Source organism: Clostridium sp. SGI.024 (assembly GCF_050315195.1).
Lineage (GTDB): Bacteria > Bacillota > Clostridia > Clostridiales > Clostridiaceae > Clostridium.
Map to the genome: position 1 here is coordinate 1 of NZ_JBNPON010000011.1, position 57,671 is coordinate 57,671.

56 protein-coding genes (1 of these 56 running past the window's edge) are annotated in these 57,671 nt (G+C 40.8%); 13 read left to right on the forward strand and 43 right to left on the reverse strand.

The annotated features are described in order from the left end of the window. Positions 1–322: 322 nt before the first annotated feature. From pfkA to ACQRD5_RS05420, 5 genes are all read left to right on the forward strand, one after another. The gene (pfkA, locus tag ACQRD5_RS05400; protein WP_291628345.1) at positions 323–1,282 is read left to right on the forward strand and encodes a 6-phosphofructokinase; all 960 of its coding nucleotides are present in this window, start codon (positions 323–325) and stop codon (positions 1,280–1,282) included. A 95-nt stretch (positions 1,283–1,377) separates the two neighbouring features. After that, entirely contained in the window at positions 1,378–2,796 is a 1,419-nt protein-coding gene (gene pyk, locus ACQRD5_RS05405; protein WP_291628341.1) for a pyruvate kinase, read from the forward strand. Positions 2,797–3,264: 468 nt separating this feature from the next. After that, positions 3,265–4,635: a 23S rRNA (uracil(1939)-C(5))-methyltransferase RlmD gene (gene rlmD / locus ACQRD5_RS05410; RefSeq protein WP_427746547.1), complete on the forward strand. Its 1,371-nt coding sequence runs from the start codon at positions 3,265–3,267 to the stop codon at positions 4,633–4,635. A 270-nt stretch (positions 4,636–4,905) separates the two neighbouring features. After that, entirely contained in the window at positions 4,906–5,775 is an 870-nt protein-coding gene (locus ACQRD5_RS05415) for a hypothetical protein (protein WP_427746548.1), read from the forward strand. 51 nt (positions 5,776–5,826) lie between these two features. Next, the gene (locus tag ACQRD5_RS05420; protein ID WP_427746549.1) at positions 5,827–7,122 is read left to right on the forward strand and encodes a hypothetical protein; all 1,296 of its coding nucleotides are present in this window, start codon (positions 5,827–5,829) and stop codon (positions 7,120–7,122) included. 53 nt (positions 7,123–7,175) lie between these two features. Here the strand turns inward: ACQRD5_RS05420 and ACQRD5_RS05425 are convergent, their stop codons facing one another. From ACQRD5_RS05425 to ACQRD5_RS05635, 43 genes are all read right to left on the reverse strand, one after another. Beyond that, entirely contained in the window at positions 7,176–8,741 is a 1,566-nt protein-coding gene (locus ACQRD5_RS05425; RefSeq protein ID WP_427746550.1) for a recombinase family protein, read from the reverse strand. Next, positions 8,741–9,157, reverse strand: a complete 417-nt coding sequence (locus ACQRD5_RS05430; RefSeq protein WP_427746551.1) for an integrase — start codon at positions 9,155–9,157, stop codon at positions 8,741–8,743. The genes ACQRD5_RS05425 and ACQRD5_RS05430 overlap by 1 nt, the downstream gene beginning before the upstream one ends. Continuing rightward, positions 9,157–10,716, reverse strand: a complete 1,560-nt coding sequence (locus ACQRD5_RS05435; protein ID WP_427746552.1) for a recombinase family protein — start codon at positions 10,714–10,716, stop codon at positions 9,157–9,159. The genes ACQRD5_RS05430 and ACQRD5_RS05435 overlap by 1 nt, the downstream gene beginning before the upstream one ends. 54 nt (positions 10,717–10,770) lie before the next feature. Beyond that, positions 10,771–11,016, reverse strand: a complete 246-nt coding sequence (locus tag ACQRD5_RS05440) for an SHOCT domain-containing protein (protein WP_427746553.1) — start codon at positions 11,014–11,016, stop codon at positions 10,771–10,773. A 120-nt stretch (positions 11,017–11,136) separates the two neighbouring features. After that, entirely contained in the window at positions 11,137–12,006 is an 870-nt protein-coding gene (locus tag ACQRD5_RS05445; RefSeq protein WP_427746554.1) for an N-acetylmuramoyl-L-alanine amidase, read from the reverse strand. A gap of 3 nt (positions 12,007–12,009) precedes the next feature. Then, on the reverse strand, positions 12,010–12,423 hold the full coding sequence (locus tag ACQRD5_RS05450; RefSeq protein WP_427746555.1) for a phage holin family protein: 414 nt from the start codon (positions 12,421–12,423) through the stop codon (positions 12,010–12,012). Between the two features lie 72 nt (positions 12,424–12,495). Beyond that, positions 12,496–14,352 carry a DUF859 family phage minor structural protein gene (locus ACQRD5_RS05455; RefSeq protein ID WP_427746556.1) on the reverse strand — a complete coding sequence of 619 codons (1,857 nt, stop codon included), beginning with the start codon at positions 14,350–14,352 and terminating at the stop codon, positions 12,496–12,498. Between the two features lie 13 nt (positions 14,353–14,365). After that, positions 14,366–14,923: a hypothetical protein gene (locus ACQRD5_RS05460; protein ID WP_427746557.1), complete on the reverse strand. Its 558-nt coding sequence runs from the start codon at positions 14,921–14,923 to the stop codon at positions 14,366–14,368. A gap of 15 nt (positions 14,924–14,938) precedes the next feature. Beyond that, the gene (locus ACQRD5_RS05465) at positions 14,939–16,753 is read right to left on the reverse strand and encodes a hypothetical protein (RefSeq protein WP_427746558.1); all 1,815 of its coding nucleotides are present in this window, start codon (positions 16,751–16,753) and stop codon (positions 14,939–14,941) included. Between the two features lie 11 nt (positions 16,754–16,764). Beyond that, positions 16,765–18,222 carry a phage tail spike protein gene (locus tag ACQRD5_RS05470; RefSeq protein WP_427746559.1) on the reverse strand — a complete coding sequence of 486 codons (1,458 nt, stop codon included), beginning with the start codon at positions 18,220–18,222 and terminating at the stop codon, positions 16,765–16,767. Next, entirely contained in the window at positions 18,219–18,869 is a 651-nt protein-coding gene (locus ACQRD5_RS05475) for a hypothetical protein (RefSeq protein WP_427746560.1), read from the reverse strand. Before ACQRD5_RS05475 ends, ACQRD5_RS05470 begins: the two co-directional genes overlap by 4 nt. Then, a complete protein-coding gene (locus tag ACQRD5_RS05480) occupies positions 18,866–22,051 on the reverse strand; it encodes a phage tail tape measure protein (RefSeq protein ID WP_427746561.1) in 3,186 nt (1,061 codons plus the stop codon). Before ACQRD5_RS05480 ends, ACQRD5_RS05475 begins: the two co-directional genes overlap by 4 nt. Before the next feature lie 177 nt (positions 22,052–22,228). Continuing rightward, positions 22,229–22,603 carry a hypothetical protein gene (locus ACQRD5_RS05485; protein WP_128521271.1) on the reverse strand — a complete coding sequence of 125 codons (375 nt, stop codon included), beginning with the start codon at positions 22,601–22,603 and terminating at the stop codon, positions 22,229–22,231. Between the two features lie 11 nt (positions 22,604–22,614). Beyond that, complete coding sequence (locus ACQRD5_RS05490; protein WP_257358803.1) at positions 22,615–23,190, reverse strand: major tail protein; 576 nt, start codon at positions 23,188–23,190, stop codon at positions 22,615–22,617. 3 nt (positions 23,191–23,193) lie between these two features. Continuing rightward, positions 23,194–23,511, reverse strand: a complete 318-nt coding sequence (locus tag ACQRD5_RS05495) for a hypothetical protein (protein ID WP_427746562.1) — start codon at positions 23,509–23,511, stop codon at positions 23,194–23,196. Then, complete coding sequence (locus tag ACQRD5_RS05500; protein ID WP_008978747.1) at positions 23,504–23,887, reverse strand: HK97 gp10 family phage protein; 384 nt, start codon at positions 23,885–23,887, stop codon at positions 23,504–23,506. The genes ACQRD5_RS05495 and ACQRD5_RS05500 overlap by 8 nt, the downstream gene beginning before the upstream one ends. A 2-nt stretch (positions 23,888–23,889) precedes the next feature. Next, the gene (locus ACQRD5_RS05505) at positions 23,890–24,222 is read right to left on the reverse strand and encodes a phage head closure protein (protein ID WP_427746563.1); all 333 of its coding nucleotides are present in this window, start codon (positions 24,220–24,222) and stop codon (positions 23,890–23,892) included. Next, positions 24,222–24,497 (reverse strand): head-tail connector protein, encoded by a 276-nt coding sequence (locus ACQRD5_RS05510; protein WP_427746564.1) that lies wholly within the window; start codon positions 24,495–24,497, stop codon positions 24,222–24,224. The genes ACQRD5_RS05505 and ACQRD5_RS05510 overlap by 1 nt, the downstream gene beginning before the upstream one ends. 68 nt (positions 24,498–24,565) lie before the next feature. Further along, positions 24,566–25,750, reverse strand: a complete 1,185-nt coding sequence (locus tag ACQRD5_RS05515) for a phage major capsid protein (protein ID WP_427746565.1) — start codon at positions 25,748–25,750, stop codon at positions 24,566–24,568. 15 nt (positions 25,751–25,765) lie between these two features. Then, positions 25,766–26,521: a head maturation protease, ClpP-related gene (locus ACQRD5_RS05520; RefSeq protein WP_427746566.1), complete on the reverse strand. Its 756-nt coding sequence runs from the start codon at positions 26,519–26,521 to the stop codon at positions 25,766–25,768. Next, positions 26,406–27,776, reverse strand: a complete 1,371-nt coding sequence (locus tag ACQRD5_RS05525) for a phage portal protein (protein ID WP_427746567.1) — start codon at positions 27,774–27,776, stop codon at positions 26,406–26,408. The genes ACQRD5_RS05520 and ACQRD5_RS05525 overlap by 116 nt, the downstream gene beginning before the upstream one ends. Before the next feature lie 18 nt (positions 27,777–27,794). After that, positions 27,795–29,396 carry a terminase large subunit gene (locus ACQRD5_RS05530; RefSeq protein WP_427746568.1) on the reverse strand — a complete coding sequence of 534 codons (1,602 nt, stop codon included), beginning with the start codon at positions 29,394–29,396 and terminating at the stop codon, positions 27,795–27,797. A gap of 106 nt (positions 29,397–29,502) precedes the next feature. After that, on the reverse strand, positions 29,503–29,745 hold the full coding sequence (locus ACQRD5_RS05535) for a DUF7678 domain-containing protein (RefSeq protein ID WP_042670385.1): 243 nt from the start codon (positions 29,743–29,745) through the stop codon (positions 29,503–29,505). A 13-nt stretch (positions 29,746–29,758) separates the two neighbouring features. After that, positions 29,759–30,121, reverse strand: coding sequence for a DUF7698 family protein (locus ACQRD5_RS05540; RefSeq protein ID WP_008978739.1), 363 nt, complete (start codon positions 30,119–30,121; stop codon positions 29,759–29,761). A 122-nt stretch (positions 30,122–30,243) separates the two neighbouring features. Beyond that, positions 30,244–30,462, reverse strand: coding sequence for a DUF4314 domain-containing protein (locus ACQRD5_RS05545; protein ID WP_042670387.1), 219 nt, complete (start codon positions 30,460–30,462; stop codon positions 30,244–30,246). Then, positions 30,449–30,883 (reverse strand): hypothetical protein, encoded by a 435-nt coding sequence (locus ACQRD5_RS05550; protein WP_427746569.1) that lies wholly within the window; start codon positions 30,881–30,883, stop codon positions 30,449–30,451. The genes ACQRD5_RS05545 and ACQRD5_RS05550 overlap by 14 nt, the downstream gene beginning before the upstream one ends. Before the next feature lie 109 nt (positions 30,884–30,992). Beyond that, positions 30,993–32,240 (reverse strand): site-specific DNA-methyltransferase, encoded by a 1,248-nt coding sequence (locus ACQRD5_RS05555; protein WP_427746570.1) that lies wholly within the window; start codon positions 32,238–32,240, stop codon positions 30,993–30,995. An 11-nt stretch (positions 32,241–32,251) separates the two neighbouring features. Beyond that, positions 32,252–33,034 carry an S-adenosylmethionine synthetase N-terminal domain-containing protein gene (locus tag ACQRD5_RS05560; protein WP_418527035.1) on the reverse strand — a complete coding sequence of 261 codons (783 nt, stop codon included), beginning with the start codon at positions 33,032–33,034 and terminating at the stop codon, positions 32,252–32,254. A 2-nt stretch (positions 33,035–33,036) separates the two neighbouring features. Continuing rightward, on the reverse strand, positions 33,037–33,591 hold the full coding sequence (locus tag ACQRD5_RS05565; RefSeq protein WP_042670393.1) for a P27 family phage terminase small subunit: 555 nt from the start codon (positions 33,589–33,591) through the stop codon (positions 33,037–33,039). A gap of 108 nt (positions 33,592–33,699) precedes the next feature. Then, entirely contained in the window at positions 33,700–34,062 is a 363-nt protein-coding gene (locus tag ACQRD5_RS05570; RefSeq protein WP_418527036.1) for an HNH endonuclease, read from the reverse strand. A gap of 124 nt (positions 34,063–34,186) precedes the next feature. Continuing rightward, complete coding sequence (locus ACQRD5_RS05575) at positions 34,187–34,606, reverse strand: DUF1492 domain-containing protein (protein ID WP_427746571.1); 420 nt, start codon at positions 34,604–34,606, stop codon at positions 34,187–34,189. Between the two features lie 56 nt (positions 34,607–34,662). Beyond that, complete coding sequence (locus tag ACQRD5_RS05580; RefSeq protein ID WP_427746572.1) at positions 34,663–36,006, reverse strand: SNF2-related protein; 1,344 nt, start codon at positions 36,004–36,006, stop codon at positions 34,663–34,665. After that, entirely contained in the window at positions 35,987–36,268 is a 282-nt protein-coding gene (locus ACQRD5_RS05585; RefSeq protein WP_427746573.1) for a VRR-NUC domain-containing protein, read from the reverse strand. The genes ACQRD5_RS05580 and ACQRD5_RS05585 overlap by 20 nt, the downstream gene beginning before the upstream one ends. A gap of 139 nt (positions 36,269–36,407) precedes the next feature. Next, complete coding sequence (locus ACQRD5_RS05590) at positions 36,408–38,681, reverse strand: phage/plasmid primase, P4 family (RefSeq protein WP_427746574.1); 2,274 nt, start codon at positions 38,679–38,681, stop codon at positions 36,408–36,410. Further along, positions 38,681–39,013: a hypothetical protein gene (locus tag ACQRD5_RS05595; RefSeq protein ID WP_427746575.1), complete on the reverse strand. Its 333-nt coding sequence runs from the start codon at positions 39,011–39,013 to the stop codon at positions 38,681–38,683. The genes ACQRD5_RS05590 and ACQRD5_RS05595 overlap by 1 nt, the downstream gene beginning before the upstream one ends. Before the next feature lie 4 nt (positions 39,014–39,017). Beyond that, on the reverse strand, positions 39,018–39,437 hold the full coding sequence (locus ACQRD5_RS05600; protein ID WP_427746576.1) for a hypothetical protein: 420 nt from the start codon (positions 39,435–39,437) through the stop codon (positions 39,018–39,020). A gap of 88 nt (positions 39,438–39,525) precedes the next feature. Beyond that, positions 39,526–41,466, reverse strand: a complete 1,941-nt coding sequence (locus ACQRD5_RS05605; protein WP_427746577.1) for a DNA polymerase — start codon at positions 41,464–41,466, stop codon at positions 39,526–39,528. 302 nt (positions 41,467–41,768) lie between these two features. After that, positions 41,769–41,954, reverse strand: a complete 186-nt coding sequence (locus tag ACQRD5_RS05610; RefSeq protein WP_427746578.1) for a hypothetical protein — start codon at positions 41,952–41,954, stop codon at positions 41,769–41,771. Between the two features lie 14 nt (positions 41,955–41,968). Beyond that, positions 41,969–42,541 (reverse strand): DUF2815 family protein, encoded by a 573-nt coding sequence (locus ACQRD5_RS05615; protein WP_008978724.1) that lies wholly within the window; start codon positions 42,539–42,541, stop codon positions 41,969–41,971. Beyond that, positions 42,542–43,672, reverse strand: a complete 1,131-nt coding sequence (locus tag ACQRD5_RS05620) for a DUF2800 domain-containing protein (protein ID WP_427746591.1) — start codon at positions 43,670–43,672, stop codon at positions 42,542–42,544. It abuts the gene before it with no gap. Further along, positions 43,662–43,985, reverse strand: a complete 324-nt coding sequence (locus ACQRD5_RS05625; protein ID WP_427746579.1) for a DNA ligase — start codon at positions 43,983–43,985, stop codon at positions 43,662–43,664. The genes ACQRD5_RS05620 and ACQRD5_RS05625 overlap by 11 nt, the downstream gene beginning before the upstream one ends. A 311-nt stretch (positions 43,986–44,296) precedes the next feature. Then, positions 44,297–44,806 carry a sigma-70 family RNA polymerase sigma factor gene (locus ACQRD5_RS05630; protein WP_427746580.1) on the reverse strand — a complete coding sequence of 170 codons (510 nt, stop codon included), beginning with the start codon at positions 44,804–44,806 and terminating at the stop codon, positions 44,297–44,299. A 251-nt stretch (positions 44,807–45,057) separates the two neighbouring features. Then, positions 45,058–45,249 (reverse strand): hypothetical protein, encoded by a 192-nt coding sequence (locus ACQRD5_RS05635; protein WP_427746581.1) that lies wholly within the window; start codon positions 45,247–45,249, stop codon positions 45,058–45,060. 256 nt (positions 45,250–45,505) lie between these two features. Here ACQRD5_RS05635 and ACQRD5_RS05640 point away from each other — a divergent pair, with 256 nt between their 5' ends. The 8 genes from ACQRD5_RS05640 to ACQRD5_RS05675 all read left to right on the forward strand — a co-directional run. Continuing rightward, positions 45,506–46,294, forward strand: a complete 789-nt coding sequence (locus ACQRD5_RS05640) for a hypothetical protein (RefSeq protein WP_427746582.1) — start codon at positions 45,506–45,508, stop codon at positions 46,292–46,294. Between the two features lie 16 nt (positions 46,295–46,310). Beyond that, entirely contained in the window at positions 46,311–46,520 is a 210-nt protein-coding gene (locus ACQRD5_RS05645; protein WP_427746583.1) for a helix-turn-helix domain-containing protein, read from the forward strand. A 102-nt stretch (positions 46,521–46,622) separates the two neighbouring features. Continuing rightward, the gene (locus ACQRD5_RS05650; protein WP_427746584.1) at positions 46,623–48,632 is read left to right on the forward strand and encodes a type I restriction-modification system subunit M; all 2,010 of its coding nucleotides are present in this window, start codon (positions 46,623–46,625) and stop codon (positions 48,630–48,632) included. 140 nt (positions 48,633–48,772) lie between these two features. Next, positions 48,773–50,032, forward strand: a complete 1,260-nt coding sequence (locus ACQRD5_RS05655; protein ID WP_427746585.1) for a restriction endonuclease subunit S — start codon at positions 48,773–48,775, stop codon at positions 50,030–50,032. 3 nt (positions 50,033–50,035) lie between these two features. Continuing rightward, on the forward strand, positions 50,036–53,059 hold the full coding sequence (locus tag ACQRD5_RS05660; RefSeq protein WP_427746586.1) for a type I restriction endonuclease subunit R: 3,024 nt from the start codon (positions 50,036–50,038) through the stop codon (positions 53,057–53,059). A gap of 21 nt (positions 53,060–53,080) precedes the next feature. Next, positions 53,081–54,010 (forward strand): HamA C-terminal domain-containing protein, encoded by a 930-nt coding sequence (locus tag ACQRD5_RS05665; protein WP_427746587.1) that lies wholly within the window; start codon positions 53,081–53,083, stop codon positions 54,008–54,010. Next, the gene (locus tag ACQRD5_RS05670) at positions 54,007–56,652 is read left to right on the forward strand and encodes a DEAD/DEAH box helicase (RefSeq protein WP_427746588.1); all 2,646 of its coding nucleotides are present in this window, start codon (positions 54,007–54,009) and stop codon (positions 56,650–56,652) included. Before ACQRD5_RS05665 ends, ACQRD5_RS05670 begins: the two co-directional genes overlap by 4 nt. Next, positions 56,652–57,671, forward strand: partial view of a DUF262 domain-containing protein gene (locus tag ACQRD5_RS05675; protein WP_427746589.1) — the 5' portion only. Its footprint extends 801 nt past the window's final position; 1,020 of the gene's 1,821 nt are visible here — the first part of the coding sequence; its start codon is at positions 56,652–56,654; the stop codon falls past the right edge of the window. The genes ACQRD5_RS05670 and ACQRD5_RS05675 overlap by 1 nt, the downstream gene beginning before the upstream one ends.

Genomic DNA, 57,671 nt, shown 5'->3' on the forward strand with positions numbered 1-57,671 from the left:
TAATGTTAATATAAACTAATAAAATATATAAATAATAATTTTATATATAATAAATAAGAAAATATTATTATTTCATATATAAATGGAGTTAATTTAGGTTATAATATATCATGTAAAGAATAAAAAAAAGTCGATAAAAATCAATTATTGTATTTATTTTAGTTGCATAAACTTAATTAAGCAAGTAAAATAAATAAGATGATAAAAAATAGTAAAAACTTATTAATGTGGTAAAAATAAAATTATTATAGTAAATAAAAAATGTATAATTCCACATAAAGTGGGACAACCCTTGTCCCGGTGGTGTTAAGGAGGAAACAACATGAAAAAAATAGCTATTTTAACTAGTGGTGGAGATGCTCCAGGAATGAATGCAGCAATAAGAGCTGTTGTAAGAACTGCTTTACATCATGGTATTGAGGTAATGGGTGTTCAAAGAGGTTATAGTGGTTTAATTAATGGAGAATTATTCCCAATGGATAGATCATCAGTTTCTGATATAATCCATAGAGGAGGAACTATACTAAGAACAGCTAGATGCCTTGAATTTAAAAAAGAAGAAGTTAGAGTTAGAGCTACTAAGATATTAAAAGCTTATGGTGTTGATGCATTAGTAGTAATTGGTGGAGATGGATCATTTACAGGAGCTAAGCTTTTATCAAAGCTAGGTGTTAAAACTGTAGGATTACCTGGAACTATAGATAATGATTTAACTTACACTGATTTTACAATTGGATTTGACACAGCTTTAAATACAGTTATAGATGCAATAGATAAAATAAGAGATACTTCTACTTCTCATGAAAGAGTATCAATAGTTGAAGTAATGGGAAGAGATTGTGGAGATTTAGCTTTATATGCAGGAATAGCAGGTGGAGCTGAATATATAATTACACCAGAAAAAGGTTTTGATAAAGATGAACTTTGCAGAGTAATATTAGAAGGAAAACAAAATGGAAAGATCCATAACTTAGTATTACTTGCTGAAGGTGTTGGAGGAGCACAAGAATTAGCAAAATATGTTGAAGGTGTTACAGGAATTGAAACTAGAGCAACAGTATTAGGCCATATTCAAAGAGGTGGTAGCCCAACAGTTACAGATAGAGTATTAGCTTCTAGAATGGGATCTAGAGCAGTTGAAGTTCTTATGGAAGGAAAAACTTCAAGAGTAATAGGTATAAAAAATAATGAGATAATTGATCAAGATATAGATGAAGCTTTAGCTTTAGAAAGAAAGTTTGATGAAAAATTATTTGATATAGCAAATGAAATCTCATCTTAGAATATAGAGACTTGATTTTTTACTCAAATATAAATATAAATTATTTAACGTTGACCCAAAAATTATTATATACTTAATTAAAGGAGTGTTATTAAATGAGAAAAACTAAGATGATTTGTACTATAGGACCAGCTAGTGAAAACCCAGAAATATTATCACAAATAATTGAAGCTGGAATGAATGCTTCAAGACACAACTTTTCACATGGTGATCATGCAGAACATGCAGGTAGAATAAACTTAGTAAAAGATTTAGCTAAAAAGTACAACAAAGAAATAGCTATAATGCTAGATACTAAAGGACCAGAAATTAGAACAGGAAAGTTTGAACCTAAAAAAGTTGAATTAAAATCAGGTGATGATTTTGTAATATATGCAGGTGGAGATGTTGTAGGAGATACAACTAAATGTTCAGTAACTTATGAAGGATTAGCAAATGATGTTAAACCTGGAGATACTATATTAATAGATGATGGTTTAGTTGGATTAAAAGTTGAATCAATTGAAGGTAATAAAATAAATTGTAAAGTTATGAATACAGGTTTTGTAGGAACTCATAAAGGAGTTAACGTTCCTGGAGTTTCAATTAAGTTACCTGCTTTAACAGAAAAAGATATAGCAGACTTAAAGTTTGGATGTGAAATAGGAGTTAACCTAGTTGCAGCATCATTTATAAGAAAGGCTGCTGACGTTGAAGCTATAAGAAAAGTTTTAGTTGAAAATGGTGGAGAGCACATTCAAATATTCTCAAAGATAGAAAACCAAGAAGGTGTTGATAATATAGAGGCTATATTAGAAGCTTCAGATGGTATAATGGTTGCTAGAGGAGACCTAGGTGTTGAAATACCAATGGAAAAACTTCCAGCAGTTCAAAAAATGATAATAGAAAAATGTAATAATGCAGGAAAACCAGTTATAACTGCTACTCAAATGTTAGATTCTATGATAAGAAATCCAAGACCAACAAGAGCAGAAGTATCAGACGTAGCAAATGCTATATATGATGGAACTGATGCAATAATGCTATCAGGAGAATCAGCAAATGGAGACTGGCCAGTAGAAGCAGTTAAAACTATGGCTAAAATAGCAAAAGAAGCTGAAAAACAATTAAATTATGAAATATCTACATCAAAAGCAAAGAGACATATACCTGCTATAGCAGGAGTTATTTCAAGAGCTGCTGCAAATGCTGCTTACGAATTAAAAGCTTCAGCAATAATTTCATCAACACAAAGTGGAGCTACTGCAGGAAGATTATCTCAATGCAGACCAGATTGCCCAATAGTTGCTGTTACTCCAGATGAAAGAGTAGCTAAGAAGTTAGCATTATACTTTGGAGTTTATCCAGTTGTTTCAGGAAAAATGGAATCAACAGATCATATGATGGAAGAATCAGTAAAGGTTGCAGAAGCTAATGGATTTGTTAAAAAGGGAGATACAGTAGTAATTGCTGCAGGTGTTCCAGTAGATAAGATCGGTGCAACAAACTTATTAAAGATAAGTGTAGTAGAATAACTAGTAGTTAATAAGTAAAAAGTAAGAAGTAAGAGTTAATAGTTAAAATTTAGATAATTGTGGTGCTAATTGATTAGCACCACAATTTTATTTTTTTAATAGGTATAAAATTTTAAGGTTATTAATTTAAAGAAATTATATATATTTTTTAAAGTAAAAATAGATAATTGAAAATTATTATCAAATAAACAAAAGAAAATAATAATATTGTTATAAATTAGTATAAAATTAGTATAAAAATAATATTAAAATAGATAATTAACAAAATGTTCATAATTATATTGATATAAGTTAAGTTATAATGTATATTATTAATTAAATAATGTAATAATATTATTATGGAATTAAATGGCAACTAATTCTGGGGTTGGGCATCATATGATGCCTTTTTTTTTATGTTTTTTTATGATATTATAAGATGAAACTTTAGAAATCATTAAACTTACAAGGTTTTAAGAGGTGGATAATTTGGTTGAAAAGAACAATGAATATATATTAGATATAATAAGTGTAGGTTATGAAGGTGAAGGAATAGCTAAGATTGATGGATATCCTATATTTATAGAAGGTGCTATTTTAGGAGAAAAAGTAAAAGCTTTAATAGTTAAGGTTAAGAAAAATTATGCTTATGGAAAACTATTAGAAGTAATAGAATCTTCTTCTGAAAGAGTGGAGCCTAAATGTAAGGTTTATAAAAGGTGTGGTGGATGTACAGTTCAGCATATGAATTATAAAAAACAATTAGATTATAAATTCGAAAGAGTAAAAGACTGTATATCAAAAATAGGTGGATTAGATAGCGCTTTGGTACAATATCCAATAGGTATGGAAAATCCAGAAAGATATAGAAACAAGGTCCAATTACCTGTAGGTATGGTAAAAGGAGAATTAAGTATAGGATTTTATGCACCAAGAAGTCATAATATAATAAATCTAGATACTTGTTTAATTCAAGATAAGATTGCTGATAAGGTTTCTAAGCTTACAAGAGAGTGGATGATAAAATATAATATATCAGCAGCAAGTATTGATGGAGTATTTAATAAAAATGGACTGATAAGACATGTAATGATACGTAAGGGATTTACTACTAATGAAGTTATGGTAGTTTTAGTATCAACAAGGGAAAAAGTTGATCATATAGATAAGTTTATAAATAGTATAAAAGATAATATAGAAGGTATAAAGAGTATTATCTTAAATGTGAATAAGGAAAATACTAATGTTATTTTAGGACAAAAGTGTATTACTTTATGGGGAGAAGATACAATAACAGACTACATAGATACTTTTAAATTTAATATATCTCCACTTTCATTTTTCCAAGTAAACCCTGTACAAACAGAAAATTTATATTCAAAAGCTTTAGAGTATGCAGAGTTAACAGGTGAAGAAACTGTTTTTGATGCTTATTGTGGAACTGGAACAATAACACTTTTCCTTTCTCAAAAGGCAAAGAAAGTTTATGGTGTTGAAATTATAGAGCCAGCTATTATTAATGCAAGAGAAAATGCAAGAATTAATAATATAGATAATGCAGAATTTTTTGTAGGTAAATCAGAAGAAGTAATACCACAATTAATAGAAAAGGGAATAGAACCAGATGTGATTGTTGTAGACCCACCGAGAAAAGGTTGTGATATTAAACTTCTAGATTCCATAGAAAAAGCAAAACCTAAAAGAATAGTTTATGTTTCATGTGATCCGAGTACTTTAGCAAGAGATTTAAGAATATTGGAAGAAAAGGGATATAAAACAGAGATTGTTCAGCCTGTAGATATGTTTCCTCATACAAGTCATGTGGAGACGGTCTGCTTGATGTCTAGAAAAGAGAAATAAATAGCGAAAAGTAGCGTATTTACGGGCTTTTTTGAGATTAAGCAATAGCTCATGAAAGTCCGTATTTCTTATATTGAAACATACCTACTGTAAAAACGGTCAGAGGGTTTAGGCTGCGGATTAGATGTCGTGGGTTGTGGCACTAGGATAGATGTTATCTAGGGTGCAAACTCAATTTGAGTGAGTGATTTAGATGTTGTCTAATCCGGCAACTCGACTGTTGGCAATATAGCAGGCAGTGGATTAGATGTTATGGAAGGAGGAGTTTACGTGGGTCAAATATTTGATTTTAGTGAAATTGAAAAGAGTGAGAAGACAATAAGGAAAACTTGGTCAGAATTTCGAGATGCTTTAGCAAATGGCATGTTTACCTATGATGAAATTGAAAAAGCAAAAGGTTACACTTTTTTGAAGGTCTACGATGATTTGTTTCATCAACATTCAGGAATTGAACATAAAACGATAAAAGTCAAAGACCTGAATGGTTTGTTGGTTGGTAGAGGCACTATATTAGGTGAAAAAGAAGCTCCTGATTATGAACGCTTTATCCCTAAAAAGGAGTTCATTAAAAAGGATAATAGATTCAGTCCTCCGGGAGTTGAATGGCTTTATTTAGCACTTGGGAATGAAGTTGATATCCATGAATGTTCGCAGGCAGAATGTAGAGCAAAAGAAGGAGATAGATTTGGGTTTTGCCATTTTTCTTTTGATGATAGCTCCTTAGAGTTAAAGCTAGTAGACTTAACAATTGCTGATGATATTTCATACGAGGAACTGAATTCTCGATTAGAGGAATATGGGCAAAAGCAAGTGAAAAAAGGGATAAAGGCCGCTAAGGCTCTAGGGTTTGTACCAAGGCATACTGTAAACGTGGATGAGTTTAAAAGGCTTTTTACAGAATGGGGCGTTTATACACATACCAAGTTGCTTTCGGAGCAGATATTTGAACCTTTAAGTGATACAGATGATAAAACATTAATGTATGCTCCGTTTCAGACAATGGCGCAGTATTATATTTCTCTTGGGTATTCCGGAATCATATATGGAAGTACTGTGTCGAGTGTAGGAAGAAATATTGTATTGTTTGATAAAAATGTGGCATATCCAATTGGTGCAATCGAAGATTATACTTTGAAGTAATTCGCGAAAATTACAAAGCCTATTATAGAAACAATAGGAGGTTCAAAATACATGGAATACATAGGAATAGGTATTGTCATAGCTGTAGCAATAGCAGCAGGCATTATCATCTATACAAAATTTAAGAAGTGTGACTCTATTTCATCAAACGATTTAGTACCGGGGACGTCAAAAGCTATAAGCGGAAAAGATGAGCTTGCTGAGATTCATCAGGAAAATGAACTTATTATTCAGATGGAGATGCTCCCAGTTGAAGCTATTGATGATGAAACTAAGCTGGTAGAAATTACAGATAGCAAAGTTCTGGCTCATGTTAATAATCTGGTTCCGGGACTAGCTCAGGCCGGGAATGCAGTCAATAATGCTGCGCAGGCTGTTCAAGCAGCGAATGGCGAAGTGTTATATCGTGCGGTTATTCCTGCTGGCGCCAAACTAACAAATTCTAAAGCAATGGAAGGTGCTGTTCGCGGTATCTATCATGGTGCTGATGGAATTAAAGGTCATGCCAATCTTGTGGCTGTAGAAGCACAAAAAGGAACTGCGGTTGTTGCAAATACTGCAGCAGCGGCAATGGGCGTTGCGTCAATGGTTGTTGGCCAGTATTACATGACTCAGATAAATGCTGAGCTGAGTGAAATCAGTGATGGTATTTCTCAGATACAGGATTTTCAGGATAATGAGTATCGCAGTAGAGTGTTTTCACTCGTGGCTCATGTAAAGAAGATTGCTGATTTTCAAACTGAGATTTTAGAAAATGATGAGTTGCGTCTTTCGAAGATTGCTCAGCTTGATAGTTTGGAAGAAGAATGTACACAGCTTCTTGGACAAGCCAATCTTACACTCGCAGGTTTCGCAAAGAAAACTGGTCTGGATTATGAAGCTTATGAGAAGGCATTAGGTAATGCACAGAACTGGTTTATGTATCAGAAGTCATTATTAGATGTACTTTACAAAATATCTGACCTGAGATATACATTACACTTGGGTGCTGTATCAAGAGAACAGTGCGTTGCGTTATTACCAACCTACACAAAGCAAGTACGTGATACGCAAGAACGACTTACAGCATGGCATGATGGAACAACTCAGCGCCTAGGCATCGAAACTGATGAAATTAGAAGAAAAAGAGCTGGATTTGATAGCGTGATTCATTTCATACCCGGACTGTTTAACGATGATTTCAATTTCCGTTCAATAGAAAAGAAAACAGCAAAAATGATTGCCGCGCAGGCATCAGGTCATGATTCATTACATGTTGTAGATACATCAGAGCTATATGCAGAAGATGTTCAACTAATTTCAAAAGATGGAAAGATTTATTATCTTCCTGAAAGTAAAGAAGAATAAATAAAAACAACCCTCTCAACCATCATGGCTGGGAGGGTTTCGTGCGTTTATGCTTATCTTTCTACATCGACCTTGAGGCCTGATTTTAATTCAACGGTGCAGTGTGTTGGCCAGATTATGATTTGCTTCAGCCAGCGTTTAACAAGGGCCTCATCAAACACTGTAAGGTTGGAAGACTGGTCTTTGATGAAATCCTGCAATTCCGTGATGCGCTGTAGCTGTTCATCACGCTGCACGGTATCCATTGAAGCTTGCTGGCGTTTTTCTCTGAGCGCGAAAATCTGGTCGGCAATCTCATCGTAGGCTTCTTTGTTATTAGCCTTTTTAACAAGCTCCTGCTGAAGTTCCATAAGCTTCTTATCAATTCCATCCGTGGTGATTGCAGCAGAAGCCCTGATGACCGATGTGATATTTTGCTGTAGCTGTTTCTGGTATTTGGATTTATCTCCAAGCAGCTCATTCAAGGCAGTTAGTACGATTTCCTGCAGGTCAAGCTCGTTGATGGTTCTGGCGTGGCATTCAAGGCCAGTAGGTTCTAGCTTGCTAATGCAGCGCCAGACGATGGACTTGCAGCCGCGATTGTTCCAATGAATTCTTCTGAACATCTCACCGCAGTCGCCACAAATGATAATCTGTGAGAAGCAGTGGTTGCAACTGTAGCTTCGTTTCTTTCCATTGGCGCTGGTCTTAACCACTCGTCTGCGTACCAATTCTTCCTGCACACGCATGTAAATCTCTCTAGGGATAATCGCTTCGTGGCTGCCTTCAACATAATACTGCGGAACGATTCCGGTGTTCTTAACTCTGGTCTTGTTAAGAAAATCGGTGGTGTAAGTCTTTTGAAGAAGGGCGTCGCCGATGTATTTTTCATTGCGGAGAATCTTGTTGATGGTGCTTGTATGCCATCGAGGTTTACCTGCGCCGGTAAGAATACCATCCGCTTCAAGGCCTGCTGCTATCTTATCCATACTGTAGCCTTCAAGGTACTCTCGGTAGATGCGCTTTACAACTTCAGCCTGTTCAGGGTCAATGACAAGGTTGCCATCTTCATCTTTGGTGTAGCCAAGGAAGCGGTTGTGGTTTACCTGCACTTGACCATTCTGGTAGCGGAACTGAAGACCAAGCTTTACGTTCTGGCTTAAGGACTGTGATTCTTGCTGGGCCAGTGAAGCCATAATTGTAAGAAGAACTTCACCCTTGGCATCCATTGTATTGATTGCTTCCTTTTCAAAGAATACCGGGATGTTCTTTTCCTTAAGCTGCCTGATGTATTTCAAGCAGTCTAAAGTGTTTCTGGCAAATCGGCTGATTGATTTTGTGATAATCATATCGATGGTGCCAGCTTCGCAATCTTCAATCATGCGGTTGAATTCTTCTCTATTCTTTGTGTTGGTACCGGAAATACCATCATCAGCGTATATTCCGGCAAATTCCCATTCAGGGTTCTTCTTAATATATTCTGTATAGTGCTCAACCTGAGCTTCATAACTTGTAGCCTGCTCATCGCTGTCAGTACTAACTCTACAGTACGCCGCGACTCGGAGCTTAGGCTTTGCATCCTGCTTACGACCGGTATTACCGATTTGTCGTTTGGCAGGAATGACCATTACATTTCCCATCAAATAACCTCGCTTTCTATAAGGCTGTATAAGTACTCAGCCTGTTTTACTGGATTGTCAAAATACTCTGTGATATCGCCGAAGCGGAAGAGTATCGGAGCCTTCTTCTCAGGTATTTCTTTGAATCTATCGTTGCGACCAAGTTTAGCTGACCTGCGCCTGATTTCTCTACCTGCAGCAATGAAGGTTTCCTTATCGATGATGGCTGGATAAAAGTCATCACCGAGATAATGCTTGTTTTGCATAATTCGCTTGGAACCAGCATGCAGTGCATTGATTCCAGCTTCCTTAGCAGCATTCGTAAGTGAAAGACCGCCAAGGTAATTCTTGTATAGCTGTCGCACCTTAGCTGCAGCTTCTTCATCGATAACTGCGATGCCATTCTCGATGCGATAGCCAAGTGGCGTATGTCCCATCAAATCATCTCCTTAAAAGTAAGACCACACTTCATGACAAATCCGACTTCATGTCTGGAATACACCTGAATGTGGTTTACAAATCTCTCAAATAAATCTTCGCTGTATTCTTCAAGCATTGACCCACGCTCTGCAAAGTGGAGTAGACGTTCTGTTTCAAAGAACCTTGAGCTGTCACCGCTCATGGTGGCATTGATAACTTCAATGTCCTCCCTGTAGGTGTTGGCCTGTGAAAGAAGGGCGTTTGTTTCGCTGTTATACAAAACTTGGTCGATATAGCCCTGCGCCATCAATCTGGTTAAGGTTTCTCGCTGTTCTGTGTTCTGTTCCAAAAGGCGCTCTAAGTGCTGAATTCTGACAAGACTCTCATCGCCGGAATTGTTCTGAAGTGCAGCAGCATAAGGTTTCAAGACTAGCTTGTGGCTGTAGATTAGTTTGTTAAGAACGGTAACGAATGCTACCTTCAAATCGTCATCCCTGAGAAACATCATGGAGCATTTATCTTTATCTGCCAGATGGGTGTTGCAGCACCATGCTACGTATTTGCCGTAGGTGCTGGAGTGTATTCTTCTTCTAAAAGTATCACCGCACTCGTTGCAGATGATTTTTCCGGAGAATGCATAGCGCTGTTGGTATATTTTGCTTTCACGCTTGATGCCTTTTTCGGCAGCTCGCTGTGATATCAAAAGTCCTGCGGCTTCAAAATCCTCTTTACTGATAATCGCTTCATGGTGGTCAGCTACGTAATACATATCAAGCTCACCTTTGTTTGTATGTCTGTTGAAGGAGTCATCAGTATAGGTTTTCTGGAAAATAACATCGCCGGTGTATTTCTCGTTAGCAAGAATGCCTCTGACACTGGTTGATGTCCATTTGCCACCACGTTTGGTTGGAACACCCTCATCATCAAGCTCTTTAGCGATGGCATCGGTTCCTTTACCGGAAAGAACATCGGCGAAGATGCGTTTTACAACTTCAGCCTGTTCAGGAACAATGCGAAGTGTACCTCCATCCCAGCGGTATCCGTAAGGTGCATAACTGAGTTTGTAGGTTCCATTCTGGAATCGCTTTTTAATTGACCACTTGCTATTTTCGGCAATTGATGTGGATTCACCCTCGGCCATTGAACTTAGGATTGTAAGGAACAGTTCGCTTTCCATTGAGCCGGTGTTGATATTTTCTTTTTCAAAGTAGATTGGAACATCCAGTTCCTGCAGCTTTCTTACCAGTTCCAAGCAGTCGGTTGTATTTCTTGAGAATCTGCTGATGGACTTGGTGATAACAAAGTCTATCTTCTTTGCAGCGCAATCCTGCATCAGGCGCATAAGCTCTGGACGTTTATCCTTTTTGGTGCCGGTGATACCTTCATCAAAATATAGACCAGCGAACTGCCAGTCATCACGAGAAGTAATGTAGCTTTCGTAGTGGGCCTTTTGTGTTTCTAAGCTTTCAAGCTGTGAATCATTGCTGGTGGAAACACGACAATAAGCAGCTACGCGAAGCTTCTGTTTTTTGCTAGTTACATTCTGTACTTTATCGATTTTTGTAACCTTCTTCACGGTAGTTCACCTCCCTTCGTCAGTGTATATACATCACTCTAAAAGCTGTATTTATCAAGTTATTTCCGGCATTATTTCTACATATAGCGGAGAGAATGTTTGGCGGTTAAGGAGCGTTAATTTGTTGAATTCCAACAAGGAAATAAGTCCAGAATCCAGCATTGATTTTGCGACTTCCTGTGCTCTGAAATAATCATAATCACGCTGCAATTCAATATCTGTAAGTGGAGTAGGCTCCAGTTTTAAGTGAGATGCAATGTCTGTAGTTTTTAGAACAGACTTGTTTTCAGTTTGATTCATAATATCCTCCAATCTGAAAGCTATGCCTTCACTTTCCCACTGGAGATAAGCGACGATTTTGAGCGGAGAAAAGACAATAAAAAATGCCCATCAGAGCACGAAACTCCAATGGGCATCAAATTACTTCAATAATTCATTTACTTTATTCTGTACAGCGGTGTAATCATAACCGGCAGCGGTAAGACGGTTCTTTCTATCCTGACCGTTACCCCATTTGCCTGCAATAACTTCCTTGGCAAGTTCTAATACAGTCTTCTTTGCTGCAGTATTTTTACCGACATATACTACAGTTCCTTTTTCATCGAATACGCTGTAGCCAGCATTATCGTCAGCGCACTTCTTAGCATTGCTTAATTCCTTGAAGGCACCTTTCTGGGTCTTGCTGTCAGACCAAGTCTTACGTACACGATATAAAGCGGAAGTAGTAGATTCTGGTGCAGTGGTAGTTCCTGCAAGCTGAGCAGTAACCTTTGCTGCTAAGTCACCAAGTCTAGCATAAAGCCAGTTACCCGGACAGGACTTGTTGGCAAACCATCTATGTACAGTGATTACAATCTCATCAGACTTAGGATTGTAGTTAAGAGTCTTGTCCTTATCACCAAGCCAGATAAGCTTCTTCTTACCATTACGCTTGCAGATGTCAACGCAAAGCTTGATAAGAGCATCATAAACCTTGCTGTTCATAGCGTAAGGTTCAGTGGTGTCGCTGGCGCATTCAATAGTAATTGCTCTTTGGTCGTTTGCATTGCTGGAAGAGCACCAAGAGCGGTTCTTTTCTTCAACGTACATACCGATTCTGCCATCAGAGCCAATACCATACTGGCAGCTGGCTTGTCTTGAAGTAGGGTAGAAAATGCTACCTAATGTTTCAACGCTGCATTGACCAACAACACAGTGTGGTGTGATGCGGTCAATGGAATTAGTTCTCTGTCCGGAATGGTTCGGACTAAGTTTGGTATAGGATACCAATGAGCTGTTTGTGTAAGCCATGTTTTATTCCTCCTTGCTTTCTGAGCGGTCGTGAAGCTGTTCTAAAACGACCTTGATTTTTTCTGGTACCGGAAGTCCAAGATGAGCTGCATTTTCAAGAAGAGAAACGCCTTCATTGGAGATGTAGAAGAAGATGACTGCAGTGCGAAGCACACCGCCTGAGCCGATAACATTTACATCAAGAATGTGGGCAATTCCAACAAGCAAGAAAATAAGCACCTTGCGACAGATGCCTTTGAAGCCGACTTCGCTGGAAAGTGTTCTGTCACTGATTGCGCACATGACACCAGTGATATAGTCGATTACAACAAAGGCAATAAGTGCATAAAGCAGTCCGTCCCAGCCGCCAAGAAAGTAGCCAAGCCAGCCGCCAATGCCTGTGAAGATGAGCTGGATTGTGTTCCAAAATTCCTTCATGTTTGAGTCCTCCATTTCTGTAAATTGGTATGAAAAAAGCACCTCCGAAGAGATGCTTGATTCCAAATTGATTTATGCGGTACGTTTCCACATGTATACAACAAGGTAAGGTGGCATGTTGTTATGAGCAGAACCACTACCTTTCGCAGAAGTTAAATATGCCCATTCATTTCCTTCTGCAGTGTTTGTTTGATTTATCCACCACATTTCCATAGTGGATGTTTGACCGGTATCTTTAAGAGCTTGGCTAGCAGTAACGCCTTTACCAAATACACCAATAAAGTCAGATTTCATTTCACCGTTATTTGTCATGTTGTTAAAAAATGGCGTATCGTGTGCATGGCTGGGCATTTCAGCAACCGATAATTTATGAGTTGCTGCACCACCAGTTGCTCCTGACGAGTATGTTGAACCAGCACCCAATAAAAATCTGTCTTTTAATTGTGTCCACGAACCGCCGAACAACGTGGCTGGGCTAGTTGAATTCACGCTTAGATAGATGCTGCCAATAGGATAGATATAGTCGATTAGCTTCTTTCCATGCACTTCAAGTTCCCATGAATCCGCTATTTCAAGAGTTTTGTCTTTTTCTGACACTTTACCAATTGCGATGCCTTTTCCACCAGCTTTAAAGTCCATCAAAACTGAGGCGGTTGAAACCATATCGATAATAGTGATAGTAGTGAAGGCATCAGTGATGGTATATTTGACATCATAGGAGCTTTCTGTTGAAATTGCGCCGCCACCAAAAGTGAATGCTGTTCCAGAAGAAAAGCTCTTATTGGCATTAGTCCATGAAGTTGCTGAGGATTTTTTGTAGTACGTTGCACAGGTTATCGTATTTTTACTACTGCATGTAGCGTAGCTAAATGAGATAAGTCCTCGGATATACGTGCCATCATCATTTATGACACCGGCGCTGGTTGCTCTTTGTGATATATAACTTGAAAAGGATGGTGCAGAATATGCAACAACACTTATGCTGACGGTTTTTGCATCGGATACTCGTCCTCTGGAATCTGTAACTTTCGCAGTAAAAGTGATTGTTCCAGAAGCTGCAAGTAAACCCGTTGTAAAGCTGGACGCAGTACTTGAATATCCGCCACCGCTGATTGAGTAGGAAGATATCGTAGAACCATAAGCACCAGCTGCGCCATTGATTTTAACGGTTGCTTTTGATTTGTTTTGAACATAGATGGCCCATGCTGCAGGAACATCACCATCAACACGTGTGGCAGTAACACTTGTCATTGTGGGCTTTACCGAAGTTGGTACTGTCAAGGTCAGCGTACAAGTTTTGGAGCCAATTTTCGTTGAGCCATTATAAGTATCACAAGTGATGGTGCAAGTTCCGGATACAGCATTTGGTATCTGATTTGCAAGTGTAAGAGCAGGAGTCCACGATACGGATGTTGAAGTTGTCTTTGAAACGATAGTTCCTGTGGTGCTTCCAAAGGAATATGTCAAAGTATGCGTAAACGAAGAGGATGCTCTTGTAATCGTAATCGTAGATGCTGAACCCATATTTGCATTGGTTGCGGATACGGTTGATGCTCGTGGAATCGTATCAAGGGTATGTGTACCACTGGCAGTAACGCTGACTGCGTAAGTGTAAACACCTGCTTCAATACTCAAACTAAAAGACTTTGTTCCGTCTGCGTTATGTGTGATTTTAGTTGTACCTGATGCTACAGACGTACCATTGTATAACTGGATTCTTGTATCTGTTGAAGTTGAATAAACGGTTGTTCCGTTAATGACAGCCTTAAAGCCACCAGTCATAACCCAGCCGCTGGCAGAACCTGCACCAGTAATAGACCAAGATAATGTAGACTGATTGTTTTCTACACTTTGACTTGATAATGACCAAGATAATTTCACGGAACGACCGTGACTTTCATTTGTTGTTATGCTTCCGCTTTTAGCCATGAATCATTCCTCCTTAAGATGCAGGGTCTCGCCATTTGATGGAGAGATTGCCATTTGCTCTTGGAATAAAGTCGAACCAGCCTCTGGTCTCTTTTCCAAGAGATAATTTGTTTCGTATTTCTGCATTGGTGATAACCAAACTGTTATTTGAAATAAAAGCGATTTTCTGACCGTTCTCCTTGAAGGCAAGTTCCACATTGGACAGCTCGGCAGTGAAGGCATTACCAACTCTGCCAAGCTCAATAAGGGCACCTTTGAATCGGATATATTCTTCCAGAAGCTCTTGGTTATAAGCTACGTTTCCTTTTATCTCATCAGTAATAGCAGTAAAGTCCATACGGATTTCGCTGCTGTTTTGAGTAATGCTAGACTGGAAATCTTTCTGAATGGTTTCTAACTGAGTCTTTTCAATGTAGGTATCATGAACGGTACTGGTAATTTCATCTGCAGTTTTCGCAATTTCTGAGTAGCAGTCATGCACCTGAATCTTCAGGATTTCTACATCATCTAAAGCATCCTCATAAGCTACCACACTCTGGAAGGTATGCTGGCATGAAGTTAATAGCGCCATTCATTACACCTCCCATCAGTTAGAAACATCACACTGTAAAGTAAGCAAGCTATCAATATCAGCTGCAGAAAGATAGATAACTTTTCCGGTCTTTGTGAATGTTACTTCTTTTCCATCCTTATCCTGTGCATACCAAGTGTAAGTAAGGCTCTGTTTTTCAGTGGCATTAGCCCATGCAGAACCGCTATATTTCATAAGCGTTACGGACTTAGCGCTATGGTCAATCTTGTACCAGAAATCGCCGGACTTCGGACTTGAAGGTGCAGTTTCACTAATAATGCCAAGAAGGGCATCTACTTCCTGCTGGTTTGTTCTGACGATGATATATGGAACAAGACCGCCAAGATTGTTCTTAACAGTAAATCCACCGATGGAAAGCATCTCCGATACATAGGGGTCAGATTTATCTTCCACGGTGATAACATCAACATAATTCTTGCTGGAATATGTCATCGTGCAGCGGTAAGACTGGATGTTGATAATATCTGCGCCAGAGACTTCCAAGGTGGAACCGGTAGCACCGCTGATGTTTGTCCATGTACCATTCACATATTTAGCCCACTGATAAGCAGCACTTGTGATAGCAGTAGTTCCACTATAAGCAGAAGTGGCCAGCGTGAGCTTTCCAGACTGGTTCTGTACGATAGTTCCATTAGGTGCATATACAGAGAAAACAACTGCTGATGTACCATTGCTTCCTGCTTTGGATTTCGTCCAAGTAAATACCTTAGTGGCTGTTTTTCCTGAAATTGTAAATGTCAGATTGATGTTTCCGGTCAAGGTAGCATCAGCACCAAGGTTTGAAGAGGCTGCAACAGATAATTCAATTAAACCTGCAGCTATAGCAGTCGCAGCAGTATTAGTCTTTAAGGTGATGCCAGTAGGTAAGGTTCCAACTGCGCAGGTACAAGCTGTCTGTGTGATACCAACATATCCGGTAAATGGAATGGAAATAGTTGATGCAGCAGATGTTTTACCTGCAGAGGTACATGCTATTGCCTGAGTTTCATTTCCTAAAACAATAGAAATACCGCCGCTTCCTGCAGAACCTGTAGCACCTTTATCGCCCTTGGCGCCGTCATAAATCTTAGTGATGGTTACAGTATCAAATACATCAGAATCGCTTGTCACAAGTTTGATTTGAGCCACATTATCTACGAATACTGCATGCGTAGGTTTAACCACCAATGTTCCACCAGTAATGTTTGTATTATCAGATGTAGTAGGATAATCTGCCCAGTTGCCAGAACTATTCTTGTACTGCCATTTGCTGATGGTTACGCCCTGAACCTGTGCAGTAAGAGTGGCCTGAGAAGCACCAACTAAAGTAGAAGAGGTGTCATATTTGAATACATAGGTATCAGCAGTTACATAAGCAAGACGAGCGTTTGTTGCGTTCTTCACCAAGGTATAAGTAATATCAGCAGAGATATTGACTGTGTTCTTGGTTTCAGAATCGTAGTAGCTGATATAGCAGATGTAAGTAATCATGCCGGAATCAGAAGCAGCTAGCTTGTTTGTATTAACTGTAAGAACACCTTTGTTGACAGATTCTCCAGATGTAAGTGATGTCTCAGCAGCAACGCCATCCTTACGTTTCCAAGAGATTGTTACACCGGTAGCGGTCAAAGAGATGTTGGTCTGGTCAAGAAAGATAACCGGAGTCAATACAAGATTTGTAGTTGCCCAGCTAGGTGCATATTCATGAGGCAGAGTATTCGGGTCTTCACTCTGAGTCTTAGGGAGATTTGAAGTAATATATGCCGACAGCTTCCTTTGGTCAGTAATGTCCACAAAGGTCTGCTGGCTGGATGTCAAAATTGTAGCCATGAAATAACCTCCTATAAAATGATTTCACAATAGAAGGAAGCATTATCCTGAACATCCTCTGTTGTGATTATGATTGTTTTTATGCCACGATGAGCTTTGTCCCACTCAGCGTCAGCAGCCTCATCAGAGGACTTTCGATGCCAGATAAAGCTTTCTGATTCAAGGGAATCGGTAATGTCTTTATCCCAAGAGAACACTTTGCAGTGCATTCGGCTTTTCTGGCCCTTATCCTTGAAAATGCTGACACCATCAACCACAAGCTCTGTATGATACATTTTCTGTGAATTGATGGTATCGACTTTTCCGGATATAGATTCTATTTTTGATGTCTGACCAAGAATGTCATCTTCAAGGGCAGCAATATTCTTATTCTGTTTTGCAGAAGCAGCAGTAAGTGTTACACCGCTTGCTCCAATTGTGATGGTGTTACCAGAAGGATTTAAGTAATCTCTGGTACGACTGACACAAAGATAAGTGCCATGAATTCCATGTGGCTTGGATATACATTCCACATACATACGAGCACGAATATCACCGATGTCTGCACCGGTATCGGATTCATCTACGATAGTAAGCTCAATACTTGTGATGCCTTTAACCAAGTCAGATAATCTGGCTTTTGCTTTTCTAAGAAGATTTCCGGGAAGCGTAACATCATTCCAGATTTCAGAAGCCCATATCCAGCCGATTTCTTTGATAGCAGCCTCATCACAAACGTAATTTTTACCATCATTGACAGAGGTGATGTCGATACGTTCATCGGTTTCTGTCTCTGTTCCTTCTCCGTCGGTTTCTTTCCTTTTAGCACCAAGAGGAATAAGCGCAGTTACACGTTCGGTATGGTCTTTTGTGATTTTTACATTCAAAAGATTTTTGCCGAATTCCACGGTCTGCACTGACTTGGTTGTAAAGTCTGCAAGGTAGTCCAGATACTTACCATTTGCTGTGTAACGCACCTGAAGATAACCGCCACGCGTATTTATCAGCTTGTTTTTGATGGCATCCATCGTGCAGGAATACTCGGAATTGCTGTAGGAAATATAATCGTTATCATCTTTGACCGTTACATTTCCAAGAGTAAATCGTTTCTGTTCTTCCACATTTTTGTTGTGGATAGAAATGAAGTATTCCAGCAATCCTTTGAGCGTTCCCTTATATGAAAATGGCGGCTGGATAGTATCCTTCAGATAAGCAAGGCAGGATTCACAAGTCCAAGTGTGGGAGTTGTAAAAATCACTGCCATCATTTAAGGCACGACCTTCAAATACGACATCATTTCCTTTTTTGCAGACAATTACAGAGGCCATTGGTTTAATAGAAGTCAGGTAGGGATGGTTAAACGGAGCAGATAGCTTTAGGCTATCGATGTTTTCTGCGTCCTCCTGAATCTGTGCCTCAGTGATAGCAAGCTTTGAAATATTCGGATGATAAAAAAGAGAACCGTCCACATAAACTTTGAATAGACTCATAGGCGGCCCTCCCTGTATCTGAATGTAGTTGTTCCAGTACTGGTAACTTTCACGGAGTTTTTTCCATAAGCAAGCTGCAGTTCAGGGATTTCCCAAGTGCCTGCGCTGATTGCCTTTGAAAAAGAATCTGTCCCGATTTTCCATGCAAGAGTAGCTTCAGCTGTTGTGGTGATAGTAGGCACAACCGGCATAAAATCATTTGTAAGAGTAACGGTTTTAGTTCCGGTTATTTGTGCCACAGTCTCATCAACATGATAGCGATATGCATCACCATCAGAGCAGCTAAGAGTAAGCTGACCTTTATTTGAAATAGGGTCATACACTGGAGTTGCTTCAATGGTTCCAACACAATAAAGGCTAGGTTCTTCAGAACAGACAACATTTACCAGCCTTCCAGCAAACTGATTTACAATGGCACTTACTTTGTCATTAAAATTACCGCGTGTTCCGAGCATTGACAAAACTATAGTAAAGGCTCTTGGCTGGAAGGATACCGAACCAAGAGCCTCTGTGAATCTTATAGGAGAATTGCGACCGGGAACAACGACGGTCTCACTTTGAGATTGTGGCGTTGGAAAGTCGATGCTTTCTCTAAGCCAGCCCATCTGAAAAAGTGAGATACTATTGATTAAAATGTCTGGTCTCATAGTGCAAGCCTCCTTGATAATTTCTGTTGTTTTCCAAGGCCATTATCGATTGCAGGAAGTAGGCGACCAACAAGGGTTCCATCTTCCAAGTAAATACCCTTAGAACTGTTGTCTGCGATGATAGCAAGATATCTTTCCATACCAGCAGTATTCATTTTGCTATCAAGCATTGCCTCAAGCTGTTTATAGAATCCGCTCAGTGGCAGGATTGCTTCTTGCCCAGCTTCACCACCGGCCATTAAAGAGCTGCCATTCATACCAAAGATAGTAGGGCGATTCATGATACCACCATTTTTATACCAGTCGATTGAAAGATGAGGTACGCTAGGTGGTGCAATGGAAAGTGAACCTGTAACCTTGAAGTGCGGTAATTTGATGTGCGGCAAAGAAATCTTCATTCCAGAGAAGAAGCCCTTAATCGCATCAACCACAGATTTCACTTTATTCTTTGCAGCTTCAATCGGTGTAGTGATAGCCGACTTGATACCATTCCATACAGAAGTAGCAGTGGATTTGATTCCATTGAACACAGATGATACGGTGCTCTTTACAGAATTGAATACCGAGGTCACCTTGCTCTTAATACCATCAACGACAGTAGTAATCGCTGTTTTGATACCATTCCATACGGTAGTTGCCACACTCTTAATGGCATTGAATACAGTTGTGACGACAGTCTTTACTGCGTTTACAACCGTTGTAACGTGTATCTTGATTGCATTCCAAACAGTAGTGAAAACTGTTTTTATGGCGTTCATCACAGTGCTGACAACGGTGGAAATAGCATTGATTGCACCTGATACTTTTTCTTTAATCGCATCCCAGACCGCGATAATGATTTCTTTACAGTTCTCCCAGATAAATCTAAATGGAAGGGTGATGATATCAAAGGCTGCTTCAAGAATTGCAGCAATAAACATGATGGCAGTTTGAACCGTATTCTTGATGCCTTCCCACAATCCTGTGAAGAAGTCTACAATTCCTGTCCAAAGATTTACAAAGAAATCTCTGATACCAGTCCATACTTCATTCCAGCTTGTACCGAACCAGCCAAGTACAACATCAGCCACACCACAAAGAACGTTCATGATGTTTGTAAATGAGTTGACGATGAAGTTCCAGATGGATAAGAAGATGCCTTTTACACCTTCCCATACTTGCGACCAGTTGCCGGTGAAGATACCAATAAAGATATCTAGAATACCGGTAATGATGCCCAGCGTCTCCTCCAGTACATTGGCAATGTATGTAAATACGCCTTCAAATACAGGTGCAAGGAAATCGCACAGCCCATTCCATATAGCAGATACCACTTCGCTGAAATTCTCGAAATCAAAGCCAAGTGCATTAAGTCTTTCTGTGATACCCTGTGCGAATCCAGCAAAGATACCTTTGATGCGCTCCCAGATGTCAGTAATTTTATTTCGGAATTCCTCATTGGTATTCCATAGATGTACGAAAGCACCGACCAGAACAGCAATAGCAGCAACCACAGCAATTACAACCGGGTTTATACCCATAATAGCTGTGCCGACTTTACTCATCACTCCGGATAAACCACCAGCCTTTGATACAAGACTCGTGATTTTCAGTCCGAATTTGCTAAAAGCCTGCATTGCAACACCGACCTTTGATATCACGGTTCCTAGAATCACTAGCGCTGGCCCAAGAGCTGCAACAAATAATCCAATCTTAACGATGACTTGTTTTGTGCCATCATCCAGATTATTTATCCAAGTTACAAATCCTTGAATCTTAGAAACGATATTTTTCACCATCGGCATCAGAGCTTCACCAATAGAGATAGCAAGACCCTCTAATGCAGATTTAAGGATTGTAAGCTGACCGGATAAGTTATCAAGCTGTGTATCAGCCATCTGCTGGGCAGAACCAGCGCTGTTAGTGATGGAATTCTGCAAGCTATCCCATGTCTCACCGGTATTTGCAAGAAGGGCATTTACAGAGGAAAGGTCAGTCTTGTTGAAGATGGAACTGATGATATTTGTTTTCTCCGCAGAGGTCATGCCTTCCATGCTGGTATTTAAATCACCAAGGATATCATTCAAAGAACGCATATTACCTTGAGAATCATAAACATCAACACCGAGCTGTTCCATGCAGGCAGCAGCTTTGTCGGTAGGATTCTGTAATGAAAGAATAACGTTACGAAGATGAGTACCACCTTCGGCTCCCTTGATACCATTATTTGCAAGGATACCAAGTGCAGTATTTAATTCTGCAGTACCGCCTTTAATGGATTTAGCAGTAGCACCAATAGTAAGAATACCTTCACCTAACTGTGATACAGAAGTGTTGGTGCTGGATGCAGTTTTTGCCATCTGGTCAACCATTGTATCTGCTTCGGATGTTTCCATTCCAAGGGCAGACATAGCATCAGTGACCATGTCGGAAGCGGAAGCAAGGTCGATATTACCGGCAGCAGCAAGGTTCAGTACTGTTGGTAAGGTATCGACCATTTCCTGTGTATCGTAACCAGCAAGGGCCAGATAGTTTAATGCTTCCGCACACTCACTTGCAGAGAAGGCTGTCTCAGAACCCATCTGCTTTGCAAGGTCGGAAAGGGCCTCCATTGTATTGACGCTTTCACCATTGACATTTGACATGGAATCTTTAGTGATTCCCATTGTCGCCTGTACCTGACTCATTGAACTTTCAAAATCGGCTGCGGTCTTTACGGAAGCAATGCCCATTCCAGTTACTGCAGCAGATACAACAGATACCTTCTTACCAACATTCGTAATTCCGTTACCGACGGATTCCAGTTTGGAACCTACATCACCAATCTTTGTAAGCGTAGCGTTGGTTGTTGATGCCTGCTGTTCTAATCGTTTTAATTCAGCCTCGGTCTCGATGATTTCTCTTTGGAGAGCATCATACTGCTCTTGTGTTATTTCACCTTTTTGTAGCTGTTCATTGGCTTGTTCAGCAGCAGTCTTTAGTGTGGCTAGCTTTTCTTTGGTTTCTCCGATAGCCTGTGTCAGTAATTTTTGCTTTTGAGAAAGCAATTCTGTGTTGTGTGGGTCAAGTTTTAACAGCTTTTCTACATCTCGTAGGACAGATTGCGTATTCTTAATCTGACCATTTACACCTTTTAAGGCTGTTTGTAGCTTAGTGGTATCGCCGCCAATTTCAACGGTAATACCTTTGATTCTATTTGCCATTGGCGGTTACCTCCTTTTAGAATTTGTCAAAATCCTCCTGCGTTGCAAGATTGTCATATGTAGCTCCGTCGTTGCCTTTTTCCGTCCAGATATCCATCACCATTCCGATAGTTAACAGGTCAAGCTCAGCAATGGAGATACCGATTTCTACGCAACGCAGAAGGAAGAGTGCGGTTGTCATTTCGCGATTACTGCGTTTAAGTTTTTTTTAGACTCTACGTCGGTAATCAGATTTGTACCCCAGAGTTCAAGAATTTCTGGAAGCACCTCGTAAATAGAGAACATTTCAAACTGGTCAAGCCAATCATCAATATCCTCTGGAATGTTGTGGTCAGCATGGTAAGCCATGATGTAAGCCACGTTTTCAAAAATCTCCAAGTCCTCGATGGCAAAAGAAGAACCTGCCTCACTGTTACCCTTATAAGAGGATTCCAGTTTAGACAGGTCTTTGAAGATATCTCTTTTGAACTTTGCACGATAGAGTCTTGGAATTGTAGCAGAAGAGCGGAAGGCGACTTCTTTATCGCCGACCTTGATAGTTTTACTAAGCATACGATTCCTCCTTAACCAGCAGCGGTAGGCTCAACAGGAATATAGACCTGCTTGTACCAATCGTTGTATGTTGCTTCGCTAGTGGTATCACCGGTTCTACTCTTAACAAGGCCATCCTCACGAGGGTCGGCAGTAAGAGAAAGTTTCTCTGTACCCGGTTCGATAGTATCTTCCTTGGTTTCAGATTCAATAGAAGGACGAGAAGCGGTGCAGTTATAAAGAACGTGACGGATGCAGCGAACATCACCATCAAATTCAAATAACAGTGCAAATTTCTCCATTTCGGTAACCTTAGAGCTTTCAATAAGAACACCATTCTTGTCTAAGGTTTCCTTCAAGATATCTGTGCGGAACCATTCAGGAATCAATGCGATTTCAAGGTCGCCGCTATAACCATTGTTTGCAGTAGAACGGAAATATACGATACCGTCTGCATAGAACGGACTAGAATCACCTTCAGCATCAAGACTGATACTTACTGCACCCGGAATAGGCTGAGGTGTAGCGTAGGTGTACTTACCGTCTTCTGTTTTTGTAAGCTTTGCAGCATGAACATTTTTAAGATTGTATTTTACTTTATTGCCCATGATTTATACCTCCATTTCAAATGTATATAGGACTTCATAGAGCTTTTCGCTCTCAATCCAGACTTCGGATTTGTTATAGAAAATGCTGTGGTTATCAAGCACAGCCTCGACGCTGTTTTCGAGTGCAGGATTTTTGCAGTCGGTGTACAGCTCGATATGAAATTCATTTATCTTCACGTAGACCTTTCCATCGGCAGCAAAGTTATCACTGCCGGGAATCAGGTAACAGATAAATGGTGGTTCAGGAGATTCACCCTCAGCAAAATGGTCGTATGCAAAAGGAAGCTCTATCTCCTGTAAAATAGTAAGAATTCTATCCATTTCTTAAGCTCCTTTCGATGGCCTGTTCAAACGATTCAATACCGGCCTGTTCTGCTGCAGCAATATGAGGTCTTGCAGCAACACGACCGCCACCACGCTTGGCATGACCAAATTCCAACAGGTGTGCAAGCTGATATCTGTTCCTTGAATAAACAGTCACTTCCATACCATTAGAGGATTCTTTAGTCGTTTTCACAGACCAGCTTTTGCTATATTTTCCGCTGGCTTTTGGAGCAGTAGATTGAATCTGCTTCCTGACTTCATTGCCAGTTTTCTTAACAGCCGCTTTCAAATCATCAGTAGCAAGGTCAGCATATTCCTTAAGGCCATCCATGATAACGGATGCCATCTGGTCAATGGATACTTTGGTAGCCATATTTATCGCCTCACTTTCTGACAGGATAATTTGATGCATTTGCGTTTGTAGTTCATGTGGTCAACGGCCTTGATGTCATAAAGCTCACCACCAAATTCAACACGATAATGTGTGGAATCAAGTGCTGCAGCTTTCTTGCACCAGCGGATAGTAAAGTCGATTTTAGAATCATCAACGATGGTGCCTGCATCGGTTTCTTCTTTTCCGGCTTCACCACTAACAGTGGCATGGCAGGTATAGAAGGGTACCCATCCATTTTTATGATTCCCGATGGCATCTGTCGTGACTGCGTTTTTTGAAATTGTTATGCGAACATTCAATAAACCAATGTCCATCAGAAGACCTCCTTACGGGAACCAAATAAAAGTGAACGAAGAGTAATGGTAAGAGCGTGATGGTCAGCTTCTTCTCTATGCTCATATAGATATGCAACGCTGTACATGATGGCAGGCTTTGTATTCTCAATATCAAAAAGAAGAGATTCATCATCGACTCTGAGAATATCCATGCAGATACGTTTGGCAGATGCTATGAGTGTTTCGATTAAACTATCATCATCGTCATAATCCACACGCAGATAATTCTTCATTTCTTCTAGTGTTACAAGCATTGCTCATCGCCTCCAATCATGAAATCAGCGATGCCACTCTAGCTTGAATGGCACCGCTGCTAGATTTCTTAAGCCTTAGCAGTAGTAGTGCTGCCAATCTTCAAAATCTGTACTGCTTCAGGAAGGATAAGCTTACCATCGACACGTTCCTTAGCAACGAAGCCAATCATACCGTTTCCAGCAAAAAGCTCAGTAAGCTGCTTGAAGGAACGAGTACCACGGTCGCCAATGTTGTAGTAGCTGTAATCACCGAAGGAAATCGCATCTTCAGGTGCAAAAGGAGAAGTGTAAACAGGATATCCAAGAAGCTTATCCGGTTCACCAGCCTGATAAGAAGGCTGCCACATATATGCTCCATTGCCATCCTTGAAAGTACGGATAGTAGCGATAATCTGGTCATTCATAATGAATGCAGAGTTCTTTCTGTAAGGACGCTTAAGCGCATATACAAGATTCATGATGTCGTCTGCAGTAAGCTTTGTTACAGTCTTATAAACAGTTCCACCGCCAGTTGCAGCGAAAAGTCCAAGAGGCTGTCCTACACCAGTTCCGTTAAGGAATGCATCTTCCTCAGCGTTAGAAAGCGCCTTACCGAATTCCTCGATGATGTAGTTTTCAAGGTTGAAAGCATTGTCATAAAGCAACTCTTCAGTTACCTTGATAGCTACATGAAGCTTGTGGGCATCCAGTAAAATCTGTGCAAACTTAGCATCAGAGAACTGAAGTGCGCCACCTTCCTCAATCCATGCTGCTGCAGGTTCTGTAGAAGCAATGTTGATTTTGTGGTCGCCAGAAGTAGTAATCTTATGGCCAAGCTTACGCATGATGTTTTCGCCTTCAAGTACACGGATTAAGCGGCTGTCATACTCTTCAGGTACAAGGTAGCCACCATCAGCATCGACACCTTCCTGTAAGATATTAGATACCTGACGGAAGTTTGTACGAAGGGCAGTAAGCATACCTTCCTTGTAGGCATCAGATGCACGACCAGTCTTCTTGTCATGTGCCATATTTCCGGAAGGCTTAGAAGTAAGCGGAGTATTGATAGGCATGTTCATCTCAGCCTCACGCTGTTCCTGACGTTCAAGTCTGTGGATTTCATTTGTAAGAGCATCAATATCTGCTTCCATCTTTGTGTAAGTAGCATCGTCCTCGACAGAAAGAACACCCTTGTCGGTACGATGAGATTCAAGGAATGCTTTAGCTGCATCCAAAGCTTTATTACGCTTTTCGCGAAGTTCCATAATAGTCATGGTTATTTACCTCCATTAAATGTATTTCTTGATTGTGTTAAGGTGCTCCATTAGTTCATCAACAGAACGACCAGTAAGTTCTGGCTCGACTTTTTTCGAGTAGATGTGACATTTTGCAGCGAGCTTCTCCATAAGAGAATTTGTGACTGCAATGCGAGAGTAGGTTGCTGCTACAGCAGGCTGAGGAATATCATTTTCAGCTTCATTGCGTTTCATGACTTCATCAGCAAATCCAAGTTCAACCGCCATATTTGCATTCATCCAAGTTTCTGCATCCATGAGATGAGATAACTTAGCGCGGCTAAGACCGGTCTTGATTTCATAGGCATTGATAATGGATTCTTTGACTTCATCAAGCATTGCGATAGCTTTTTCCATCTCGCCTGTATTACCAAAAGCAACGGTCATCGGATTGTGAATCATCATCATGGATACCGGAGAGACCAGCACTTTTGTACCTGCCATTGCAATGACAGATGCAGCAGATGCCGCAATACCATCGATTTTGACTGTGACATTGCCTTTGTAATCCATCAGCATGTTGTAAATCTGGGCAGCTGCGACGCAATCACCACCGGGAGAATTAATCCAAACAGTGATATCACCGCTACCTGAAAGCAGCTCATCCTTAAAAAGCTGCGGTGTGACGTCATCATCAAACCAGCTTTCCTCGGCGATTGTTCCGTTTAGAAACAGTGTTCTCTCCATCGTCTGTTCCTGAGTCTCCTGATTTGTCGTCATCTGATTTTTCCACTTCCAAAACTTCTTCATCGGAATCTTCCTCCTTTCCAGCAGCAGTGGTCGCTGCAAAAATACCTGCATCCTCTAGCTTGGTCATGTTTCCGTTGATGAGATATAAGTCACCACCAAGTTCAGGTGGAATGCGGTCTAGGTTTTCAAGCTCACGAATGTCGTTAGCTGACATCCAGCCATTCTGTCTTGCGGTGGCATAACCGTTCATTCGGCTCTGATAATCACCACGCAGCAAGCCATCGACATTGAACTTGACAAAATAAGCAGCTTTCTCTGAATCCGTAAGAAGGGCACGATTCAAGGACTGTTCCCAACGAACTATCCAAGGCTCTAACGTGTACTTCACGAATTCCAGTGATTGCTGCTCAATATTAGAAAAGCTCGATTTCTCTAAGTCGCCGACCATATGCGGCGGCACTCTAAAGATTCGAGCTATTTCATCAATCTGAAATTTTCTTGTTTCCAGAAACTGTGCCTGTTCTGGAGATATGGAAATAGGTGTGTAGTGCATACCTTCTTCCAAAATTGCAACTTTATGAGAGTTGCTGCCAGAGAAGCCTTTGTTCCAGCTCTCTCTGATGGCATCAGGATTCTTCACCGTTCCCGGATACTCTAAAAGACCTCCCGGTGTTGCACCATTAGCGAAGAACTTAGCACCATATTCCTCTGTAGCAATGGAAAGACCAATTGCATTTTTAGCCATAGCGATGGGAGAGTATCCGACCAAGCCATCAAAGCCAAGACCCGGTATATGAAGCACATCTGATGGCTTCAAGGTTACGGTTCCTGTTTTACCTGTATTAGCATCAGAATCCTGCATTTGATATTGGTAGTAGAGCTGGCCTTTATCATCTCTATCAACCGACATTCGATTCGGCATCAAAGGATACAAACCTACGACTTGACCTTTACCGTTGCGGATAATTTGTGCATAAGCATTACCCCACAATAGAAGGTGCGTCATGAGTGTTTCCCTGAATACAAATGATGTCATTTCAGGATTTGGTTCATCATGAAGCAAGGTGTAAAGCGGATGGTCGATAGCTTTTGCTTTAGAGCCACCATCTTTGTACTGATAAAGATGAACTGGTAATCCTGCAATAGACTCTGAAAGAATGCGGACACAGGCATAAACTGCAGTCATCTGCATGGCAGAACGTTCATTTACTGATTTGCCAGAGGTGCTTCCACCAAACAAGAAGCGGTAGCTGCTTCCGTTAATACTATTTGTGGGCTTATCTCTTGAACGAAATAAACCAGAAATAAAGCTCATATATCATCACCAGCCTTTCTATATAAACAAAATGCCTCTGTTATCGTAGACAGAAGCACCGGTATCATTTCCACAGCGGATTGCACGGTCAAGGCCCATAATCGTTGCAATGGCACCGTCAATCTTCTCTGTAGATTTCTCTTTATCTGCTTTAATATTTCCAGCCGGGTCAGTGCGGATATAAATGTTATCCATCATCCAGCGCAGTACTGGATGACCACCGTGGGCCAGTTTCTCTTCAAGTGTTAGTTTCATAAGCTCCTTAGTAGGTGGCGACATATCTTTGAAGCCCTGACCAAATGGAACTACAGTGAATCCCATGTTCTCAAGGTTCTGTACCATCTGGACAGCACCCCAACGGTCAAAGGCAATTTCTCTAATATTGAATCGCTCACCAAGTCGCTCTATGAATTTTTCAATGTAACCGTAGTGAACAACGTTACCTTCGGTTGTCTGCAGGAAGCCTTGTCGCTCCCAGACATCATAAGGAACATGGTCTCGTCTGACTCGAAGGTTAAGCGTATCTTCCGGCACCCAGAAGTATGGAAGAATAGCATATTTGTCATCTTCATCTGCAGGTGGAAACACCAATACAAATGCAGTGATATCTGTAGTGGAAGACAAGTCCAGACCACCATAACAAACACGACCTTCAAGGTCATCTTCATTTACACGGAAGGAGCAGTTATCCCATTTTTCCATTGGCATCCATCTGACAGCCTGTTTTACCCATTGGTTAAGACGAAGCTGTCTGAAGGAGTTTTCTTCACCGGGATTTTGCTTTGCGGATTCACAGGCAGCTTTTACTTTATCGATGCCAACAGTGATACCAAGGGAAGGATTTGCTTTCTTCCAGACCTTCGGGTCAGTCCAATCATCTGATTCATCAGCACCATAGATAACGGGATAGAAGGTTGGGTCGATTTTTCTTCCCTCTAATATATCCTTGGCTTTCTGGTGTGTTTCATAACAGATGCTATTGGTATCAGTACCAGCAGTTGTGATAAGGAAGTAGAGCGGCTGCATACGAGCATCGCCGGAACCCTTAGTCATAACATCAAACAGTTTTCTGTTCGGTTGCGTGTGAAGCTCATCAAAAACAACGCCATGAATATTGAAACCATGCTTTGAATAGGCCTCAGCAGAAAGTACTTGATAGAAGCTGTTTGTTGGTTGGTACACGATACGCTTCTGAGAAGCAAGTATCTTTACTCTTTTATTAAGCGCCGGACACATACGCACCATATCTGCAGCAACATCAAATACGATAGTTGCCTGCTGGCGGTCAGCGGCGCAGCCATATACTTCAGCTCGTTCTTCGCCATCACCGCAAGTAAGTAGTAGGGCGACAGCTGCAGCAAGCTCAGATTTTCCCATCTTCTTAGGGATTTCCACATAAGCTGTATTGAATTGTCGATAACCATTCGGCTTTAATGTACCGAAGATATCTCTGATGATTTGTTCTTGCCAATCAATCAGTTCAAAGGGTTTACCTGCCCATGTTCCTTTGGTGTGACACAAGCATTCGATAAAATTCACCGCGTAATCTGCAGCCTCCTCATCGTAGTGGGAATCCTTAGCTTTGAACTTTGTCGGCTTATATTTCTTCAGTTTTCTCAAGTTTTCACCTCCAAAAGGGCATAAAAAATAGCCGCATCATTGCGACCGACATAACGAGATACAGGGCCTTTCGGCTCTGCATCCGGGATTTTATATTTCCGGGTTCTTAGTTGTAATTCTGTAAGAGAATGCAGTAGGCAATCTGTGTTGCTTCATCATCCTCAGCTGGTTCGATGTCCCAGCCTCTGTCGTAGTTGGCTGTAATCTTACCGGCTATCTTAATGGTCAGCTTGGAAATGCGACCGTTATTAATTCCGTACTCGCTTCCTTCTTCAAAAGCTTTTACCCAGTAGTGGGCGATGGTGTACTTATCACCTTTTGGAATTCCGATAGTTCCTTCGTGCCACATCCTTGTCGCCTCCTTACTTTGCAATGCTCATTTTGAATGCAGGAATGCGTTCTTTCTTACCTGTTTTCCAGTCGTCGTAGCGGCTGTTGATTTCTGTAAGTCCGTCAAGGGTGCATCCTTTTTTCTGAAGCTCTGCAATCGTTGTGATAAGGCTTGAGAAGGTTGAGCTGATGGTAAACTCGCTGATTCCAAGGCGCTTGCAGTTTTCAAGGATTGGGTCAATGTCGTAATCCCAGATAACTTCGGCGAAGTTGATGAGGTCGTTGCCTGCATCAATGCTGTAGAAGTATGCTGCACCGAAGGTTGGGTTGATGTCGATGTCCTTGAAGCGTGTTCCGTTTTCTGCTGCTTTGTCTAATAATTCAATTCTTGTCATGGTAGGTTCCTCCTAAATGTGTATTTCCTTTTGGTAGTACTATATATCACTCTAAAAGCACATAATAGCAAGCTAATTAGAGCCATATATGTGACAAATATCAGCCACGAAAAGTGTGTAAATTACAGCTTTTTTACACGGTCAATTCCATACACAACATTGAGCCCAGAACCGTTATCCCAGCTCACCATCAAGCTGCCTGTATCATCAACTCCAAGTACTGTTCCCTGTGTTCCGATTGGTGGGGCCTGTACATCATCCATCTCCAATAGCTCAACACGAGTACCGGCAGGATATTGATTTCTTAATCGTTCAACGATTGCTGCATTAGGGAATCGCATCTTCATGCACCTCCTTTGCAGGTGAACCGTTCCTGAAAGCGGAGCTTCCGGTTAAGTTCTTGAGTAGGATTTTTCTGGTCGCCTTATGTGCATCGCCGATAAATCCAAGACGAAGCAGGAAGCAGCGGAATGCATACTTCTTATTATCTGTAGGTTTCTCAGCAGAATTGATTCGTTTCTGCTTGATGCTCATCTGACAAAGGGCTGCAATGAAAGCAGTGTAGGCTGTGCATTCTTCGGCAGCAGGCATCTCTTTAAACCAAGGAAATGAAATAACATCTTCCTCGATAATGATTGGAAGCTCTGCAATACCAAGAGCCTTTTTGATGAGTGTTCCTTTTGCATCCAGAAGATTGGTAAGGTTGCCAACTGCGACCTTATCCAGTGGAATGGAAATGGTAAGTCCAGTAGTTTCTGACATAATGAAATCCTCCTTTTGATTTGGTAGTACATTAATCACTCTAAAGGCACATAATAGCAAGCTATATATCCAACAAATATGTGCCTTTAGAAAGTGTAGTTTTTGTCTATCAATCAGCGTCGGATTCTTCTTCGATAGCTACCTCATCATAGGAATAAGTAAGGCCATCGCGGATAACAGAAACGCCATCGGAAGTACCTACCTGTTCAATGTAGCGCTTCACGATGACGTCTGCGTATTTTTCATCTAATTCAATTGTGTGGCAGATACGACCGGTCTGTTCGCAGGCGATAAGCGTACTGCCGGAACCACCAAATGGGTCAAGTACGATGCAATTGCTCATGCTGGAATTCATAATCGGATATGCAATTAAAGCAATCGGCTTCATTGTAGGATGGTCTGCATTCTTCTTAGGCTTTTCAAATTCCCAGATAGTTGTTTCTTTTCTGCCGGAGTACCACTGATGTTTGCCGGACTTTTTCCAACCAAACAGACATGGCTCATGCTGCCACTGATATGGAGAACGACCAAGAACAAGAGAAGGTTTCTTCCAAATACAACAGCCGGATAAATAGAAGCCTGCATCAGCGAATGCTTTTCTAAAGTTCAAGCCTTCCGTATCAGCGTGGAAGACGTAAATGGAAGCATCCTCGGCCATAGCCTGTTCCATATTCGTAAAGGCATCCAGCAAGAACTGATAGAAGGAATCATTATCCATGTTATCGTTCTGAATCTTACCGGCAGTGCCTTCGTAGTTAACATTGTACGGAGGGTCGGTTACCACCAGATTTGCCTTCTTGCCAGCCATCAGCATTTCATAGGATTCAGCTTTAGTGCTGTCTCCGCAGTAAAGACGGTGGGAACCAAGACACCAAAGGTCACCGGTCTTGGTGATGGTAGGCTTCTGTAATTCTGCAGCAACATCAAAGTCATCTTCCTTGATATTGTCTTTTGTGGAATCCTTGAATAAATCATCAAGCTCTGCAGGCTCAAAACCTGTAAGGGATACATCAAAGTCAGCACCTTGAAGGTCTGCAATCAATAATGCTAATTTATCGTTATCCCATTCACCACTGATTTTATTCAGTGCGACATTTAATGCTTTTTCATGTTCGACATCAAGTTCAACAACTACGCAGTCAACTTCTGTCATACCCATATCCTGAAGTACTTTTAATCGCTGGTGGCCACCAACCACACAGCCGGTAGTAGCATTCCAGATAACAGGCTCCACATAACCAAACTGCTCAATCGAGCGCTTTAACTTTTCATATTCTGGGTCACCGGGCTTTAAATCCTTACGAGGGTTATAATCCGCAGGAAGAAGCTCTGCGACATTTTTCTTTTCTATCTGCATAAGCGACCTCCTTAAAACAATCCCCATTCAGCGAACTTTTCAAAGCCGCCAACGGATGCAATATATTCTGCTGCCATATCCACGAGTTCTTGATATGGATGTCCATCAATCATGTCATCACCAATGGCACAGGCAATCTGTACCGGCTTGCCAGTTTCCTGAGCCTTTAAAAATGCGTAGATATTAAGCGTGACATCAGCCTTAGATAAGTCTTTGCCATGAAGACCACCACCAGTAACAGAGTCAGCCATATCACTTCCAAGCTTTCTGTTAGTAGCGCCAGTATCAACATCTGTCCCACCAGTCCAATCACCGAGCGGATTGATTTCTGCAGGAGGGTACATATTAGAAAGCTCAGCAGTAGAAGCATTGCTTTGGCAGATGATGAGTCTTGCTTCATCAATAATGTACTTTCCGTCATATGGATAATGTGTGTAAATATCATGCGCAATCACAGATAGAGCTTTCTGTTCCTCTGTAAGAGGCATTCCTTTGAAGATACCATTATCACCACAACGAATACCATCAGACTGGTTATCAGATAAATGCTTATCCTGTGGAACGATATCAATATCGGCCCATACTGCACCGGCGATTCTGTGAATTACAGCTTCAACATCTAATGGATTGATAGCAGCAGTAGTTTCAATTATTACATGACACTTACCATGTCCGATAAGGACTTCAACTGCAATTTTTGGAGCAGCTTCAGTTTTATAAGCTAAGTCAACAATTGCGCCAGCAATTCTATCTGCTATCTTATCCGGATGACTTGGATTCACTTTTTCAATCATAGTTAGTTTCCTTTCCTTGCGCGAAGCAGGCGCTCCATAGCATCATCCATTGGAGTAGCACCGCTGTATTCGGTAGCGCAATTTTCTTTTACAATTTGATAGATTTCCATCCAGAGCCTGTTGGTCTGGCTCATAAAGTTCTGACTCATTGCTACATAAGGTGATTGGATAGCATTACCGGTAGTAGGGTGCTTTGCAAGGAATCCAAAATCAGATATAGCTTCTTCGCATTGAATCCATCTGGCAACACTCATCGCATAGCGTTCAAGTAGCTGGGGAGAAACGAGTGTTGCACACTTACGCTCTGCCAGCCACTCCCATGTTGCAATATAAACTTCTTCAGCCACCAGCGGTTTTCCGTCCTTCTGAGTGGCGGATAACAACTTGGATGGTTTGGGCATTTGCTGACCTTCTAAATCGACCGCTTTATTATCGAAGTCGATGACAGTCAACGTTCTCTTGCCCGGATTGCCCTCAGCAATTTTGTCAGCTAAGGGCTTCTTTTTGGCTCCAGCGCCGATGCGAGCGCCACCACGGTTTGTACCGTCCTTAGCCATAATTCATGCACCTCCTTATATACCCCGTTTGAAACCGCGACTTTGCGCGTGTGACCCCACGCCCGTTCCACGGGAGATTTGCTGTAGAGATTTGACCGGCCCCTAGGGTCATTCTTTGTTGTGCCAGCGGTCACCATGTTCAGCATGAATCCTTGCATGACACGCTTTGCAAAGGGCTTTCAAGTTCTCTCTGTCGTGTGTTCCACCTTGGGATAGAGGCTTCATGTGATGTATCTCCTCGGTTGGCGTGTACACACCTTTCTCAAGGCAGACTTCACAAAGCGGATGGGCAGCAGCGTAGCTATCTCTAATACGCTTCCAAGCTCTGCCATACCTTCTCTTGGTAGCAGGGTCACGTTCGTATCGTTCGTAGCGCTTGGCCTCAACCTTGGCATGTTCTTCACAGAAGCGACCGTCAGTAAGGTTGGGACAGCCGGGATAAGAACAGGGTCTCTTTGGTCGTCTTGGCAAACAAAACACCTCCTTGTAGGCATAAGAAAAGCCCTGTGGGTCGGGTGTGACCTACAAGGCTTCCTGTGATTTTCTTTTTTGCTATTGTAATATTATCATAAGAGAAGACTCTCATTCTATCACATTAGCTCTCATCCTTTTCTGGAACGACGATTTCCTTTAAAGCTGCGCTATGCATACGATGGACATGCTGCATAGAGTAGTTCATATCAACAGCAATCTGCTCCCAAGTGATAAAGCAAAGATATCGCTTTTCAAGAAGGGTCTGGTATTCCACATTAGGAACAGCCTTGATAACTTCCATGATTTCTTTCTTGAGATTTACAAGCTTTTCGATATCAGCTTTTAGCTCATCTTCCAAATCTAATATCTTTATAATGCAGTCTTCCAAACGAGAACCACCACGATTTGGATTACGAGGCATATCAGAAAAGGTAGTGGTGCATCTGGTAGCTAAGTCATTTAAGGAAGCTATCTGCTGTGTCTTTGAAGTAATACGCTCATCAAGATAACGAGCCTGTAATAAATATTCTTTTGCGTTCATGCAATACCTCCGGAATTTAAGATTTCCCTTGGATTGGCATTGATTTTCTTAGATTGTCATAGGTTGGCTTTTACTGCATCAATAAGTGCATTCTGCGATACTTCCTTTAAGGATAAGGCCTTCAAAATTCTTTCGTCGATGGTGCCTTTGGTAATGATATGTTCAATAACCACGGTACCGGAAGATTGTCCTTGTCTCCATAAACGGGCGTTGGTTTGCTGATATAATTCCAGCGACCATGTCAACCCGAACCAGATAAGTGTGGAACCGCCAGCTTGAAGATTCAAACCATGACCTGCAGAAGCTGGATGTATGACCGCTACAGGAATATCGCCATTATTCCAATCGATGATATCTTTGCTGGTCTTGATTTCTCTGACATCAAAGCGTTTCTTGATACGCTGTAAATCATGCTTGAACCAGTAGGCCACCAGAAGAGGTTTACCATTTGCGGATTCGATAATATCCTCTAAGGCATCGAGCTTTCTATCATGGAATTCCACAATATTGCCTTCATCATCATAAATGGCACCATTAGCAAGCTGTGATAACTTTCCGGTAAGAGAAGCAGCGTTAGCAGCAGTGATTTCTCCTTCAGGAAGCTCTAATATGAAGTCAGCTTTTAGTTCTTCATAGCGCTGTTCTTCATCTTCGGATAACTGAACCTCATATTGAGAAGTAATCAACTCAGGCATCTGCAGATGGTCGGTAGATTTCATAGAAATCGTGATATCCGATATTTTTCTGTAGATGGCATCTTCCGCATAAGGCATCGGTTTGTAAGAGTAGATGATTTCACCATTTCTCTTATCTGGAATGAAGTAGTTGTTTCGATAGTGGGTGATGAAGCGACCAAGGCGCTCTCCAAAATCCAGAAGCTTAAATTCTGCCCATAAATCCATCAAGCCATTAGAGCTTGGTGTACCAGTCAAACCGATGATGCGTTTTACCTTTGGTCGAACCTTCATCAAGGACTGGAATCTTTTTGATTTATGATTTTTGAAAGAAGAGAGCTCGTCAATAATCACCATATCGTAATTGAACTCATATCCGCTGCTATCAATCAACCATCCCAGATTTTCTCTATTGATAATTGTGATATCAGCGCCTGCCATCAAAGCCGCTTTTCTTTCCTTAACAGTTCCAACTGCCACAGCATAAGTCAGATGTTTAAGGTGCTGCCATTTTGATATTTCTGCTGGCCATGTATCACGGGCCACTCGAAGTGGTGCGACCACCAAGATACGATGTGCTTCAAAACTGTCGAATAACAGGTCTGCGATGGCAGTCAGGGAAATCACTGTCTTACCAAGACCCATATCGAGGAGTACTGCAGCTACGGGATGATTCTCAATGTAATCAATGGCATAGGATTGATAATTATGTGGAGAGAAGTTCATGCATCATACCTCCAATCCCATCAATGCTATCTATCACATAGACCTTAAAGCCAAGTGAACGAAGCATTCTGTGTCTTGCTCTTTGAAGAGGGCGAGGGCTGGCTCCGGGAGCCTTAAGCTCCACAAAAGCAAACACCCCATCAGGCAGTAATACAAGGCGGTCGGGCATTCCTGCGAAACTAGGAGACACGAACTTTGGTGCAATACCACCAGCCTTTTCAACCTCGGTTTTTAACTTGTTTTCTATATTTTTTTCTAACATTGTCATCCTCCCATCAGGGTTTAATTTCTTAATGTGCAAGGTGTATCAATGGTATTTACTGAACTTTTTTATATATAATTTTTTATAAGCTATAGAAAAGTTTATACAGAGACATTAATACACCTTGTCATAATAGCCATTAGTCTAAGAATTCCTCGTCAAAATCGTCCTCGGTTCTGATACGAAGGCCCTTAAAATAACGTTTTCTATTCTGAGTGATACGCTCATAGCCTGCATTCTCCAAAGCAAAGTAGAAGTCGGCGGTACTTCGCACGTACTCGTTGGTATCCATGCAGTAATTTCGGTAGGCCTGATAAAGAGCAGAAGAGCTTTCTTTATACTCGCTGCCCACGTCGCACTTATCTTCAAGGAAGTGAGAGAACCAGTCATTCTGGCTACGGTATTCATTGATGGCATCCTGTACACAAGCAGGAACCGGAATCTGATAATCAAGTTCGATGACCTTCTTGGCACCTTCGATAACCCATGCAAGTATTGCTTCACCAGCGTTGTCATAAAGGTACTCGCTGTAATTCTTGATGTCGCTGCTGCCGGTAATCTTGGCATTGAATGGAATGACGATAAGACGTCTCCAGATACCATCATCGGATGCGGATACACGAGGTAAGTGATTTGTGTAAAGTACCAGCGTGTGACAAGGCTTGAACGAGAAGGGGTCTTTATACTTCTTTTCTGCAAATACATCATCAGTAGAACAGAGCTGCTTGACGGTGGAGTCGTTCAGTCTAGCACCTTCCTGCATTTCTGCAGCAATAAGAAGTCTTTTCCCTTTAACCTCAGCCATCTCAGGTTTAATGTTTCTGCGGCATCCAACCGTTAAGGTGTCTGCAGAGATGTTACCGGAATAAAGTCCAAGTACACGAGAGATGGCATTCCAGAAGGTAGACTTACCATTACGACCATCACCATAGGCAATGATGAGTGCTTCTACATATACTTTGCCGATAGCAGCAAGACCACAAATCATCTGAACGTAATCAATAAGCTCCTGATTGTGCTGGAAGATAAGATTCAAGCTATCCAACCATATAGGCATACCTTTTTGGCTTGGAGATACCGATGTGATTTTGGTAATAAAGTCTTCAGCAGAATGTTCACGTGCTCCGGCGATACCTTTTCTAAGGTCGTAAGTAGCTTCCGGTGTACAAAGGGCGAAGCAATCTGCATCTAAGTCTCTTGGTGAAATCTCAAGCATCGGATGCGATTCCTTTAAGGTCGAAGTGACATTCTTAGAATCACGACGTTTAATGGCAAAGTTCAAATATGCCTTGGCTGCAAGATACTCCTGATATACCTGCAGCTGTTCTTCGTTCATAAGCTGTTCAGCCTTGGACTTAGATGTGCTATCAAGTATGTTCTGAGCACCACAGTTTTTCATTTTGTCGAGTGCTTCCATCAAATCATTGTTAGCTTCCTTCATCTGACGACGAGTAAGCTCATGTGCAACAGCTTGTGCACCCGGTTCGCTTTCCTGCCAGTAGTGGTCAGAGTAACGAATAAAGTGAGTGGCTGGAGAGTAGCGAAGTTCGTTTGAGAAGTATTTTGCTAAAACCTCAGCCTGACCAACATCGGAATAATCCTCCGGTTTATAACAAGAAGGGTCGTTATATACTTCTGGTGCAACATAGCCATCCTGCTGAGCTACACGAGCAAAGAATCTCTGTGCGCTGTGCCAGATGGTAGCAAGTTCACCGTTATCCAGCGGCGGCACACATTTAGCTGCTTCTTCAAGGAAGGTCTGATATGCTTTATCGCTATCACCGTATTTCTTAATGACACGACCGGCGAATCTGGACATGGTTGCATTACGACTTCCTTCAGGAATGACCGAGCCATCATACTGACCATCTTCCATATCCTCATCGAATAAATCTTCATCCAGAAACTCTGTTAAATTCATACGTCCCGGATACAAAGCTACATCAGCGGCAGCAGTTCCAAAGAAGAAACGAGCTGCATCCAGCGCCTGTGTATCAAAGTAAGGAAATATGGAATTTACAAGCTTCTTCACATCGCTATAAAGCATAGCGTCGGATACATAGTCGATTGGAAATAATACATGGAACTTTGGTCTGGCAGGCTTACCATTCTTTTCTTTGTTATTAAAGCGGCTGAAGTGGACTGCGAATGTTACACCCGGAAACGCCTGCATGACATCTTCAGGAGTGACCCAATCGTCAGGATTTTCAGAGTGGTCGTTATCGCAATCCACAGGAAGGCAATCGCTGCCGATAAAGTTATCTCCATTACGATAGTTATTCTTATATTCAGCACATACATAATCATGGCTGATTGCTGCTTTAAGACTGGCTTCATCTAAGACAACGGTCTTATGAGGGTAGGAACAGTTACCCGGATTGCCAGTAACATCTGCGCTATAGATAGTAAACATTAGTCGTATACCTCCTCTGCAGAATCTTCCAGTACCTTAGTGATGAACTTCAAAGCGCGAATCATGGTTTCAAGCTCACAGTCGCCACCAAGCATAACCTCAAAACCTTCTGTATCGCCGAAGCGGTCACGCATAACACGAACATCAATATCAGTACAACCTTCATCCTTGATGCGGAAGTAGGTACGGCCACCATGACCTGTATCGCCTCCCATATAACCGGTAGAGCCTGCTTCAACTTCTAAAATGTTGCAGCTGTAGATATCACGTGTGTAAGTAGTAATTTCTGTTCCATCTTTTAATCTGCGTCTGTTTTCTCTAATTTCATACATAGTCTTAAACCTCCTGACATTCTTCTGTGAAATAACGCAAGCGGTAGTTCTTCCACTTGGCACGGTTGATTTCTGCTTTCATTCCTTCTGAGATGCGACTGCCGAATACCCAGACTTCAGAGCATTTACTCATTAGGGCGTTTCCGAAGAACAAACCAAGCTCACGTTCTTTTGGATTTTCATCATCAAGGAATTGTGGAAAAAGCAAATGTGGAGCTATCGGAATATATCCGACATCCACAGCGAAACGACTGTATCGTCTTGCAGCAGCTATGTTTGCTTCAATGTCACCAGCGTAGGGTGAGCAGATATAAACGATAGGCCTGAAAGCACGAAGGGCATGTTCTTCCTGTTTAATAATCTCCAATGCACCGTGTGCTGTTGGGTCAGGATAACCTTCGCTATTGTATTTACTGATGCTCATACCAGAGTCCTCCTTTCCGGCAGACATAAAAAGAGCGTCCACCTCTAATTTCCCACTGGAGATGAACGCTCGATTTGAGCGGAGATATTTAATCTTTTTTGTAAAAAGGTGTGGTGTATCCATCTGCACGAAGAAGTAAGCCTTTAGCCCAAGGCGGTGTTCGGCCCATCTGTTCACAGATTGCATCAAGAGATACCTTCGGGTCTGCTTCGATAACAAGTTCATCATGAATATGCATCACGATGGAGCAGCAGCGTAGTGTTTTCATGGCATAGCACAAAATATCACGAGCAGTTGCCTGTACAATATTCTCGACGAACTTCGGCCCGTAAGAATCGAGGCGTTCCCATTTCTTAGTTCCACCAACGCCTTCATAGGTGATGCAGGAACCTCCGAACTTATTGGTTCCGATTTTCGGCTTCACATAAGCGAGCTTTCTGCCTGAAGGAAGAGTGATGAACAACATACCGCTTTTGCAAGAGAAGGTCAGTCCATAATCTGTAGTGGTATGTTTATATTTAACAGCTTCCATAACAGCACGGTCGACTGCCCACCAGAATTCAACGATACGAGGGTTGGCTTGTCTCCATGCATCAACAAGAGCAGGAAGTTCATCTTCACTAAGGCCCATGTCAAGAGCGCCCATTGCTTTTAAGGCACCGACACTGCCTCCATATCCAAGTGCCAGTTCAGCAATCTTACCTTTTTGACGCAAGTGACCATTGATTCCGTGCTTTTCAACAGGAACCTTAAACATCTGAGACGCAGAAGCGCAGTAGATGTCGCCGCCATTTTCAAAGACCTGTTGCCTCCAAGATTCACCTGCAAACCATGCGATAACACGTGCTTCAATAGCAGAGAAATCAGCAACATAAAATAGAGAATCTTCTCTAGGAATAAATGCAGTTCTAATAAGCTGGGATAATGTATCTGGCACATCTTCATATAAGAGTTCAACACCATCAAAATCACCGCTTCTTACAAGACTTCTTGCTTCTGATAAATCAGGCAAGTGGTTTTGTGGAAGGTTCTGCAACTGGATATTACGACCGGAGAATCTACCGGTTCTGTTTGCTCCATAGAATTGAAACATGCCGCGTGCACGGCCATCGCTGCAGACAGTTTTCTCCATAGCCTGATATTTACGCACAGATGATTTGGCAAGCTGCTGACGAAGGGTAAGTACATCAGCAAGATTATCTGGTGCATCCTTTAAGAGTTCAGCCACAGCTTTCTTATCAAGACTATCTGTCTCGATGCCATTATTCGATAGCCATTGCTTCATCTGCTGGACGGAGTTTGGATTTTCAAGTGCAGTCATATCTTTTATGGCAGCGGTTAACTCTTCACGTGAACGAGTATCCATTGCAATTGCCTGCTGCACCAATTCCATATCAAGTCTGACACCACGGTCGTTGATTTCTTGGTCGATATGGTATTCCTCCCAGACTTCATCAGGCACCGGGAATTTACGAAGCTTGTGCTGGATACCCATCTCAGTTTCTACATCTCGGATGTTATAACGCTTGAAGGCTTCCCATTTATCAGGCGCATGAAAATGGCGATTTCTCGTTCTACCACCATTCGATTTTGTTGCAGCACAAGGCTGGCAGAAATATTTGATGAGGTCTTTTCCCTCTGTGAGCTTCTGCTGTTCAAGACCTAATACAGCACCGACACCTTCCAGAGATAAAGGAAGTCCCATTGTGGCGGCCCATATCATGGAACAGCGCCAACTTTCAGGAGATAGATAAGTACCAGTAGGGTACCCAAGAAATCTTGAAAGACAGATACGTTCAAATGCTGCATTGAAGGCCCATTTGATAACAGCATCATCTTCAAGTGCAGCAATTATCTCTTCAGGAATTGTTTCATCACAGGCTAAGTCAATCACCTGAACCGGCTGACTATCGACACTGTAGGCGAAGAGTAATATTTCAAAATTATCGGACTCGCAGTAACGATACACACCAGTCTTTGGAAGCGGTACATCACTGTAAGTCTCGATATCAATACTTAATGTTTTCATTAGCTTGTCCTTTCTATAACACAAGCGGCAGAGAGGTTATGTTCCTTCCTGCCGCCTGCTTGATGTTATTTACCAGAGCGCCATTTACGCCAATCTGCTGCCAGCTTCTTATATGCATAGATTACAATCTGTGCGATAAACTTGAATACGTGATAGAACACATATCCATAGACAACGAAGATAAGAGTGTAGCAGACGGAGTAAACAATAATCTGGTTTGCGATATTAATCATATTATCCATTGATTGTCACCTCGTTTTCATAATCCCGGAGATGACTGGATGCCACCTCCGGTTGGGTATTTATTTGCTGTATTCCTTCATGCGAGCTTCGTGATATTCAAGGTCACGCTTGTCCTTGTCAGCTTCGCGCTGTTCACGCTTGTGGTCGTTGATGAAGTTCTGGATAGCAGTGATAAGGAATACCACGCTAAATACAAGCCAGATAGAAAGAAGGATGATGATAAGGATAGCTTCAATCATTTCCATAGTCGACACCTCCATTAATCAAGGAAATCGTCATCTTCATCAGATGCGAAATCAGACTCAGCACTTGCTTTACCGCCAAGAGGCTCACCATCGCGAATCTTCTGTAAGTTGTTAAGTCCACAAGCGATTCCCTTATTACCAGAGCTGTTGAAAGCATAGAAGCTGATGCTAGCACGTCCGTAGACACCAGAATAAACTTCAGAGCGAGTAAGGATAGGATTGCGGTCTGCATCTACGATACCCGGTGCAGATGTAGCGTTGGCGTTGACGAAGTATGCATTGGCATAGGCTGCATCATCAGGTCTTTCAAGGTCACCATCACGAAGAGGTGTCTTGATGACAGAAAGAGCAGGAACAGACTTACCATTACCCTTAAGCTTGCTTTCGCCTTCCTTATAGGCAGCTTCGATAGCAGCTTTAATCTTGGCAACAGTCTTTGTGTCAGACTTAGGGATGATAAGAGATACGCTGTACTTAGGTGTACCTCCGTTGATTGACTTAGGCTCCCAGACGTTAGCGTAAGACCAACGAGTGTCAGGGCCAGTGATTACCTTCATAGGATTAGATACTTTTACATTCTTGTTCATTTAATTTTCCTCCATAAAATCAGATTTTGCGTTGTTCATAGCCGGACGCTTATCGCTTTCCGGAACGAGAGTAGGTTTGCCTTGCGGCTTTTCGATGTAGGCTGCAAGAAGTTCATCGAAGCGAGATTTACCTAAAAGCTTCTGCATGGCTGTGATACCAAGAAGCTTCTTTTCATAAGGGTCAAATCCTGCATCTGTGACTGCTTCAATTACTGCAGCTTCATTTGAGTACTTGCGGTTAGAACGACCTTCGACTAACTTCCAGCCAGTCCATTCCTTACCGCTGATTGCCTGCTGAAGAGCGTATTCCTTAATATCGGATGCCCATGATACAAGCTCATCCACACGAGATAAGATGACTTCAATTTCTGTATCCTCCAAAAGTGGTGGAAGCTTGAAATCATGCTGTGCAAGTAGAAGATTAGCTTCTGCTCTGGCACGACATTCATGCTTGGCCTTACAGAAACCACACCATTCTCCACAAAGGAAGTTGCCATCACCGGCAAAGGCAAGTTCTGCAGTTGGCTTCAACACCTCATCGGCCCAAGAGTATAAATCTTCTTTGCTTAATTCATAGGTAGAGATGTTCTGACGACGAGGCTGATAGATGGTCATGCTGACGTTATCAATGTCGTAGATGTCATCGAACAGTTCCAGAGCGCCAAGTGCATAACATTTCATCTGTGGGTTATCTTCGGCTGATACAAGGACACCAAGTCCGTGTTTGTAATCAATGATGCGAAGAGTACCATCTGCGATGATGATGCAGTCGGCGGTTCCAAATCCCTGTTCAACCCAGCGTGAGAAATCAACTCTCTGTTCAATTAAGACTACTGGGTCTGCGCAGGTTTCTTTGGCGGCTTCTACCTGTTCAAGGATGTAGGATGCATAGCCATTAGCGCAGTCATCCATTTCCTCGTTGTACCATGTTAAGTTTTCGGTAGGGTCTGAAGCTTTCATGTTTAATGCTTTACGAACCTTGTACTCGCAAAGCTCATGAGCATCAGTACCTTCGGCAGCATAGTTGCTACCTTTGTCTTCGTAGGTTTCACATAACCTTGCTGAAGGTGGACAGTGAAGCCAGCGATGTGATGCTGAAGCGGATAAGACCGCATGTGCTTTACTTGCCATCATCCAGTTCCTCCGCATCCTTTAACAAGGCTTCATAGTGTTTAGGGTCTACACCGGATAACTTCTTAGCTCCATATTTCTGAAGCAGAGTACGGATAGCAGCTGTATGTCCTGCACGAGACTTTTCTGCTAAGACAGCACGTACCTCTTCTAATGTAAGTTCCGGTTTCTTTTCTGTTTTTGCTTCTGCTACCGGAGTCGCATCAGCATCTGAGCTAAACTGTGCAGCTAACCAATTGGCTGCTTCATTAATAGCAGCGGCTGCATTGCGTAACTTTTCGATAGTCATAGCCATATCGCTCATTTTGCTCATGGTGAATTTCTCCTTCCTTAGATTGTCTTTGCTTTGCGAGGATTGTCATATTTCTCGCCATTCTTGCTGATACCTGACTGATTGCTTTAAGTACTGCAATCACTTCAGCGTCGGTACCACCGGAATCGAAGTAGTGTTCTCTCATCGTCGTCACCTCCCATCTGTGTTAGTTGCAAGGCTTGTTGTTTCGTGCCTTACACTTTTCCACTGGAGAGAGGGCGACGATTTGAGCGGAGAAATTTTGAAAAAAGTTAAAATCCCTCTGACAATCTTTTGATAGACGGTCAGAGGGACGAGTTGCTACCTATGTATTAGTAGCCGCGAACCTTATGAAGTTCGGTTCTGATTTTCTTCATCTGGTCTGCAAAGGTACGCTGTTTACGACCTAAGCGTTTAGCAATTTCTCTGTCGGAGATAGAGCAGTCGTCTTTCCAGTATTCGATAATCTTATCCGCGTCCGGGTCGAGTTCTCTTAAACGCTGGAAGAGCTGTTCTAATAAGATTCTGTCGCTGATGACTTCTTCCATTAAGTCAGGAGTAGCAAGCTCTTCTGATTCAAGAAGGGTGCGTCCATCTTCAGTCATTGGTGCATCAAGTGAAAGAAGCCTATAACCTAAATGATGTTCACAATTCTCACAATCACCATCACAGGCCCAGATGAACTGCTTAGGGCACTTGCAGCGATGATAGTACTGTTCCTTCTTACGGATGCGAGTTGCTTCACGATAGAATTCCTGAAATTGCTGTTCAGTACAAGGAACCTTTTCCTTGAGTGAACGGATGTAGATGAATCTTTGACTCTGATTGTCTTTGTTTGCCATGTCTTTTACCTCCGTTGGCTTGAATTTCCAAGCGGAGTAAAGAAGCATGGCTGCCAGTATTAATATTCATAGTTGGTCACCTCATGCGGATAACTCCGCTTTGTTTCTGGTGACCAGCTCGTTTGCTAAGCTGGCACTGTATTTACTTGTTAGACCTTTCTATCAATTGCAAACACACCACGTGGCCACGAAGATGGTGAATTGGTAGTTGGGCCAGACAGTTTAACGTCGTGTCCGGGACGGTTATTTATTTAGTTGTCATTGGCTATCTGCTCTAAGTCAGCGAAGACTTCGCTGTAATAGCAGGAAGCTAAGTTGTGTAATCCAGTTGCTTCATATCTTGCGAAGACCGAATTAACAACAGCAGAACCATACTCGGCTGCCACTATGGAAGCGGCATTCTCGATATTGGTTTTCCACATTTCGATTTCATGCTTCTGCATTTTCTAATCCTCCTTTTTGAAAGAGTTAGAATCGATTCTGTAATAGTTATACCAAGCGAAAAAGACACTTAAAATTGAGCCAAATACAGAAAAAAAGACACTTTGGACACTTTGAAAGACACTTTTTTGAATGCCGGTTATTGTCGGTTTATAATGATTTACAATTTGTTAATATGGCAAAGGATTGATTTTTGTTGGTTTTTGGTATATAATGTAGAGTGATTTATTGTAAATATCTGTAGGAGGTGGTGCTTGAGTGAAACTTGAAGATATATGTAGATGTGTTTACCCTGCCTGTCCTAATATAAAAAGCCAAGATAAGTTCATAATTGCTTTATTCACAGCGAGTGGAGACGGTAATGTATCAAAGAGTTATGCCAAGCAGCTATTTACAGGTGCTAAAGGATTTGTGTTGAATCAGAAGTATCCGCTTAGAGGAAAAGAAAACTATGATTCTCTGGTACAGTTCTTTGAAAACCAGATAAATGATGCAGATGCAGTTTTATTAGAATGGGGAGTTCCTGTTAAGGATGAGCCAAATAAAAAAGCGTTAGCCATTGCACTAACGCGACAAATGAAATTACTAATTGATAGTGATTCCGAAGACGTAGATGATACGGTGATTCTTGATTACCAGCAGATAAAACTCGAAGGTATTGATTTAAAAGATAAGGAATACAGGCAACCGCTATATAAGGGTGATAATGTTTCTGTTTATCAAAATACAAGACATGAGATTGCCAGTTATGATTCTGTGACGCATACATGGGAATTGATGAATACCGGAAAGATTGTCTGGACTGGAAGAAAATTAGTAAATAAACGCGGCCCTAAAGATAGGCCCGAAGCGCATCCCGATGTTATTGATATTCCGGATGTAAAGCCGAATGAAAGAATAAAAATAACCACGACCTTTGATGGACGTGGCTTCGATGGAGTAACACATTGTAAGTGGGAAATGCAGGATTCTGATGGAGAGAATTGTTTCCCAGAAAGAGATTCGTTATTTTGCGTAACGATAGACGCAAAGTTTAAGCGCAATTAGAGACGGAGGTAAACGCGTGAAAGAACAAGCTATTGAAAAATGGTCAACCTTGAAAGAAGTTCAGGAATATTTAGGTGTTGGTCGTGACACCATTTTGCAGTGGATTGCAAAAAGAAATATGCCAGCATATAAAGTTGGTCGCCTCTGGAAATTTAAACTATCAGAAGTTGATGATTGGATTCGTTCCGGTGGCGCTGCAGATGATAATTCTGTGACAGATGAATAAGCTGTCCGTTTTTTAGGACACATGATTTTATAGAATTATGATGTGGGAGTGTACCTACCATCAAAAAGACAAAATTAGTCAAAGAAAGGTATGGATGAAAATATGGATAATCAAGTACACAATGCGATTGTGAGTTTTATATGGGGAATTGCTGATGACTGTCTGCGTGACGTGTATGTTCGCGGTAAGTATCGTGATGTTATTCTTCCGATGACAGTTATTCGTCGTCTTGACGCTATGTTAGAGGATACTAAACCAGCAGTTCTTGCGATGAAGGAAAAAATGGACGCAGCAGGTATAACTAACCAGTGGCCAGCTCTTTGTAATGCAGCAGGTCAGGCTTTCTGCAACTCATCACCATTCTTATTAAAAGACCTTACAAGTCGAGCTAAGAAGCAGACTCTGAAGGTTGACTTCGAAGCCTACTTAGATGGATTTTCACCTAATGTGCAGGAAATATTGGAAAAGTTCAAATTCCGCAATCAGATTGATACGATGATTGATGCCGATATCCTTGGTGCAGTTATTGAGAAGTTTGTTTCGCCTACTATCAATCTTAGTCCAAAGCCTGTATATACAGATGATACTATGAGCACAATTAAGCTTCCGGCTTTGGATAATCATGGTATGGGCACAGTATTTGAAGAGTTAGTTCGTAAATTTAACGAAGCAAACAACGAGGAAGCTGGAGAACACTGGACACCTCGCGATGTAGTTGACCTTATGGCTGATTTGATTTTTATGCCAATTGCGGACCAGATTATGGATGCTACATATTCATGTTATGACGGTGCCTGCGGTACTGGTGGTATGCTTACCGTTGCGCAGGATAGAGTTATGACTCTTGCAAAAAGAAGAAATAAGAACGTTTCTATTCATCTTTTTGGACAGGAAATCAATCCAGAGACTTATGCGATTTGTAAGGCTGATATGCTCTTGAAAGGTGATGGTGAACAAGCTGAACATATTGCTTATGGTTCGACTTTATCTGCAGATGGAAATGCTTCTCGTCAGTTCGATTTTATGCTTGCTAATCCTCCATACGGAAAGAGCTGGAAAACAGATGCTGAGAAAATGGGCGGTAAGAAGGATATTCTCGATAGTAGATTCAATACTTATTTGGAAGATGGAACACAACTTACTATGATTCCAAGAACAAGTGATGGTCAGCTTCTTTTCTTATTGAACAATGTGGCAAAAATGAAGAATGACACTCCGCTTGGAAGCCGCATTGCTGAGGTTCATAATGCTTCCTCCTTATTTACTGGAGATGCTGGTTCAGGAGAAAGTAATGCGAGAAGATATATGATTGAAAATGATTTAGTGGAAGCAATCATAGCTCTTCCAGATAACATGTTTTACAACACACCGTTGGGAACGTATATCTGGGTGTTATCAAATAAGAAGGAAGAAAGAAGAAAAGGAAAGATTCAGCTTATTGATGCATCATCAATGAAATCTCCGCTACGTAAAAATATGGGTAAGAAAAACTGTGAATTATCAGAAACTATCAGAAAAGAGATAATTAGAATTTTTCTTGAGATGGAAGAGAGCTCAGTCAGTCATGTTTTTGATAACGATGAATTTGCTTTTTGGTCAGTAACAGTTGAAAGGCCTTTAAGACTTAGAGTATTCCCAGAAAAGAAAATACCGAGAACATTATTTAAGAAAGAAGAAGAGTACGAACAAGTAAAGCTTGTTTTGAAGTCCTTAAGTAGTAGTGCTCATTTGGATGATTGGAGTGCTTTCTCAAAAGAAACAAAACTTAAGGCTGTCTTACTCAAAAAAATACGCCCATATATTACCGAGAAAGATCCATCTGCTAAAGCGATTGCTGGCGAGGCTGATGCTGACTTGAGAACAACAGAGATTATACCTTTTAAGTATGTTGGAGGAATTGAACAATTCATTGAGAATGAAGTATTTCCTTATGCTCCAGATGCATGGGTTGACGATAAGTCGATTAAAATTGGTTATGAATTATCCTTCATTAAGTATTTCTATAGGCCTATGGAACTGAGAGATATGAAAAGCATAGTTGAGGAGCTCAAACTTTTGGAAAAGGAAACAGATGGTATGCTTAGTGATATTTTGGAGGGATTAGAGGAATGAAAAAATACGAAAACTATAAACCTTCAAATATTGGATGGATGGGAGATGTTCCTGAACACTGGGATTTACTCAGAATAAAGCGAATTTTTCAAGAAAGGAAAGAAAGAAATAATCCAGTTGTAACAGATTTTATTCTTTCTTTGACGGCTAAGCAGGGCGTTGTTCCAGTTGCTGAAAAAGAAGGTGCTGGAGGAAATAAACCTAAAGATGATTTAACATTATATAATGTTTGTCGCGAAAATGATTTACTTGTTAATTGCATGAATGTTGTATCTGGAGCAGCTGGAGTTTCAAAGTGGGTTGGTGCTATAAGTCCAGTTTACTATGCCCTTTTTCCAAGAGACGAACAACAATGCAATGTTTGGTATTATCATCGAATTTTTAGATTGATTACTTTTCAAAGAAGCTTACTTGGGTTAGGAAAAGGCATTTTAATACATGAATCGAGCACCGGAAAGTTAAACACTGTTCGAATGAGAATTTCAATGGATTACTTGAATAATGTTCTTTTGCCAATTCCTCCTAAGGATGAACAAGACCAAATAATAAGATATTTGGATTGGCAACTATCAAAGATTAATAAACTGATAGCGACAAAACGAAAAGAAATCGCAAGAATAAATGAGCATTTACTTTTTTCGGTTAATAGTGCTGTAACTCACGGAATAAGAGGTACAGAGCTTAAAGATAGTGGTGTTTTTTGGATGGGAGATATCCCTAAAAATTGGAAACCAATTAAAATAAAATGGTTATTTGATGAAACAAATGAAAGAAATGTAAATGGAGATTTGGAATTGCTTACTTTTAGCAGAAAAAGAGGGTTAATTCCTTTTTCAGAAGCATCTGACAAAGAACCAAGTGCATCTGATTTAACTAATTATCGAAAAGTTGTGCCGGGACAATTACTTGAAAATAGAATGCAAGCATGGAGCGGAATGTTCATATGTGTAACTTGTGAAGGATGCGTATCACCGGATTATAGTGTATTTAATCCTTCAAAAGATAGATATGTAAATGTTAAATTTTATGAGTATGTATTCAGAAATCCTTTTCAAGTGGAACAATTTGCTAATGCTTCAAGAGGAGTTGGTAGTGGATTTAATCGACTATATACCCCAGCTTTTGGTGCTATATATACTGTATATCCCCCACAAGAAGAACAGGATGAAATTGTTGATTATTTAGATAATTTGAAGAAGAAATATCAGGTAACTATAGAAAAAATAGAGGCCGAAATTGAAACTTTACGTGAGATGAAGAACAAACTCATTTCTGATGTTGTTACAGGGAAAATAGATGTTAGAAATATAGTAATACCTGAATATGATTATATTGATGAAACAGATGATGACTCTGATGATGAAGATTTAGATGAGGAGTCAACTGACGAGGAGGTGTAAATCGTGGCATTTACAAACACAAAAGAAAGTGGTCTTGAAGCCTTAATTGTGAAATGGCTTGTTGAGCAGAATGGCTATGAGCAAGGCACCAACGCAGACTATAATCGCGATTATGCTATTGATGAAACTCGTTTGTTCCGCTTTCTTCAGGACACTCAGCCGGATTCTTTAGATAAGCTTGGAGTTTTTAAATCAGAAATCAAGAAGAATCAGTTCTTGAACCGTTTACAAGGTGAAATTGCTAAAAGAGGAATTATTGATGTTCTTCGTAATGGTGTTAAGGTCTATCCTGCCAGCTTGATTATGTTCTATTTGATGCCTACTGAAAATAATGCAAAAGCCAAGGAAATGTACGAAAAGAATATTTTCAGTGTAACAAGACAGCTGATGTATTCTAATGACTCTACAAGACTGGCCCTTGATATGTGCATCTTTATCAATGGGCTTCCTGTTATTACATTTGAGCTAAAGAATCAACTTACAAAGCAGGATGTTGATGATGCTGTTCAGCAGTATAAAGATGACCGCGACCCAAAAGAACTTTTATTCCAATTCAAGCGTTGTATGGTACATTTTGCTGTTGACGATGCTCGTGTGAAATTCTGTACGAAACTTGATGGCAAGAACAGCTGGTTTCTTCCTTTTGATAAGGGATATAACGATGGTGCAGGAAATCCTCCTAATCCGGATGGAATCATGACTGACTATCTTTGGAAGGAAATCCTCACAAAGAATAAGTTGAGCAGAATTATTGAAAACTATGCGCAGGTAGTAGTTGAAGAAGACCCAGATACTAAGAAAAAGACTGTAAAACAAATATTTCCTCGTTATCATCAGCTGGATGTTGTTGAAAAGCTATTAGCTGATGTCAAGGAAAATGGTATTGGGAAGAGATATCTGATTCAACACAGCGCAGGTTCTGGTAAGTCAAATTCCATTTCTTGGCTTGCACATCAGCTTATTGAATTGGAGCAGGACGGACATCCAATGTTGGATTCGGTTCTTGTAGTTACAGACCGTAGAATTCTCGATAAACAGATAAGAGATAATATTAAGCAGTTCATGCAAGTGGCAAACACTGTAGCATGGGCTGAACATTCCGGTGACTTACGAGATGCCATCAAAGATGGAAAGCGTATTATTATAACTACAATAGAAAAGTTTCCTTATGTGGTTCCGGACATTGGTGCTAAGCATAAAAATAATAAGTTTGCAGTAATTATTGATGAAGCACATTCTGGTCAAAGCGGAAGAAACTCTGCACAGATGAACCTTGCTCTGTCTGGTCTTGCATCTGATGATGAGATGGACAACGAAGATAAAATTAATGCAATGATGGAAGGAAGAAAGCTGTTAACAAATGCAAGCTACTTTGCTTTTACAGCAACTCCAAAAAACAAGACATTGGAGACCTTTGGTGTGCCATATCAAGACGGAGATGAAATAAAGCACCGACCATTCCATGTATACACAATGAAGCAAGCTATTCAGGAAGGTTTTATTCTGGATGTACTGAAGTATTACACACCGATTGCAAGCTATTATAAGCTAATGAAAACTGTGCAGGATGACCCGATGTTTGACAAGAAACGAGCGCAGAAGAAATTAAGAGCGTTTGTTGAAAGTGATAGCTACACGATTGCTCAGAAGGCAGAAATGATGGTTGAGCATTTTCACGAACAGGTTATTTCAAAAGGAAAAATCGGTGGACAAGCTCGTGCTATGGTTGTTACATCAAGCATACCTCGTTGTATCGAATATTACTATGCAATAAACAAATGCCTTGCAGCAAGACATAGTCCATATAAGGCTATCGTAGCTTTCTCTGGAGAGCATAAGTATCAGGGACAGGAACCGGCGTTGACATCAGCCTCAATGAATGGTTTTACAGATGCAAAGATTCCAAAAACATTGAAAACAGACCCTTATCGTCTGCTTGTTGTTGCTGATATGTTCCAGACAGGATTTGACGAGCCTTTATTGCACACAATGTACGTGGATAAGATGCTTTATGATATTAAGGCAGTTCAAACGTTATCGCGTCTGAACAGATGTCATCCGATGAAGCATGATACTTTTGTCTTGGATTTTGCAAATAAGCCAGAGATGATTGAACAATCATTCTCACGATATTATAGAACAACATTGTTGTCTGGTGAAACAGACCCTAACAAGCTGTATGACCTCATAGCAACAATGGAAGGATATCAAGTTTATTCAAACGACCACGTGGAAAAACTTGTAGACCTGTATTTAAATGGTGCTGAAAGAGATATGCTTGACCCTATTCTTGACGCTTGCACCGTTGTTTATAAAAATCTTGATACTGAAGACCAGATTAAGTTCAAAAGTTCAGCAAAGGCGTTTTGCCGTACTTATGGATTCCTTGGTGCGATTTTACCTTATGGTGATGCTGAGTGGGAGAAACTTTCAATATTCTTGAACCTACTTATTCCAAAGCTTCCATCACCAAGAAACGATGATTTCTCAGAGGGTATTCTTGATGTAATAGACCTTGATAGTTATCGTTTGGAAGCGCAGGAATCTATGTCTATTAAGTTGGAAGATGCTGATGCAGAAGTGGCTCCGGTTCCAGCTGGTAGTACGGGACATATTGTTAATCCTGAAATGGATTTATTATCTATTATTCTGAATGACTTTAACGATATGTTTGGAAACATTGACTGGAAGGAGCCAGATAATGTTCGTAGGCAGATTATTGCAATTCCGGACATGGTTGCGAAGGACGAGAAGTATCAGAATGCTATGAAGAATTCTGATAAACAAAATGCTCGTATGGAAAGTGAACGTGCATTACAGCAGGTTATCTTCTCAGTAATGGCAGATAATATGGAACTTTTCAAACAATTCCAAGACAATCCTTCTTTCAAGAAGTGGCTGTCAGATATGGTATTTAACATGACATATGAGCCAAATGCTGGAAGCAAGATTGTAAAGTATCCAGAACCAAAACCAACAATGAGTATGGTAGCTGAAGATACAGTTCCATACGGAGACAAAAAATAAAAATGATGAAGGAGGCGCAGTATGAGCGAGGCGTTATCTAAAACATTACATGGCGATTTCGACTCAGTCTTTCACGAAGTTACACAGCCGGAAAAGGTGGCGTGGACGACTGAAGGACAACTGCGCCTGTTTCATTTGAAAATCAGAAACAATAAGTTTAATCCAGAAGAGATGAAAACTCTTCTATATCGTAATATTGGCGAGTATGTATTCTCACGCGCCAGAATAGAGAGATTTAAGGTTACCGGAGATGCCTTCGCTGTTGGGGCACAGGCAATCCGAGTTCTTAATAAAAATGGTGGTGCCGATGTTAAGGGTACTGGAGCTGAACTTGGTGAAATGCTCCTATATTCCTTTTTAGAGGAAAAACTAAACGCACCTAAGTTAATGAGCCGCGTTGAATTATCTACTGATGCTAAGCAATATGCAAGCACTTGTGATGGCATCCATTTGTTGACAAGCAAAACATCTGGTCTGCCATATCATCAGGTTGTGTTTGGAGCATCAAGTATTGTTGGCGACTTAACATATGCGATTGATGCTGCTTTTGACAGCATTCTTGAAATTGAAAACAACGAAGATAAAGAGCTCCATATGGTTGACAATGTTATTTTTGACCGCTTACTTAATGAAGATGAAGTGGAGCTTGCTAAGGAAATCTTTCTTCCATCACCGAATAAGACCACATCATACAATACATCATACGGAGTTTTTCTGGGGTATACGATTGGTCTTGACCCGACAAGGTACAGTGTTGCTGAATTCCCTCAGATAGTTGAGGAGAAATTGCAGGAAGATATCAGACGTAATATCGATTATATATTGAAAAAGATTAATGATAATTTCCTAGGACAGCATTCGTTCTATTTCTATGTGCTTCCATTTAATGATGCAGAAGATGAAAAGAAAGCGATTATGGAAGCTGTTATGAAGGGAGATGTTGACCTATGAGTGAAAAGAAGTCATTAGGAGAAGCTTTATTTGTCGACATCGAAAGTAACGCTTATCTAAATGAATTGCATGAAAAAATACTGTACAACTATGCTTTGAAGTTGTTTCAGTTAGAAAAGCAGAAAAGCCCTAAAGAATTTGAACTTAAGGATGCGTTACGTTTTGCAGATTTACTTTCAAAGTCTACACATCCAACTAGAAGCGACATACATAAAATGTGGGCACAGGAGTTGATAATACTCCTTAATGAAATCGATTCAGATAATCCACTGGTCAAATTATATGCTGGTTCAGTGTTTTCAAGCACTGGTAATCATCAAGGCTTACAGCTTATTAATTCTGAATATGAGAACATAAATACTTTTGAGAAAATCTTTGCGCAATTTAGGAATGACTATCTTACAATTCCAGCTGCACCGGAGATGAAGTTCTTCAATGCTCAAAAGGAAGCCTATGACCATTTATCTGACCCATGCTTCAGTTATTCTGGGCCAACATCAATGGGAAAATCATTCATAATGAGAATGTTCATTAAGGATGAAATCATGCACGGTTCGCAAAAGAACTATGCATTAATTGTTCCTACCAAAGCGCTTATAAATGAAGTAAGAGCAAAGGTTATAAAAGACCTTGAGAATAATCTCGAAAATTGTAACTACCGTGTTGTGACCGCAGCTAGTGATATTGCTTTGGAAGAGGAGCATAACTTTATTCTGGTTCTTACACCGGAACGATTATTATATTTGTTGATAAGCAAGCCAGATTTGCAGGTGGATTATTTGTTTATTGATGAGGCACATAAGCTTTCTGGTAAGAATAGCCGAGGCCCATTCTACTATAAAGTTGTAGACATGCTTCTTCAAAGAGATAGGAAGCCACATTTTATATTTGCTTCGCCGAATATACCAAATCCGCAGGTATACCTTCGCTTGATGAATGACATCATTGAAAACAACGATGAAAGTAAACTTGCAACCACTTATTCTCCGGTTGTACAGGTGAAGTTCCTGATGGATTTCATCAATGGTAAAATTGATATCTACAATGAACGTACCAATAAAACAATCAATATTGCAAAGATAGGTACCGGATTAGATAAATTAAATAAGATGCTTCTGTTATTTGAAGGCAAGAATCTTAGATTACCACCTGAACAGAGAAGTCAAACTATTGTTTATTATAATGGCAGAACCAAGGCCATAGCAGCTGCAAGAGATTTTGCAGATTCACCCGGTGTAAATGATAAGAATGACCCGGAATTAGATTCTCTATCACGAGATATAATGCAGGAAGTTCATGGAGATTATTATCTTGCCGGAATGATAAAGAAAGGCGTGGCTTACCATATTGGTTATTTGCCGGCTTCTATACGTACACGAATTGAAGAGTTGTTTCAAAAAGGTAATATTACCACGATGTTCTGCACCAGCACTTTATTAGAAGGTGTAAATCTTCCGGCAGACAATCTCTTCATCACAGATAATAAGATTTTCCGTAGAAAAATGAATCCTGTGGATTTCAGAAACCTGATAGGTCGTGTTGGACGTATCAGTTACAACTTATATGGAAATGTTTTCTTTGTGTCTGAAGATAGGTCAGTAGCTGCAGAAAGCTATATTGACATGCTGCAAGCACCAGTTCCAGAACAGGAGCTTTCCATTACTACTAACCCTGATGTGTTAAAGAAGATTGAGAAAAAATACATAGCGGACATTCTTAAAACTGGTAGTTCCGAAATACCAAGAAGACGAGATGACCAATCAGATGAATCTTATGTTATGATGCGAAAGTTTGGTTTGATTCTGCTTCGTGACATTATGGAAGAACGTGACAGCCTTGTTCATAGAGAATTTGCTGACTTCTTTACAGTAGAAGATGAAGTTGCCATCAGAGAAAAGTTTAAGGAGTCACCAACTTTACCAGATGATGATATCAACACATCGGTAGACCAAACGAAGAAACTAATTATCGCTATCAAGCAAGGCCTAACATATCCACCTTGTAATGGTGGTTTTGTATATGCAGATGTTATTGAGTTTTTTAATAAGCTGTCGGATATTTTTGATTGGCCAATTTATGAGAAATCTACGTTAGGAAGCGAATCAAAAAGAAAGTGGTATGCGGTTATCCTCTGTCAATGGATGGAAGGCTCAGGATTGAGCTATATCATGAAGAGAGCTATTGAATATCATAAAAACCATCCGGATAATTTCAGGGTGTCGGCATATCAGCCGCCTACCACATATAATGATAGGTCGAAGGAACACAGAAATGTGGTTTTTGCAGATACATTAGAAGTAATTGAAAATGTTATCTTGTTTAGCATTTCGAACTACTTCCTGAGATTTTCAAACGAATATAAAAAGGTTCACGACGTTACCGAGTTTGATAATAACTGGTATGAATATGTTGAATTCGGAACGACTAATCCGTTAACGATTTTATTGCAGAGAAATGGTTTCTCACGAGAATCGGCAACATATATCCGAAATCATAAAGATGAATATGTTGTTCATGATGGTAGTGGTGGTGAATTAAAATTAAAAAGCTCGTTGCTTACATGTGGCAATACGAGCGTAATGACAGAAGCAGCCAGCATTAAGTTTAATGTTCCGGGACTGTTTCTGGAGGAGGACGCCTAATGAAGAAAATTGAAGGTTCACCTAAGAATCTAAAACAATTATTACAGAATACGAAATATTCTATTCACTATTATCAGCGTGAATATATGTGGCAGCGTAAGCACATAGAAGAATTGATTGATGACCTTACATCAGAATTCTTGGAATATTATAAAACAGATGACCTAAGACAAGCTGTAGCTGATTACGGTGCATATTTCATGGGTTCTATTGTTCTGGCCGGAAGAGAAAATGCAATCATTGATGGCCAGCAGAGATTCTCGTCTTTGACACTATTGTTGATGTACCTTAACAACAGATTAAAGACCATCGGCCAGAGTTATAACATGATTGAGACTATGATTTTCTCAGAATCCTTTGGTACAAAGTCTTTCAATATCAACGTTGATGACCGTCAGGATTGTATGAATGCAATTTTCAACGATACTGATTTTGATACTACAGGTGCCGGAGAATCAGTAAAAAATCTTTATGGCCGTTATCAAGATATTCAGGATGTTTTCCCAGCTGATATTACAGATGATATGTTGCTGCATTTCTGCGATTGGGTTGCGGAAAAAGTATTCTTTATAGAAATTGTAGCAACAACTGAGCAGGATGCTCATAAAGTATTTGTTACAATGAACGACCGTGGTTTGAGCCTTACATCTACAGAAATGTTAAAGGGTTATATTCTTTCAGAAATCAAATCTGATTCATCACGTGAAAAGATGAATGGTATTTGGAAGGATAAAGTTCTTACATTGAAAAAAGATGATGACAAGGGTGACGAGACATTTATTAAAGCTTGGCTTAGAGCTCACTATGCAGAAACAATCCGTGAGACAAAAGCCGGTGCAGTAAATAAGGATTTCGACATCATCGGTGGTTCCTTCCATAAATGGGTGCGAGATGAACGCGATAAGTTAGGGCTTAATGGTTCCGATGATTTTGAGCTGTTCATAAAGAAATTTGCAAAATTCGCAGAGGTTTATGAGCGCATTCGTCAGGCTGAAACAACCTTTGCTGAAGAAACAAAA

What these genes read in the sequence shown, in the direction of transcription:
- pfkA (WP_291628345.1), top strand. Translation starts at nt 323, where the DNA reads ATGAAAAAAATAGCTATTTTAACTAGTGGTGGAGATGCTCCAGGAATG.
- pyk (WP_291628341.1), top strand. Translation starts at nt 1,378, where the DNA reads ATGAGAAAAACTAAGATGATTTGTACTATAGGACCAGCTAGTGAAAAC.
- ACQRD5_RS05420 (WP_427746549.1), top strand. Translation starts at nt 5,827, where the DNA reads ATGGAATACATAGGAATAGGTATTGTCATAGCTGTAGCAATAGCAGCA.
- ACQRD5_RS05425 (WP_427746550.1), bottom strand. Translation starts at nt 8,741, where the DNA reads ATGGGAAATGTAATGGTCATTCCTGCCAAACGACAAATCGGTAATACC.
- ACQRD5_RS05430 (WP_427746551.1), bottom strand. Translation starts at nt 9,157, where the DNA reads ATGGGACATACGCCACTTGGCTATCGCATCGAGAATGGCATCGCAGTT.
- ACQRD5_RS05440 (WP_427746553.1), bottom strand. Translation starts at nt 11,016, where the DNA reads ATGAATCAAACTGAAAACAAGTCTGTTCTAAAAACTACAGACATTGCA.
- ACQRD5_RS05445 (WP_427746554.1), bottom strand. Translation starts at nt 12,006, where the DNA reads ATGGCTTACACAAACAGCTCATTGGTATCCTATACCAAACTTAGTCCG.
- ACQRD5_RS05450 (WP_427746555.1), bottom strand. Translation starts at nt 12,423, where the DNA reads ATGAAGGAATTTTGGAACACAATCCAGCTCATCTTCACAGGCATTGGC.
- ACQRD5_RS05455 (WP_427746556.1), bottom strand. Translation starts at nt 14,352, where the DNA reads ATGGCTAAAAGCGGAAGCATAACAACAAATGAAAGTCACGGTCGTTCC.
- ACQRD5_RS05460 (WP_427746557.1), bottom strand. Translation starts at nt 14,923, where the DNA reads ATGGCGCTATTAACTTCATGCCAGCATACCTTCCAGAGTGTGGTAGCT.
- ACQRD5_RS05465 (WP_427746558.1), bottom strand. Translation starts at nt 16,753, where the DNA reads ATGGCTACAATTTTGACATCCAGCCAGCAGACCTTTGTGGACATTACT.
- ACQRD5_RS05470 (WP_427746559.1), bottom strand. Translation starts at nt 18,222, where the DNA reads ATGAGTCTATTCAAAGTTTATGTGGACGGTTCTCTTTTTTATCATCCG.
- ACQRD5_RS05475 (WP_427746560.1), bottom strand. Translation starts at nt 18,869, where the DNA reads ATGAGACCAGACATTTTAATCAATAGTATCTCACTTTTTCAGATGGGC.
- ACQRD5_RS05480 (WP_427746561.1), bottom strand. Translation starts at nt 22,051, where the DNA reads ATGGCAAATAGAATCAAAGGTATTACCGTTGAAATTGGCGGCGATACC.
- ACQRD5_RS05485 (WP_128521271.1), bottom strand. Translation starts at nt 22,603, where the DNA reads ATGCTTAGTAAAACTATCAAGGTCGGCGATAAAGAAGTCGCCTTCCGC.
- ACQRD5_RS05490 (WP_257358803.1), bottom strand. Translation starts at nt 23,190, where the DNA reads ATGGGCAATAAAGTAAAATACAATCTTAAAAATGTTCATGCTGCAAAG.
- ACQRD5_RS05495 (WP_427746562.1), bottom strand. Translation starts at nt 23,511, where the DNA reads ATGGATAGAATTCTTACTATTTTACAGGAGATAGAGCTTCCTTTTGCA.
- ACQRD5_RS05500 (WP_008978747.1), bottom strand. Translation starts at nt 23,887, where the DNA reads ATGGCTACCAAAGTATCCATTGACCAGATGGCATCCGTTATCATGGAT.
- ACQRD5_RS05505 (WP_427746563.1), bottom strand. Translation starts at nt 24,222, where the DNA reads ATGGACATTGGTTTATTGAATGTTCGCATAACAATTTCAAAAAACGCA.
- ACQRD5_RS05510 (WP_427746564.1), bottom strand. Translation starts at nt 24,497, where the DNA reads ATGCTTGTAACACTAGAAGAAATGAAGAATTATCTGCGTGTGGATTAT.
- ACQRD5_RS05515 (WP_427746565.1), bottom strand. Translation starts at nt 25,750, where the DNA reads ATGACTATTATGGAACTTCGCGAAAAGCGTAATAAAGCTTTGGATGCA.
- ACQRD5_RS05520 (WP_427746566.1), bottom strand. Translation starts at nt 26,521, where the DNA reads ATGAAGAAGTTTTGGAAGTGGAAAAATCAGATGACGACAAATCAGGAG.
- ACQRD5_RS05525 (WP_427746567.1), bottom strand. Translation starts at nt 27,776, where the DNA reads ATGAGCTTTATTTCTGGTTTATTTCGTTCAAGAGATAAGCCCACAAAT.
- ACQRD5_RS05535 (WP_042670385.1), bottom strand. Translation starts at nt 29,745, where the DNA reads ATGTGGCACGAAGGAACTATCGGAATTCCAAAAGGTGATAAGTACACC.
- ACQRD5_RS05540 (WP_008978739.1), bottom strand. Translation starts at nt 30,121, where the DNA reads ATGACAAGAATTGAATTATTAGACAAAGCAGCAGAAAACGGAACACGC.
- ACQRD5_RS05545 (WP_042670387.1), bottom strand. Translation starts at nt 30,462, where the DNA reads ATGCGATTCCCTAATGCAGCAATCGTTGAACGATTAAGAAATCAATAT.
- ACQRD5_RS05550 (WP_427746569.1), bottom strand. Translation starts at nt 30,883, where the DNA reads ATGTCAGAAACTACTGGACTTACCATTTCCATTCCACTGGATAAGGTC.
- ACQRD5_RS05555 (WP_427746570.1), bottom strand. Translation starts at nt 32,240, where the DNA reads ATGCAGATAGAAAAGAAAAATGTCGCAGAGCTTCTTCCTGCGGATTAT.
- ACQRD5_RS05560 (WP_418527035.1), bottom strand. Translation starts at nt 33,034, where the DNA reads ATGATTGAAAAAGTGAATCCAAGTCATCCGGATAAGATAGCAGATAGA.
- ACQRD5_RS05565 (WP_042670393.1), bottom strand. Translation starts at nt 33,591, where the DNA reads ATGGCTAAGGACGGTACAAACCGTGGTGGCGCTCGCATCGGCGCTGGA.
- ACQRD5_RS05575 (WP_427746571.1), bottom strand. Translation starts at nt 34,606, where the DNA reads ATGAACGCAAAAGAATATTTATTACAGGCTCGTTATCTTGATGAGCGT.
- ACQRD5_RS05580 (WP_427746572.1), bottom strand. Translation starts at nt 36,006, where the DNA reads ATGAACTTCTCTCCACATAATTATCAATCCTATGCCATTGATTACATT.
- ACQRD5_RS05585 (WP_427746573.1), bottom strand. Translation starts at nt 36,268, where the DNA reads ATGTTAGAAAAAAATATAGAAAACAAGTTAAAAACCGAGGTTGAAAAG.
- ACQRD5_RS05590 (WP_427746574.1), bottom strand. Translation starts at nt 38,681, where the DNA reads ATGTTTACTATCTATAGCGCAGATGTTACTGGCAATCCGGGTAACTGT.
- ACQRD5_RS05595 (WP_427746575.1), bottom strand. Translation starts at nt 39,013, where the DNA reads ATGTATGAAATTAGAGAAAACAGACGCAGATTAAAAGATGGAACAGAA.
- ACQRD5_RS05600 (WP_427746576.1), bottom strand. Translation starts at nt 39,437, where the DNA reads ATGAGCATCAGTAAATACAATAGCGAAGGTTATCCTGACCCAACAGCA.
- ACQRD5_RS05605 (WP_427746577.1), bottom strand. Translation starts at nt 41,466, where the DNA reads ATGAAAACATTAAGTATTGATATCGAGACTTACAGTGATGTACCGCTT.
- ACQRD5_RS05610 (WP_427746578.1), bottom strand. Translation starts at nt 41,954, where the DNA reads ATGGAAATGATTGAAGCTATCCTTATCATCATCCTTCTTTCTATCTGG.
- ACQRD5_RS05615 (WP_008978724.1), bottom strand. Translation starts at nt 42,541, where the DNA reads ATGAACAAGAATGTAAAAGTATCTAATCCTATGAAGGTAATCACTGGC.
- ACQRD5_RS05620 (WP_427746591.1), bottom strand. Translation starts at nt 43,672, where the DNA reads ATGGCAAGTAAAGCACATGCGGTCTTATCCGCTTCAGCATCACATCGC.
- ACQRD5_RS05625 (WP_427746579.1), bottom strand. Translation starts at nt 43,985, where the DNA reads ATGAGCAAAATGAGCGATATGGCTATGACTATCGAAAAGTTACGCAAT.
- ACQRD5_RS05630 (WP_427746580.1), bottom strand. Translation starts at nt 44,806, where the DNA reads ATGGCAAACAAAGACAATCAGAGTCAAAGATTCATCTACATCCGTTCA.
- ACQRD5_RS05635 (WP_427746581.1), bottom strand. Translation starts at nt 45,249, where the DNA reads ATGCAGAAGCATGAAATCGAAATGTGGAAAACCAATATCGAGAATGCC.
- ACQRD5_RS05650 (WP_427746584.1), top strand. Translation starts at nt 46,623, where the DNA reads ATGGATAATCAAGTACACAATGCGATTGTGAGTTTTATATGGGGAATT.
- ACQRD5_RS05665 (WP_427746587.1), top strand. Translation starts at nt 53,081, where the DNA reads ATGAGCGAGGCGTTATCTAAAACATTACATGGCGATTTCGACTCAGTC.
- ACQRD5_RS05670 (WP_427746588.1), top strand. Translation starts at nt 54,007, where the DNA reads ATGAGTGAAAAGAAGTCATTAGGAGAAGCTTTATTTGTCGACATCGAA.